This is a genomic window from Vibrio rhodolitus (genome assembly GCF_003350325.1).
Classification (GTDB): domain Bacteria; phylum Pseudomonadota; class Gammaproteobacteria; order Enterobacterales; family Vibrionaceae; genus Vibrio; species Vibrio rhodolitus.
On the sequence record NZ_QLYZ01000016.1, the window covers coordinates 1 to 57,671 of the forward strand.

Annotated in this window: 50 protein-coding genes (1 of these 50 running past the window's edge); 26 read left to right on the forward strand and 24 right to left on the reverse strand. The window is 45.8% G+C overall.

The window, feature by feature from the left end:
* Positions 1–201 (forward strand): integrase core domain-containing protein (locus DPF93_RS14620; RefSeq protein WP_164675373.1); only part of this gene is annotated, 201 nt, incomplete at its 5' end.
* A gap of 77 nt (positions 202–278) precedes the next feature.
* Here the strand turns inward: DPF93_RS14620 and DPF93_RS14625 are convergent.
* From DPF93_RS14625 to DPF93_RS14635, 3 genes are all read right to left on the reverse strand, one after another.
* The gene (locus tag DPF93_RS14625; protein ID WP_114766870.1) at positions 279–794 is read right to left on the reverse strand and encodes a protein disulfide oxidoreductase; all 516 of its coding nucleotides are present in this window, start codon (positions 792–794) and stop codon (positions 279–281) included.
* Positions 791–2,872 carry a protein-disulfide reductase DsbD family protein gene (locus tag DPF93_RS14630; RefSeq protein WP_425275310.1) on the reverse strand — a complete coding sequence of 694 codons (2,082 nt, stop codon included), beginning with the start codon at positions 2,870–2,872 and terminating at the stop codon, positions 791–793. Before DPF93_RS14630 ends, DPF93_RS14625 begins: the two co-directional genes overlap by 4 nt.
* 187 nt (positions 2,873–3,059) lie before the next feature.
* Positions 3,060–3,752 carry a pseudouridine synthase gene (locus DPF93_RS14635; RefSeq protein ID WP_114766871.1) on the reverse strand — a complete coding sequence of 231 codons (693 nt, stop codon included), beginning with the start codon at positions 3,750–3,752 and terminating at the stop codon, positions 3,060–3,062.
* 293 nt (positions 3,753–4,045) lie between these two features.
* On the opposite strand from DPF93_RS14635, the gene DPF93_RS14640 reads away from it, so the two are divergent.
* Positions 4,046–6,271 (forward strand): NADP-dependent isocitrate dehydrogenase, encoded by a 2,226-nt coding sequence (locus DPF93_RS14640; protein ID WP_114766872.1) that lies wholly within the window; start codon positions 4,046–4,048, stop codon positions 6,269–6,271.
* A gap of 104 nt (positions 6,272–6,375) precedes the next feature.
* On the opposite strand, the gene cspD is transcribed toward DPF93_RS14640, so the two are convergent.
* Positions 6,376–6,597: a cold shock domain-containing protein CspD gene (gene cspD / locus DPF93_RS14645; RefSeq protein WP_114766873.1), complete on the reverse strand. Its 222-nt coding sequence runs from the start codon at positions 6,595–6,597 to the stop codon at positions 6,376–6,378.
* Positions 6,598–7,122: 525 nt separating this feature from the next.
* Between cspD and clpS the strand changes: the two genes are divergently transcribed.
* Together clpS and clpA are read left to right on the forward strand one after the other, a co-directional pair.
* Positions 7,123–7,443, forward strand: a complete 321-nt coding sequence (gene clpS, locus DPF93_RS14650; protein ID WP_114766874.1) for an ATP-dependent Clp protease adapter ClpS — start codon at positions 7,123–7,125, stop codon at positions 7,441–7,443.
* Positions 7,444–7,490: 47 nt separating this feature from the next.
* Positions 7,491–9,758, forward strand: a complete 2,268-nt coding sequence (gene clpA / locus DPF93_RS14655) for an ATP-dependent Clp protease ATP-binding subunit ClpA (RefSeq protein ID WP_114766875.1) — start codon at positions 7,491–7,493, stop codon at positions 9,756–9,758.
* Between the two features lie 64 nt (positions 9,759–9,822).
* Here the strand turns inward: clpA and DPF93_RS14660 are convergent, their stop codons facing one another.
* Genes DPF93_RS14660 through DPF93_RS14670 form a run of 3 tightly spaced genes read right to left on the reverse strand, consistent with a single transcriptional unit; the run spans position 9,823 to position 12,194 of the window.
* Positions 9,823–10,407, reverse strand: a complete 585-nt coding sequence (locus DPF93_RS14660) for a YdcF family protein (protein ID WP_114766962.1) — start codon at positions 10,405–10,407, stop codon at positions 9,823–9,825.
* A 49-nt stretch (positions 10,408–10,456) separates the two neighbouring features.
* Positions 10,457–11,278: an NAD-dependent epimerase/dehydratase family protein gene (locus tag DPF93_RS14665; protein WP_114766876.1), complete on the reverse strand. Its 822-nt coding sequence runs from the start codon at positions 11,276–11,278 to the stop codon at positions 10,457–10,459.
* A 22-nt stretch (positions 11,279–11,300) separates the two neighbouring features.
* Positions 11,301–12,194 (reverse strand): LysR family transcriptional regulator, encoded by an 894-nt coding sequence (locus DPF93_RS14670; protein ID WP_114766877.1) that lies wholly within the window; start codon positions 12,192–12,194, stop codon positions 11,301–11,303.
* Between the two features lie 90 nt (positions 12,195–12,284).
* Here DPF93_RS14670 and DPF93_RS14675 point away from each other — a divergent pair, with 90 nt between their 5' ends.
* Positions 12,285–12,719 carry a PACE efflux transporter gene (locus DPF93_RS14675; RefSeq protein WP_114766878.1) on the forward strand — a complete coding sequence of 145 codons (435 nt, stop codon included), beginning with the start codon at positions 12,285–12,287 and terminating at the stop codon, positions 12,717–12,719.
* Between the two features lie 70 nt (positions 12,720–12,789).
* Here the strand turns inward: DPF93_RS14675 and DPF93_RS14680 are convergent, their stop codons facing one another.
* Complete coding sequence (locus DPF93_RS14680) at positions 12,790–13,383, reverse strand: TetR/AcrR family transcriptional regulator (protein WP_114766879.1); 594 nt, start codon at positions 13,381–13,383, stop codon at positions 12,790–12,792.
* A gap of 169 nt (positions 13,384–13,552) precedes the next feature.
* Here DPF93_RS14680 and DPF93_RS14685 point away from each other — a divergent pair, with 169 nt between their 5' ends.
* On the forward strand, positions 13,553–14,662 hold the full coding sequence (locus DPF93_RS14685) for an efflux RND transporter periplasmic adaptor subunit (RefSeq protein ID WP_425275308.1): 1,110 nt from the start codon (positions 13,553–13,555) through the stop codon (positions 14,660–14,662).
* The gene (locus tag DPF93_RS14690; protein WP_114766880.1) at positions 14,662–17,709 is read left to right on the forward strand and encodes an efflux RND transporter permease subunit; all 3,048 of its coding nucleotides are present in this window, start codon (positions 14,662–14,664) and stop codon (positions 17,707–17,709) included. The genes DPF93_RS14685 and DPF93_RS14690 overlap by 1 nt, the downstream gene beginning before the upstream one ends.
* A gap of 106 nt (positions 17,710–17,815) precedes the next feature.
* Here DPF93_RS14690 and napF read toward each other — a convergent pair whose 3' ends face one another.
* A complete protein-coding gene (gene napF, locus DPF93_RS14695) occupies positions 17,816–18,352 on the reverse strand; it encodes a ferredoxin-type protein NapF (RefSeq protein WP_114766881.1) in 537 nt (178 codons plus the stop codon).
* A complete protein-coding gene (locus tag DPF93_RS14700; protein ID WP_114766882.1) occupies positions 18,352–18,936 on the reverse strand; it encodes a molecular chaperone TorD family protein in 585 nt (194 codons plus the stop codon). The genes napF and DPF93_RS14700 overlap by 1 nt, the downstream gene beginning before the upstream one ends.
* A gap of 308 nt (positions 18,937–19,244) precedes the next feature.
* Here DPF93_RS14700 and DPF93_RS14705 point away from each other — a divergent pair, with 308 nt between their 5' ends.
* From DPF93_RS14705 to DPF93_RS14715, 3 genes are read left to right on the forward strand one after another with little or no spacing between them, the layout of a single operon-like run.
* Positions 19,245–21,692 (forward strand): DmsA/YnfE/YnfF family dimethyl sulfoxide reductase, encoded by a 2,448-nt coding sequence (locus DPF93_RS14705; RefSeq protein WP_114766883.1) that lies wholly within the window; start codon positions 19,245–19,247, stop codon positions 21,690–21,692.
* A 9-nt stretch (positions 21,693–21,701) separates the two neighbouring features.
* Positions 21,702–22,316 (forward strand): DMSO/selenate family reductase complex B subunit, encoded by a 615-nt coding sequence (locus tag DPF93_RS14710; RefSeq protein WP_075648668.1) that lies wholly within the window; start codon positions 21,702–21,704, stop codon positions 22,314–22,316.
* A 1-nt stretch (position 22,317) separates the two neighbouring features.
* Complete coding sequence (locus tag DPF93_RS14715; protein WP_114766884.1) at positions 22,318–23,163, forward strand: DmsC/YnfH family molybdoenzyme membrane anchor subunit; 846 nt, start codon at positions 22,318–22,320, stop codon at positions 23,161–23,163.
* 88 nt (positions 23,164–23,251) lie between these two features.
* On the opposite strand, the gene DPF93_RS14720 is transcribed toward DPF93_RS14715, so the two are convergent.
* Positions 23,252–23,503 (reverse strand): DUF3081 domain-containing protein, encoded by a 252-nt coding sequence (locus tag DPF93_RS14720; RefSeq protein ID WP_114766885.1) that lies wholly within the window; start codon positions 23,501–23,503, stop codon positions 23,252–23,254.
* 201 nt (positions 23,504–23,704) lie between these two features.
* Between DPF93_RS14720 and DPF93_RS14725 the strand changes: the two genes are divergently transcribed.
* Positions 23,705–24,979 carry an MgtC/SapB family protein gene (locus DPF93_RS14725; protein WP_114766886.1) on the forward strand — a complete coding sequence of 425 codons (1,275 nt, stop codon included), beginning with the start codon at positions 23,705–23,707 and terminating at the stop codon, positions 24,977–24,979.
* A 66-nt stretch (positions 24,980–25,045) separates the two neighbouring features.
* Here the strand turns inward: DPF93_RS14725 and pta are convergent, their stop codons facing one another.
* Together pta and DPF93_RS14735 are read right to left on the reverse strand one after the other, a co-directional pair.
* On the reverse strand, positions 25,046–27,211 hold the full coding sequence (gene pta / locus DPF93_RS14730) for a phosphate acetyltransferase (RefSeq protein WP_114766887.1): 2,166 nt from the start codon (positions 27,209–27,211) through the stop codon (positions 25,046–25,048).
* A gap of 138 nt (positions 27,212–27,349) precedes the next feature.
* Positions 27,350–28,546, reverse strand: a complete 1,197-nt coding sequence (locus DPF93_RS14735) for an acetate kinase (protein WP_114766888.1) — start codon at positions 28,544–28,546, stop codon at positions 27,350–27,352.
* Positions 28,547–29,009: 463 nt separating this feature from the next.
* On the opposite strand from DPF93_RS14735, the gene yfbV reads away from it, so the two are divergent.
* Positions 29,010–29,462, forward strand: a complete 453-nt coding sequence (gene yfbV / locus DPF93_RS14740) for a terminus macrodomain insulation protein YfbV (RefSeq protein ID WP_114766889.1) — start codon at positions 29,010–29,012, stop codon at positions 29,460–29,462.
* Between the two features lie 470 nt (positions 29,463–29,932).
* On the opposite strand, the gene ald is transcribed toward yfbV, so the two are convergent.
* Complete coding sequence (gene ald / locus DPF93_RS14745) at positions 29,933–31,057, reverse strand: alanine dehydrogenase (RefSeq protein ID WP_114766890.1); 1,125 nt, start codon at positions 31,055–31,057, stop codon at positions 29,933–29,935.
* Positions 31,058–31,213: 156 nt separating this feature from the next.
* Here ald and lrp point away from each other — a divergent pair, with 156 nt between their 5' ends.
* From lrp to DPF93_RS14765, 4 genes are all read left to right on the forward strand, one after another.
* Positions 31,214–31,708 (forward strand): leucine-responsive transcriptional regulator Lrp, encoded by a 495-nt coding sequence (gene lrp / locus DPF93_RS14750; RefSeq protein WP_114766891.1) that lies wholly within the window; start codon positions 31,214–31,216, stop codon positions 31,706–31,708.
* Between the two features lie 238 nt (positions 31,709–31,946).
* Positions 31,947–35,072 (forward strand): DNA translocase FtsK 4TM domain-containing protein, encoded by a 3,126-nt coding sequence (locus tag DPF93_RS14755; RefSeq protein ID WP_114766964.1) that lies wholly within the window; start codon positions 31,947–31,949, stop codon positions 35,070–35,072.
* Between the two features lie 395 nt (positions 35,073–35,467).
* Positions 35,468–35,791: a hypothetical protein gene (locus tag DPF93_RS14760; RefSeq protein ID WP_123777550.1), complete on the forward strand. Its 324-nt coding sequence runs from the start codon at positions 35,468–35,470 to the stop codon at positions 35,789–35,791.
* Positions 35,791–36,264 carry a hypothetical protein gene (locus DPF93_RS14765; RefSeq protein WP_123777552.1) on the forward strand — a complete coding sequence of 158 codons (474 nt, stop codon included), beginning with the start codon at positions 35,791–35,793 and terminating at the stop codon, positions 36,262–36,264. The genes DPF93_RS14760 and DPF93_RS14765 overlap by 1 nt, the downstream gene beginning before the upstream one ends.
* Before the next feature lie 70 nt (positions 36,265–36,334).
* On the opposite strand, the gene DPF93_RS14770 is transcribed toward DPF93_RS14765, so the two are convergent.
* Entirely contained in the window at positions 36,335–37,225 is an 891-nt protein-coding gene (locus tag DPF93_RS14770; protein ID WP_114766894.1) for a LysR family transcriptional regulator, read from the reverse strand.
* Positions 37,226–37,393: 168 nt separating this feature from the next.
* Here DPF93_RS14770 and DPF93_RS14775 point away from each other — a divergent pair, with 168 nt between their 5' ends.
* Positions 37,394–37,921 carry a phosphoribosyltransferase gene (locus tag DPF93_RS14775; RefSeq protein ID WP_114766895.1) on the forward strand — a complete coding sequence of 176 codons (528 nt, stop codon included), beginning with the start codon at positions 37,394–37,396 and terminating at the stop codon, positions 37,919–37,921.
* A gap of 30 nt (positions 37,922–37,951) precedes the next feature.
* A complete protein-coding gene (locus DPF93_RS14780; RefSeq protein ID WP_114766896.1) occupies positions 37,952–38,542 on the forward strand; it encodes a DUF1349 domain-containing protein in 591 nt (196 codons plus the stop codon).
* Between the two features lie 81 nt (positions 38,543–38,623).
* Here DPF93_RS14780 and dsbB read toward each other — a convergent pair whose 3' ends face one another.
* On the reverse strand, positions 38,624–39,142 hold the full coding sequence (gene dsbB / locus DPF93_RS14785; RefSeq protein WP_114766897.1) for a disulfide bond formation protein DsbB: 519 nt from the start codon (positions 39,140–39,142) through the stop codon (positions 38,624–38,626).
* Between the two features lie 85 nt (positions 39,143–39,227).
* Positions 39,228–40,814 carry a Na(+)/H(+) antiporter NhaB gene (gene nhaB / locus DPF93_RS14790; RefSeq protein ID WP_114766898.1) on the reverse strand — a complete coding sequence of 529 codons (1,587 nt, stop codon included), beginning with the start codon at positions 40,812–40,814 and terminating at the stop codon, positions 39,228–39,230.
* 641 nt (positions 40,815–41,455) lie between these two features.
* Between nhaB and fadR the strand changes: the two genes are divergently transcribed.
* Positions 41,456–42,295, forward strand: a complete 840-nt coding sequence (fadR, locus tag DPF93_RS14795) for a fatty acid metabolism transcriptional regulator FadR (protein WP_114766899.1) — start codon at positions 41,456–41,458, stop codon at positions 42,293–42,295.
* Positions 42,296–42,347: 52 nt separating this feature from the next.
* Here fadR and DPF93_RS14800 read toward each other — a convergent pair whose 3' ends face one another.
* The 5 genes from DPF93_RS14800 to DPF93_RS14820 all read right to left on the reverse strand — a co-directional run bounded on the left by DPF93_RS14800 (position 42,348) and on the right by DPF93_RS14820 (position 50,369).
* Positions 42,348–43,415 carry an FAD-binding oxidoreductase gene (locus tag DPF93_RS14800; RefSeq protein WP_114766900.1) on the reverse strand — a complete coding sequence of 356 codons (1,068 nt, stop codon included), beginning with the start codon at positions 43,413–43,415 and terminating at the stop codon, positions 42,348–42,350.
* An 85-nt stretch (positions 43,416–43,500) separates the two neighbouring features.
* Positions 43,501–45,159, reverse strand: a complete 1,659-nt coding sequence (gene hcp, locus DPF93_RS14805) for a hydroxylamine reductase (RefSeq protein WP_114766901.1) — start codon at positions 45,157–45,159, stop codon at positions 43,501–43,503.
* Between the two features lie 224 nt (positions 45,160–45,383).
* Entirely contained in the window at positions 45,384–46,910 is a 1,527-nt protein-coding gene (gene norR / locus DPF93_RS14810; RefSeq protein WP_114766902.1) for a nitric oxide reductase transcriptional regulator NorR, read from the reverse strand.
* 146 nt (positions 46,911–47,056) lie between these two features.
* The gene (locus DPF93_RS14815) at positions 47,057–48,226 is read right to left on the reverse strand and encodes a DUF1887 family protein (protein ID WP_114766903.1); all 1,170 of its coding nucleotides are present in this window, start codon (positions 48,224–48,226) and stop codon (positions 47,057–47,059) included.
* A gap of 151 nt (positions 48,227–48,377) precedes the next feature.
* Complete coding sequence (locus DPF93_RS14820; RefSeq protein ID WP_114766904.1) at positions 48,378–50,369, reverse strand: methyl-accepting chemotaxis protein; 1,992 nt, start codon at positions 50,367–50,369, stop codon at positions 48,378–48,380.
* 229 nt (positions 50,370–50,598) lie between these two features.
* Here DPF93_RS14820 and hinT point away from each other — a divergent pair, with 229 nt between their 5' ends.
* From hinT to DPF93_RS14855, 7 genes are all read left to right on the forward strand, one after another.
* Positions 50,599–50,949 (forward strand): purine nucleoside phosphoramidase, encoded by a 351-nt coding sequence (gene hinT, locus DPF93_RS14825; RefSeq protein ID WP_114766905.1) that lies wholly within the window; start codon positions 50,599–50,601, stop codon positions 50,947–50,949.
* Between the two features lie 90 nt (positions 50,950–51,039).
* Positions 51,040–52,431, forward strand: coding sequence for a COG3014 family protein (locus tag DPF93_RS14830; RefSeq protein ID WP_114766906.1), 1,392 nt, complete (start codon positions 51,040–51,042; stop codon positions 52,429–52,431).
* On the forward strand, positions 52,431–52,817 hold the full coding sequence (locus DPF93_RS14835) for a YcfL family putative periplasmic lipoprotein (protein WP_114766907.1): 387 nt from the start codon (positions 52,431–52,433) through the stop codon (positions 52,815–52,817). Before DPF93_RS14830 ends, DPF93_RS14835 begins: the two co-directional genes overlap by 1 nt.
* 60 nt (positions 52,818–52,877) lie before the next feature.
* Positions 52,878–53,468 (forward strand): penicillin-binding protein activator LpoB, encoded by a 591-nt coding sequence (lpoB, locus tag DPF93_RS14840; protein WP_114766908.1) that lies wholly within the window; start codon positions 52,878–52,880, stop codon positions 53,466–53,468.
* A gap of 27 nt (positions 53,469–53,495) precedes the next feature.
* Positions 53,496–54,350 carry a phosphotransferase gene (locus DPF93_RS14845; protein ID WP_114766909.1) on the forward strand — a complete coding sequence of 285 codons (855 nt, stop codon included), beginning with the start codon at positions 53,496–53,498 and terminating at the stop codon, positions 54,348–54,350.
* A 138-nt stretch (positions 54,351–54,488) separates the two neighbouring features.
* Positions 54,489–55,031: an alpha/beta hydrolase YcfP gene (gene ycfP / locus DPF93_RS14850; RefSeq protein ID WP_114766910.1), complete on the forward strand. Its 543-nt coding sequence runs from the start codon at positions 54,489–54,491 to the stop codon at positions 55,029–55,031.
* Positions 55,032–55,497: 466 nt separating this feature from the next.
* Positions 55,498–56,787 (forward strand): NAD(P)/FAD-dependent oxidoreductase, encoded by a 1,290-nt coding sequence (locus tag DPF93_RS14855; RefSeq protein ID WP_114766911.1) that lies wholly within the window; start codon positions 55,498–55,500, stop codon positions 56,785–56,787.
* 58 nt (positions 56,788–56,845) lie between these two features.
* Here the strand turns inward: DPF93_RS14855 and DPF93_RS14860 are convergent, their stop codons facing one another.
* Entirely contained in the window at positions 56,846–57,385 is a 540-nt protein-coding gene (locus tag DPF93_RS14860; protein WP_114766912.1) for a GNAT family N-acetyltransferase, read from the reverse strand.
* Between the two features lie 117 nt (positions 57,386–57,502).
* A protein-coding gene (locus DPF93_RS14865; RefSeq protein WP_114766913.1) for a peptidoglycan binding protein CsiV crosses the window boundary here: on the reverse strand, positions 57,503–57,671 show its 3' end. It continues 599 nt past the right edge of the window; 169 of the gene's 768 nt are visible here — the last part of the coding sequence; its start codon lies beyond the right edge, outside the window; the stop codon is at positions 57,503–57,505.

The window sequence follows — 57,671 nt, forward strand, 5'->3', positions numbered from 1 at the left end:
ACGGATGGGTATGACTGCTACCAGAATGCGTTGGCAGAGAGGGTGAACGGCATTTTGAAAATGGAATATCTCTTGCGAAAGCCTAAAGATGTAGCTCAAGCAAGAAAAATGGTCGCTGAGTCAGTAGAAATCTATAATCAGATGAGGCCTCATACAGCGCTAAAATACAAAACGCCCGATGAAGTACACCGAGCGTTTTAACTAAAAAGTGTCAACCCATATCAGGACGGGTCAGGTAAACTTTGCAATTGAAGAATATCGAGATTGAAACAGAGCAGTTAAGCGAACAACATTCTTAACCAAAGTCCCCACGGCGTAGTAATGCCCGCGGTGAGATACTTGATCTCGCCATCTTTAATCACCGCAATAGTCGGTGTCACGCTAATGCCCCAAGCTTTACTCACCGGCTGCTCTACATCATTGATTGTCGTAAACTGGTGCTGCTTTGCGTCTAGGTACGACTGGATGCGTTCATCGTCGCCGGATGAAAGCGCCACTGTTACCACTTGATGATCGTTGGCAAACCAATCCACAGTTGGGCTAACCCATTTACACGCGCCGCACCAAGTCGCCCAGAAATAGACGATTACTGGTTCGCCGTGTTTACTCAGCGCATTCACATCAATTTGGTTGCCATCAATATCGAACGCTTGGATCTCAGGCGCTTTACCTTTCGGGGCGGAACTGCTGTGATAAAAGTCCATCGCATAAGACGCGCCGGCGATGATAATTAGCGCAAAGCACAGCTCTCTTAGCCAATACTTCCAACCGGATTTTTTCTTAGTCTTGCTCATGGTTGACTCGCTCTGCTAATTGCATCCATTACCTGTTTTTCTGACAAGATCACGGGCAGCGGAATACCTTGCGCTGCTTTTGGACCATAAACAATATTGAACGGTACGCCGTAACGACCATGACTTTGCAAATATTCGGTCACGCTAGGGTTAGGCGTTGTCCAATCGCCCAGCATTAACACCATATTAGGCTGTTGCAGTGCGGTATAAACCGGGTCTTGCAGCACTACGCCAATCTTATTGGCTTTACAGGTAATACACCAATCTGCGGTTACTTCAACAAACACGGTTTTACCTTGGCGAGTGAGTGATTCAATTTTGTCTGCTTGCAGTTTTTGCCAAGGTAAATCATCGACTACAGGCGTTGCCCAGTTACCAGCCGTTAGACTGCCGACCACCAAGCCACCGCCAGCTAAAAGCGTCAATGAAGCGAGCAATGGGATCAGCAGTTTTCGACCATGTACGCGACCTAGCCATATCACAGTTAGGATCACGATTAGGCTACCAAGCATCAGTACCGCGAATTTGCCGATAAATGGCATAAGCAAACTGACGAGCCAAATCGAGGTTGCCAGCATCATAAAGCCGAATAGCAATTTAATGCGGTTCATCCAAAGCCCCGGCTTAGGCATCAATCTCATTAAGTTTGGAGCAATAGCAAACAGCAGCCAAGGCAAACTCATTCCCACGCCAAGAGCGATAAAGATAATCCACAATTCGAGATAACTTGCGCCGAGCGCGTAAGCGACCGCAGTGCCTAAGAAAGGCGCACTACAAGGCGTCGCGAGTAGAGTGGCGAACATGCCTTGAATAAAGTGCCCAATATGGCTGCTGTCACCTCGGCTTGCCATCCAAGTGTTTAAACCTGCCGGAAGTTTAAATTCAAACAACCCAAGCAAGTTAAGCGCAAACAATAGCGTGACAATCAGCATTAATAGCAGAAACTCAACACTCTGGAATTGAATGCCCCAGCCAATGCTTTCACCACCCAGTTTGAGCAAACTCAACGCGCCAGCTATCAGCGCAAAAGAGCTGATAATGCCAAGCGCTGAAGCAATAAAAGAAGTGCGAATATGACTTGTCGACGCTTGCTGTTGCAGCGCGATGCTATTGAGCTTCAGCCCCAGTACCGGCAAGACACAGGGCATAATGTTAAGCAATAAACCACCCAAGAGTGCGAAACCAAGCATGGTAACTAGGCTGGTTTGGCTATATTGGATTGGTAGGGTGCCAGCACTGGCTTGGATCTCTGTCGCGAAGGTGTGATCTGAGATAGTGATTGCCAGCGCTTTGCCAGTTAAATCGACATCTCCTTTCCAGTTGCTAACATCAAATATCGCGGTTAACTGGTGATTGTCGAGTGCCTTATCATTTTCGATGATTAATCTTGGCTTGGCGAAAAACTCCTTTTCCACTTGCTTGCCATCAACCAACACTTGCGGCGTTTGCCAAGGACGCTGGTTGTTGAGCTGCACGACAAACTGCTGCTGCTCGTCGTTCCAATAGGTCGCTGATACTGTGACGTTTGGATTGGCTTTCGGGCTCAGACTCATCCCTTGGTTAAATAAAAACATCGCATCAGGGTCGAGCTTAAGTGTCGCAGGGTCAACGCTAAGATCGATAGGATAATCGGTGATCACGCAGATATCGGTACAGGAAGGCAGACGCAAAGAGCCTTTAAGTCTTGCTACTTGGTTGGCATCTTCAAGTGTCAGAGTAAGGGGAAAGCTAACTTGATGCTTATAGCCCAAGGTCATAATCCCCAGCTGTTCAAAATAGTGGGGGATTGGCCAATGCCAGTCGACAGCTTCAATATTGGTTGAATCCGTCCAGTTTAGTTCAGGGGCAATACCGGCTTCACCGGGACTGCGCCAATAGGTTTTCCATTCACCTTCAAGGCGGACATCCAAGACTGCTTGCACTTGTTTATGTAGCGCTTGCTGCTCTCCTGTCAAAAGCAGACGTAACTTCACCGGAGGATGTTTGGCGTCTGTTATCCAGCCGGTGCTTTGTGCAAAGCTGGCATAGGAGAATAGTGAGCTAATAAGCAGACTAAAAAGAAGGGCAAATTGTTTAATTCGGCTAGTTTGAGACAACACACGTGATCCGTTTGGAAATGAATTAAAGATGACGATAAGACCGTAGTTTAGATACGATTCTTTCGTGCAAGCCTAGAGAAGTGTCTGCAGCGATTCAAGCGCTGATTTGTAACATCTGTTAGTAAACCAAGGATAGCGAAGCACCTCGCTATCCTATCGAGGGCGGTTACAGTGAGATCTCTTTCCACTCACCTGGTTGCAGGTCGCCCAGCACAATATCACCCATCGAATAACGAATTAAGCGCAGGGTTGGGAAACCAATGTTGGCGGTCATACGGCGCACTTGACGGTTGCGCCCTTCAATAATTGTAATTGCCAGCCAAGTGGTTGGAATGTTGGCGCGAAAACGCACGGGTGGGTTACGCTCCCACACTTGTGGTTCGTCCATAACCTCAACTTTCGCAGGGAGCGTCATGCCATCTTTGAGTTCAACGCCTTTACGTAGTTTGTCGAGATCGGCATCGGTTGGTGCACCGTCCACTTGTACCCAGTAAGTCTTTGGTGATTTAGACTGAGGTTGTGTCAGTTTTGCTTGCAAGATGCCATCGTTGGTGAGTACCAATAAGCCTTCGCTATCTCGATCAAGACGACCCGCAGCGTAGACATCTTTGACTGGAATAAAATCCGCCAATGTTTTACGACCATCACCATCGGTAAATTGTGTCAAGGTGTCAAAGGGTTTATTAAAGATCAGAACCTTACGATCTTCTGGTCGAATGCGAGGTTTATTCGAAGGTGTTTTTTTTCGCTGAGAAGACGAGTGGGTCTTCGATTTACCGAACTTATCTGATTGTTTGAAACGCTTTGTCGTACGTTGAGTGGAATTTTTTGAAGACGGACGACTTGAACGTGTCTGCATGTTAACTACCCTGCAATTTTGTAAATAAAATGTATTGTTCGGTTTAAGTAATTTGCTGTTTAAGCTATTATTTGCGCGCCAAATTCTGGATTGGCGCACATGATAATAGACTATTATCTAGCTTTTGTTTAATTATAACGATTAGCTCTCATGGATTCTGCTTTTACTCAGCAGAAGGATTAAAAGAGACAGACAAATCGCGACAAGTGAGGGGATGAAGCATTAACTTGTAAGCGACCACAAACCCAGAGCCATTCATCCGACAGGCTTTGGTTGAACAATAGGGAAATTTCATGCCTACCGAAAAACCGACAATTATCTATACCATTACTGACGAAGCACCAGCATTAGCGACATACTCTCTATTGCCAATTATTCAATCATTTACAGCTTCTTCAGGTATTGACGTTGATACTCGTGACATCTCTCTTGCTGGGCGAATTATTGCTAACTTCCCAGAGCATCTATCAGAAGAACAACGTATCGGTGACGCACTTGCTGAGCTTGGTGAGCTAGCAAAAACACCGGAAGCAAACATCATCAAACTTCCAAATATCTCGGCTTCAGTACCACAGCTTCATGCAGCCATCAAAGAGCTTCAAGCCAAAGGCTATAACCTACCTAATTACCCAGAAGAGCCTCGCACTTATGAAGAAGAAGCGATCAAGGCAACGTACGACAAGATCAAAGGTAGTGCCGTAAACCCAGTGCTACGTGAAGGTAACTCTGACCGTCGTGCACCGCTTTCAGTTAAAAACTATGCGAAGAAAAATCCGCACTCAATGGGCGCATGGTCAAAAGACTCGCTTTCACATGTGGCGAGCATGACAGAGAAAGACTTCTTCGGTAGCGAAAAATCGACCACTATCAACGGCGCAACCGAAGTAAAAATCGAATTCGTTGCTCAAGACGGCGCAGTAAAACAGCTTAAAGCACCATTTGCTCTACAAGATAAAGAGATCATCGACAGCTCAGTAATGAACAAGAAAGCACTGGTTGCGTTCTTTGAAGAGCAAATCGAAGCGGCTAAATCTCAAGATGTGTTGCTATCACTGCACATGAAAGCAACCATGATGAAAGTGTCTGACCCAGTGATCTTCGGTCATGCGGTTAAGGTCTACTACAAAGACGTATTTGCTAAATACGGTCAGCTTTTTGCAGAGCTTGGCGTTGATGTAAACAACGGTATTGGTGATGTATACGCGAAGATTGCTAACTTGCCAGAAGCGCAAAAAGCAGAAATCGAAGCGGCACTGCAAGCGGTTTACGCAACACAACCGCCATTAGCAATGGTTGATTCAGACCGTGGTATCACCAACCTACACGTACCAAGCGACATCATTGTTGATGCATCTATGCCAGCGATGCTGCGTGCATCTGGTCAAATGTGGGGCCCTGATGGCAAGCAAAAAGATACTAAAGCGCTGATCCCAGATCGTAGCTATGCAGGTATCTACCAAGCGGTTATCGATTTCTGTAAAGAGAACGGTGCTTTCGACCCAACCACAATGGGTAGCGTGCCAAACGTTGGCCTAATGGCGCAAAAAGCAGAAGAGTACGGCTCACACGACAAGACCTTTATTCTAGAAGCAGCAGGCACTGTACGTGTGGTTGATGCCAACGATAACGTACTACTTGAGCAAGCGGTTGAGGAAGGCGATATCTTCCGTATGTGTCAGGTGAAAGACGCACCGATCCAAGATTGGGTCAAGCTTGCGGTAACACGCTCTCGTGCAACAGGTGCTCCAGCGGTATTCTGGCTCGATGAAGCGCGTGCACATGATGCTGAGCTGATTAAGAAAGTGAACGCTTACCTGCCAGAGCATGATACTGATGGTTTAGAGATTAAGATCCTGGCTCCACTTGAAGCATGTCAGTACTCACTGGTGCGTATCAAAGAAGGTTTAGATACCATCTCAGTGACTGGTAACGTACTGCGTGACTACCTAACCGATCTATTCCCAATTCTTGAGCTAGGTACTTCTGCGAAAATGCTCTCAATCGTTCCACTGATGAATGGCGGTGGTCTGTTTGAAACGGGCGCGGGTGGCTCAGCGCCTAAGCACGTTCAACAAGTGGAAAAAGAGAACCATCTACGTTGGGACTCGCTAGGTGAGTTCTTGGCGCTAGCGGCATCTCTAGAGCACCTGAGTGTGGTGACGGGTAATGCCAAAGCACAAGTTCTTGCCGATGCGCTAGATAAAGCGACAGGTGAGTTTTTAGATAACAACAAGTCACCATCACGTAAAGTGGGTGAATTGGATAACCGTGGTAGCCACTACTACTTAGCGACATATTGGGCACAAGCACTGGCTGCACAAACAGCAGATGCGGACCTTGCGGCTCAATTTGCACCAATTGCTCAAGCTCTTAGCGAGAATGAAGAAAAGATCGTTGCTGAATTGAATGATGCACAGGGTGTGAAAGGTGATCTTGGCGGTTACTACGCGCCTGAGTTTGATAAAGCTGCGCCACTGATGCGTCCAAGCGCAACATTAAACGCGATCATCAACGGCTAAACAGAGTATTAGGCTTGGGTTCGCCCAAGCCTTTACCTTTGTTGATGTATTAATACAGAAAAACCCGCCTGTTGGCGGGTTTCTTTGTTCTACATCGGCAGCGTTTATTTTGCTGGCTGTGCTTCCAGCGGAGTTACTACACTTGCGTGGTATCCTTTAGGACCTTCTTCTACTTCGAACATTACTTGTTGGCCAGCTTTCAGAGTACGATAACCATCCATTTGGATTGTAGAGTAGTGAGCGAACACATCACTGTCTTCTCCTTCTGGACAGATAAAACCAAATCCTTTGGCGTTGTTAAACCATTTTACTGTACCTGTAGCCATGCTATACATCCCTCATGCATTTGTTGTTAGTTTACCAATTGGCTGCACTCCTGTACGCCAATATAAAGTATCCACCGCTGCTAAATTGAACACCTGGAGTGTTCGTTAACTTTGGAAGAACACGGGTGAAAATCCATTCAGACGCTGCCGAAATTTCAATCACTTAATTTCCAGAGTAGTCAATGAGAGAGCACAGTCAATAGTAAAAAGGTATTACATCACAAATATTTGAATACAAACTTGCTGCAACTTTTACAATCTAATAACTATTTTGCAGGGCTAATGCATAAAAACTTGAGCGAATTGAGCTGTTTTTGTTGTTATTTTAATCAATTTGCCGAGTTGATTCGTAAGATAGACAAAAGAAAAAAATGTTTTATTTGCAGCGATACCATTGCTAGTTTAGTCTCTAAGTATGGGCTTTTTTAACTGCTTGTGCTTTTTGCTCTTATTAAGAGATCTATCCATCTTTTCCGTACAGCAAAGTGTTAAAATAACAGCGAAACTATCTAAACAATACGTATCATGAGCAAGCATTTTGAATGGGTGACTCCGGACTCAGATCTTCTGGAGTTAGAAAAAACGAAAGTAAAACCGCCATCACTGTATCACGTTGTGCTTAACAACGACGATTACACACCGATGGACTTTGTTATTGAAATCCTTGAGCGCTTCTTCTCGATGGACATCGACAAAGCAACACAAGTTATGCTCAAGGTCCACTACGAAGGTAAAGCAGTGTGTGGCACGTTTACCGCCGAAGTGGCAGAAACCAAAGTAGCGCAAGTTACAATGTACTCAAGGGAAAATGAGCACCCACTGCTTTGCACAATGGAACAAGCTTAAAGCTTGGTCGAACAATTACAATTAGGTTGTTCTTTTAGGAGGTCCTTATGCTGAATAAAGAGTTAGAGTCGAGTCTCAATGGCGCGTTTGCCCGTGCACGAGATAAAAGACATGAGTTTATGACTGTCGAGCACCTCCTGCTAGCGTTACTCGAAAACGACGCAGCGCGAGATGCGCTTGCGGCTTGCCAAGCTGATATTGATGCACTCCGCAACGAGCTTGACGTATTTATCGATCAAACCACTCCACTGATTCCTGAAAATGACGAGACTCGCGAGACCCAACCAACGTTGAGTTTCCAGCGAGTACTTCAGCGTGCTGTATTCCACGTTCAGTCGTCAGGTCGCAGCGAAGTGACTGGCGCAAATGTGCTGGTAGCTATTTTTAGCGAGCAAGAGTCGCACGCAGCGTACCTATTGAAAAAGAATGACGTTAGCCGTTTAGATATTGTTAACTTCATTTCGCATGGTATTACCAAAGCATCTGGTTCAAACGACGAGCCGTCTTCAGATTCATTTAGTAACGAAGCTCCAGCAGAAGAAGTTAACGGCGAAGAGCGTTTAGAAAGCTTTGCAACTAACCTCAACCAAGTAGCGAAGAAAGGTCAGATAGACCCGCTGATTGGTCGCGATAAAGAGCTTGAGCGCACAATCCAAGTGTTATGCCGTCGTCGTAAAAATAACCCGCTGTTAGTGGGTGAAGCTGGCGTTGGTAAAACAGCGATTGCTGAAGGGCTAGCATGGCGCATCGTTGAAGGACAAGTGCCAGAAATTATCAAAGATAGCGTAATTTACTCGCTTGATATTGGTTCGCTATTGGCGGGAACTAAGTACCGTGGTGATTTCGAGAAACGCTTTAAAACCATTTTGAAGCAGCTCGAAAAAGAAGAAGACGCGATTCTGTTTATCGATGAGATCCACACCATTATTGGTGCGGGGGCGGCTTCTGGTGGTCAAGTGGACGCGGCGAACCTTATCAAACCACTGTTAAGTAGTGGCAAGTTACGCTGTATTGGTTCAACAACCTACCAAGAATACAGCAATATCTTCGAGAAAGAGCGTGCACTATCTCGTCGTTTCCAAAAAATCGATGTGGTTGAACCATCGATTGATGACACCACTAAGATCCTAATGGGTCTTAAACCAAAATACGAAGCGCACCACGAAGTTCGTTATACCAATAAAGCGCTGCGTGCTGCAGTAGAGCTTTCTGCCAAATACATCAATGAGCGTCATTTACCTGATAAGGCTATCGACGTGATTGATGAAGCGGGTGCACGTAGTCGTCTTGCGCCAGCCAGTCGTCGTAAGAAAACCGTTGGTGTGGCGGATATCGAAGCTATGGTAGCGAAGATGGCGCGTATTCCTGAAAAATCGGTTTCTTCTTCTGACAAAGAAGTACTGCAAACGCTTGATCAGAAAATGAAGATGCTGGTGTTTGGGCAAGATGGCGCTATTGATGTTCTGACTGAAGCGATTAAACTGACTCGCGCTGGATTAGGTGCTGAAAACAAACCGGTTGGTTCATTCCTATTTGCTGGCCCTACGGGTGTTGGTAAAACAGAGGTAACGGTACAGCTATCTAAACTGCTTGGCATTGAACTGCTGCGTTTTGATATGTCCGAGTACGGTGAGCGTCACTCGGTAAGCCGTTTGATCGGCGCACCTCCAGGTTACGTTGGTTACGATCAAGGCGGTCTACTCACTGATGCAGTGATCAAACATCCACATTCAGTGGTACTGCTTGATGAAATCGAGAAAGCGCACCCTGATATCTTCAACTTGCTACTACAAGTGATGGACAACGGTACGCTAACGGATAATAACGGTCGCAAAGCAGACTTCCGTAACGTGATTTTGGTTCTGACCACCAACGCTGGTGTTCAGGAAACGGAAAAACGCTCGATTGGTCTGGTTCAGCAAGATCACAGCCCAGATGCGATGGCGGAAATTAAGAAGGTATTTACTCCTGAATTCCGTAACCGTCTCGATAACATCATGTGGTTTAACAGCCTAGATGAGCAAGTTATCGCTCAAGTGGTTGATAAGTTCATTGTTGAACTGCAAGCTCAGCTGGATGCACGCGGCGTATCCATGGAAGTGTCTGATGAAGCGCGTCAATGGCTGGCAGTGAAAGGTTACGATAAAGCGATGGGCGCACGTCCAATGGGACGAGTGATCCAAGAGCAACTGAAGAAACCTCTCGCGAATGAATTGCTATTTGGTTCGCTAGTCGATGGTGGCACTGTTAAAGTGACGTTGAAAGGTGATGAACTCGACTTCCAATTCGATAAAGAAGCAGAACCGGTTCATTAATCGATACCCAATAAACCAAGCCAGAGCATTTGCTCTGGCTTTTGCTTTTGTGACAGTGAAATCTTTACATCTGAGCTTTTATTGCTTGATAGGCAAACTCAACGTCGCTTGGAATAGGCTGTTCGATTTGAAAGCCTTTTGCCGGATAGTGCTTGATTCGTTCAAAATCGCCAAGCATGGCTTCAACGACGGTAAAAAGGTCAATCTCCTCGCAAAAATAGTCGGTAAAAGATTGTTTCGCTGAGCTCACTGCAACGTACTCAACAGGGTGTGGCCATTGCTTCATAAACGTCGCATAGGCACGTCTTTCCATGTAAGGCTTTTGCACTAGAATGACGCGGTTAAGGGTTACGCCAAGCTTGTCACACAGTTGAGCGCTGAAAAGTACATTCTCGCCACTGTTGCTCGATTGGTTCTCAATCAAAATAGCCTGCGTAGGTACACCAAGATCGCGCGCGATAGCGGCGAAAGTCTCCGCTTCGCTATGTTCGAAAACCCCTTCAGTTAATCGCCCAAATCCGCCAGAAAATAGGATCTTATCGGCGAAACCTTGTTTATATAAGCTCACTGCATGTTCGGCGACGCGAGAATCATTACTGCCAAGCACCAAAATACAGTCGGCAGGTTCAAGCGGGTGATTAAGCTGCATGTAGTTCCAAAGGGTGTCGATGTGTTGGTAGAGTTTCACATTTACCTCATTAGATGATTTCGAGTGTATGTTGGAAGTGGAATTTGTAGCCAAGTGCCACTAGTTTATCTGCGCTGATGTGTTTATCTGCGTTGTGGACGATTTTGGGCAGCGTGAGTTCAGCACCACTTCGCTCAATTGCTGTTTGGTAGAACTCGGCTTTATTGGTGGTGTTTGGCGTTGTAGCGTTAACAACGTGCTTATCAAGGTGCAGCGCTGCATAGCTTACAGCGCCGATAGCATCAGATAAGTGAATCATATTCGCAGGGGCTTGATCACTGACTTGTTTTAAATGAGCGACAAAACGTGCCGGGTGGCGATTGGGACCAATTAGGCCGCTACAGCGTACGATGGCGTAGTCGACACCACTGTCAATTAGGCTTTGTTCCGCGCGTAACATGATCTGTGCGTTTGTGGAAAATTCTTCGTTTGCTAAGGCGAGAGACAAGCTTGCCATCTCTTCAGACATCGTCTCTGCACGGTTAGGATAAACGGTGGTCGAGCTAACCATAACGATTTTCTCGACATTAAGTTGCTTGGCTGCCGTTATCAAGGTTTGCCAGTACAGCGCGTATTCATCGCCATTGCCGCGGCGAAATCCAGGAGGAAAACAGCCAATAACAACTTGCGGCGCAAAAGCAGACAAGGCTGATACGGTGTGTGACTCGCCTTGAGCTAAATCGACCAATACCGCAGGCACTTCATCAGTCTGGGTTTGTTCCACCCCTGCTTGAGTTGTTTTACTTACCACAACGGCATGGCCAAGGTTGGCAAGTAGTTGGCTCAAAGGTAGCCCCAACCAACCTCCGCCGATGATTCCAATTCTTTTCATGCAGAACTCCTTTCAATTAAGGTCAGTACGACTCGCTAGAGTTGCGTAATTCTCTAAGTCTTTGGCGTAAATACTTATGTGCCGGGCAATTACTGACGCTTTGATGTTGGATGACATCAATGTTGGCATGCCAAGATAAGTTTTCAAACTGAGCGCGTAAGCGTACTAGTCGGTTTCTCGCGACTTCACTTTGCGCTAAATGTTTAGGCAGCATACCCCAACCAAAGCCACTGGCAACCAGTTCCAACAACATATAATAATTATCGGCAAACCAAACATCAGGGCTGTACGCTTGCTGGAAGCTACTCATCTCACTGGTTTTGGAACGTATCACGATTTGTCGATGCAGTCTGAGCATATCTAAATGTGGTAGCGTTTCTTCGGCTAAAGGATGATCGATGGCGACAAAAACATCAAATTCAATTCCGCCTAATCCTTCAAAATCAACATTATCATCCAAAGACGCTTCACTGAACATAATGCCCATGGTGGCTCGTTGGTCGATGATCAATTGACGGATATCGATACTCGAAGCAGCAAGACATTCAAAGCGCAGGCTAGGGAAGCGGAGTGAGACATCTTTTAATGCTTGTGACAGATGAATGGTTGGAATGCCTTCATCTATCGCTAACGTAATATCTTGAAAGGAGGTTTGCTCTAGCTGATTAGCACAATGGATCAAGCGACGATGCTGTACTAAGGAGGCTTTAGCGTAGGGTAATAATTTTTGCCCCTCTTGAGTCAGGGTTGGATAGCGCCCGGAGCGGTCAAATAGTTCAACACCAAAGTCAATCTCGAGATTGATGACGTGCTGGCTAACAGCTGATTGTACTTTACGTAAGTGTCGCGCAGCTGCTGAAAATGAACCTTGTTCGACGGTCGCTACAAAAGCTTCTAGCTGTTCAATACTAAACATATCTCTTTTACCGATAGTATCTAACTTTTATCCATCTTCATTGTAGATAAAAATAACCATATCGGAAACAGATTACTTGAGAGTTACATCATGCAAACCAAAGAACGCATCTTCCACGCTATTACATTTGAAGCCGTTGCATTGGCTATCATTATTCCGGCGACTGCGCTGATAACAGGAAAAGCGACCGGTGACTTAGCCATTGTTGGTGTGGGTTTGAGCTTATTTACGGTAGTTTGGAACTACATCTATAACGTCTTATTTGATCGTTGGTTCGGTAGCGATCGCAGCAAGCGTTCTTTAAAGATGCGTATCGGTCATACGTTTGGCTTTGAAGGCGGTTTGATTTTTTTGAGTGTGCCGACCATCGCCTGGTTTTTACAGATTTCAATCTGGGGTGCGCTGTTGTTAGAGGCTGGGTTCTTAGTGTTTTTCTTCTTCTACGCAACAGGGTTTAATATGGCGTATGACCGCCTGCAACCATACAAGTGGTTATTTGGTGCAAGAACTAACGCCACGGTCTAAATAATCGAAACTAGTCTGATAAAACAACACCAGTTGCTTGCGGGTAACTGGTGTTTTTCTATTTGTTAGGCTAGGGAGCAAATGCGCGCAGTACCGTGTTCACTATAGTATCGACTTTTTCTTCCAGTAACGCGCCTTCAGGCTGAGGAAGCAAATCAAGCACTTGCGGCCAGAACAGTAGCCCTTGGAATATGCTGACATAGACATTGGTGATGGTATTTACATCAGGTGCTTTGAGCTTATTAGCGGCTAAAGCTTGTTCAAACCAATGGCTCACTGCGCGCGTACGGTAGATTTTCTGCGTCATATTTTTTGCCAACTCAGGTTGGCGGAAAAACTCCATGACAATCGTTCTTGAGAGTGCGATGCCGTAAATTTTGTACATGACATCGATTTCTAGGTAAGTAACGCGTTTGAGTTGCTCTTCTAACGGCAAGTTTGCATCGAAAGGATAATCACGATTACGAATACTGTTTTGCTGAATTTCCGCCAACACCGCTTCGAATAACAGTTCTTTACTTTCAAAATGTCGATACAAAGTGCGCTTAGATACTTCAGCTGCCGTACAAATGTTGTTCATATTTGCTGCTAGAAAGCCATTTTCGATGAACTCTTGTTTAGCGGCTTCAATAATCGCTAGTCGCTTTTGTTCCGAGCGTGTCATGGTGATACTCCTAATTTCTTCTAGCATTATTGTAACAACTCTTTCGAGGTAGGTAAACTTATGAGTTTACTTTTTCGGTGAGCTGAAATAAAATCCAAATTATACTTATGAGTTTACTTTTTCTGCTCGCGAATACGGCGAGTCAATATTTTCCCAACTGGAGATTGCTGTGAAAAAGGCGCACAAATTATCTACAAAAGTTGCTTTGAATAAAATCGCTTTGGCGATTGGTTTATCTGTTATGAGCTTATCACTCGTTGGCTGTGGCGAAGAGGTGAAAGCACCTGCTGAGACAGCACCTGTGGTAAAACCTGCATTAACAGAAATCGTTTCAGCCAGCCGTAGTGATAGCCTCAGTTTTAATGGTGTCGTGCGTGCAGCGGAGCGAGCAGATTTGTCATTTCGTGTTGGCGGTTTGATCACTGAGTTACTGGTTAATGAAGGTGATCGTGTGATTAAAGGTCAAGTATTGGCGCGTTTAGACTCGCGTGATGCCCAAACGGCTTTGGCATCAGCAAAGCTTGAGCTATCTAACGTTGAAGTGGAATATCAGCGCGCCAAGGCGATTTACGAGAAGAGCAAAGCGATCTCGAAAAGCCAACTTGATGAAATTACCACTCGTTACAATCTAGCCAAAAACCGCCGTGATGAAGCTCAGCGTCAGCTAGATTACACCGAAATTAAAGCACCGTTTGATGGCATTATTGGTCGCCGCTTTGTTGATAATTTTGTCCAAGTTCAAGCTAATGCGCCGGTGTTTATTTTGCATGATCTTGATGATCTAGAAGTGGTGATTTACATCCCTGATAGCGTGATGTTGTCGTCTGTTGCGGGAACAGAAGCCAAAGCTGAAGTGAGCGCCATTCCTAACCATCTGTTTGATCTTAAGTTAAGAACCTATGCGACTCAGGCGGATCCTGTCAGCCAAACCTATGCGGTTGTACTTGGCTTTGAGAACCTTGACGGCTATCGAGTGTTGCCGGGTATGACGGCAAAAGTAATTCCTGCGGAAGTAGAAGATCAAGCGCTCGCGACGACCATTACGCTGCCAATTATTGCGGTTATCCCTGACAACCAAGGTAAACAATATGTATGGGTTGTCGGCGCAGGCAATAAAGTCGAGAAACGTTACGTCGATGTCGGGGCGTTAAGTCGCGATCGCGTAGTGATCAAAGACAACTTAAAAGCGGGCGAGCAGGTAGTGATTGCCGGTATGTCGAGTTTGCAAGATGGTATGGAAATCCGTCCTATGGCTAACGGTAACAACGGAGCTCAATAATGAACTTAGCTCGTTATACGATTGCCAAGCGCACCAGCGTTTGGGTATTGATTGCGCTAATTTTGCTCGGTGGCTACATCAGCTATCTAAAATTGGGTCGATTTGAGGACCCTGAATTTGTTATTCGTCAGGCGGTGATCAACACGCCTTATGCGGGTGCGACAGCGCAAGAAGTGTCTGATGAAGTGACCGATGTGATTGAGGGGGCAGTGCAATCGCTGCAAGAACTCAAGGAAGTGAAGTCGGTTTCTAAGCAGGGCATGTCCGAGGTAACGGTAGAGATCAAGCTTGAATTTGCCAAGAGTTCAGCGGATCTGCAGCAGGTATGGGATAAGCTACGCCGCAAAGTCTCCGATGCGCAGCGCCAATTGCCTCCAGGGGCTGGTCCATCAATTGTCAATGATGACTTCGCTGATGTATACGCGCTGTTTTATGCCGTGACCGGCGAAGGTTTTACCGATAAGCAGTTGCAAGATTACGTTGATACGTTGCGCCGCGAATTGGTGTTGGTGCCGGGGGTCGCAAAGACTGCCACTTTGGCCGAGCAACAAGAGACAATTTTTGTCGAGATTTCGAGTGAGCGTTTGGCAAGCTTTGGTGTCTCTGCACAACAAGTTTTCCAAGTACTACAAAAGCAAAACGTAGTCACAGTTGCGGGCTCAATCGATACGCGAGATATGCGTATACCGGTGATCCCAAGCTCGAACATTCGTTCATTTGATGACTTACGTAACCTGCAAATTGGTGTAGGGCAAGACAACCAAGTCATGCGTCTTGGCGATATTGCTAACGTAACACGTGGTTATCAAGAACCTGCGAGCATGTTGATGCGTTATAACGGTCAACGCGCAGTTGGTTTTGGTATCTCAAACGTGACCGGTGGTAACGTGGTTGAGATGGGCGATGCGGTTAAAGCGCGTTTAGCCGAATTAGATGCTCAGCGTCCACTGGGTATGGATCTGCATGAAATTTCAATTCAGTCGGATTCAGTACGCGCATCGGTGGCGAACTTTATCGATAACTTGATTGCCGCAGTGGCGATCGTATTTATCGTGCTATTGATGTTTATGGGCGTACGCTCTGGGGTGATCATCGGTTTTGTGTTGTTGCTAACCGTTGCTGGCACCTTGTGCATCATGTTCATTGAAGATATTGCTATGCAGCGTATCTCGCTGGGTGCTCTGATTATTGCGCTCGGCATGCTGGTGGACAACGCTATCGTAGTGACAGATGGTATTTTGGTCCGCTTGCAGCAAAACCCAGACGAAGATAAAGAAACGATAGTTTCTGAAGTGGTGGATGCAACTAAGTGGCCGCTACTAGGTGGTACGGTTGTAGGTATCTTTGCTTTCAGTGCGATTGGTCTGTCCCCTTCGGATATGGGTGAATACGCCGGCTCGCTATTTTGGGTAATCCTCTACTCAATGTTCTTAAGCTGGGTGTTTGCGGTGACCGTGACGCCAATGCTCTGCTTTGACTTCCTGAAAGTGAAAGCGACCAAAGGCGAGATTAAGCCGGGTCGTATGATGACCATGTACAAAGCGTTGCTTGCTTGGGTACTGCGTAATCGCATCATCAGCTTAATGGCGATCCTTGGTTTGATGGTTGCGGCCATTTATGGTCTGCGTTATGTGCCACCAGGCTTTATGCCAGATTCTCAGCGTCCGCAGTTTGTTGTCGATGTCTACTTGCCGCAAGGCTCTGATATCAGCCGTACTGAGCGTTATATCGCGGCGATTGAGAAAGACGTAAAAGCCAAAGATGGCATCACCAACATCACCAGTTTTATTGGTGGTGGCGGTTTACGCTTTATGCTGACTTACGCACCAGAAGCGCGCAACACCAGCTACGGTCAGTTGTTGATTGATATTGATGACTACAAGAAAATCGCGCCATTATTGGTCGAACTGCAAGACGAGTTGTCAGTGAAATACCCAGAAGCGTCGATCAAAGTATGGAAATTTATGCTAGGTCGCGGTGGCGGTAAGAAGATTGAAGCCGGCTTTAAAGGTCCTGATAGCCAAGTGTTACGTCAGTTATCTGAGCAAGCCAAAGCGATTATGCACGCTGACAGTAACCTGATCGCGATTCAAGATGATTGGCGTCAACAAGTGCCAGTATTACGTCCAGTTTACTCAGCTGAAAAAGCGCAGCGCTTTGGTTTAACCACACAAGAGATTAACCAAGCCATTGCACAAACGCTGTCTGGTCGTAATGTTGGTGTATACCGCGAGGGTGATGATTTGATCCCAATCGTTGTGCGAGCGCCAGAAAACGAGCGTGATCATCAGCGTGCGGTGGAAAACACCGAAGTGTACAGCGGAACTGCAGGTGGTTTCATTCCTGTGAGTCAATTAGTCGATTCCGTTGATGTGGTATGGCAAGACGCGATTTTACGTCGTATCGACCGCATGCCAACGATTTTGGTACAAGCTGACCCGGCACCTGGCGTGCTGACAGCGGATGCCTTTAATGGCGTGCGTGACAAGATTGAGGCGATTGAGTTGCCACCAGGTTATGAGCTGACTTGGTACGGTGAATACAAGGCATCTAAGGATGCCAATGAAGGTCTAGTGATCTCTGCGCCATACGGTTTTGCGGCGATGATTTTGTCGGTGATCTTTATGTTTAACGCGATTCGCCAGCCGTTAGTGATTTGGTTAACAGCACCACTAGCAGTGATTGGCGTGACCGTTGGCTTGATTGTATTCCAAACGCCATTTGAGTTTATGGCAATTTTAGGCTTCCTCAGCTTGATAGGTATGATGGTGAAAAACGCCATCGTGCTAGTGGATCAAGCCGATGTTGAGATAGCGCAAGGTAAACTGCCGTACTTTGCGATTATCGATGCGGCGACTAGCCGTGCGCGCCCAGTTTTACTGGGGGCATTGACTACCATCTTAGGTGTGGCTCCGCTACTTATTGACCCGTTCTTTAAGAGCATGGCGGTAACTATTATGTTTGGTTTGCTATTCGCAACCATCCTCACTCTGGTGGTCATTCCGTTATTTTATGCTCTCTTTTTTAGAGTCAAAGTAGAGCAATAAACCTTATCGGGACAGACGGAAAAAGAGAAGCCACCGCATTTGCGGTGGCTTTTTCTTATCTAATTGTTGCTAGTTAGCCGAATCCAAGCCAAGTAAAAATGCTGACCTAGCGTTTTTCGATTAGGGTGATCGCGCCAATATAGCAACTGGCAAGACACTCGCCACAACCATTACAATTATCGTTAAGTGTTGGTGTGTCGTTATCTAGCAGTGTCAGCGCTTGTTTAGGGCAATCATCGACACACTCTTGGCAATTACCAAACAGACGAGCATTGCAGCTTTGGCTGAATGTTGGTCGCCAACCGGTATCTGTCGTGTTTAGCATATTCAATGCTTGAGTAGGACAAACTGCAATACATTCAGTACAAAAGTCGCAGTGATTGAGGCTGAGATCCATGATTGGACCATTTGCCTGCATGCTTAGCACGCCTTGCGGGCATGCGGTGACACAATCACCACATTGATTACATAGGCGGTTAAATAACTCTTCTTCAACCGCTCCGAGAGGGCGAGAAGCGTTAATCACCGCCTGCGGTTCTTCAATCGATTGTGTCACGCCTCGTGAGACAGCACGAAAGAAACCACGGCGACTGCTGTTCATTTCATTAAGCTCAATAGCTAGTTCGATACTGTCTGGTTTCATTACTCTGCCTCTTGCCAATAATTGCGGCGTTCTGCGCTTTGCAATTGCTGTTCTTCGCAGTAGAAATTGAGCCAAGCAAAAGTGAATGCAGCCAGTTGGCGATAAAATTCCGTGTCGGCGTGTTTCTGCACGCCAGTGAGCATGATTGGCGCGAATGGCATTAGGTGCTGGCTAATCAGTTGGTTCGCTTCTGCACGCTTATCTTGCTCAAGTAGCAATGAGACTAGCATGAGCATTAAGCCGATATGATCTTCTGGTTCACGCAAACCCGTATCGCATTCCATACCGAGTTGGCGGGTAAATTCACGATACTCAATGGTTGAAGAACCAAATAGCGCATTCTCTTTATCTAAGTATACCGACCCCCATGGTGGGCAAGGCATATCACCGCTACCTTGCAACAAATTGAAGTAGTCGGCTTCTAGTGTGTCACTGGCAACGTCCTTCGCGAGTTTAGCAAGATTTGTTAATAACTCGTCATCTTGTGTCGCAAATGCATTTAAGATGTTTTGACCATCTTCAGAGTGAGGAGAGTAGTAAAATAGACCGCCTAATAGGCGAAAAAGCGTAATTTCGTATGGCATAAATAAAACTGCGTTAGGTTTTTGCCGAGCATACCCGCTTCAAAATCTGAAATAAATGCGTTTAGTCAAAAATCAAATGCAATAGTGCTCATTTAATAATGCGAACTATTTCGATTAAATATTTCAAATTATGTTAACTAGTTCAAAAATATGACCAAGATCTCATTTATGAAACTGGATGGGTGAGATTTTGAGTAGCACGGAAAAAATGTTGATTGAGCGCAATATTAACCTTACTACTTAAGGGGTAAAAGAGGGGCTGCAAAAGACCACAGAGTCTTTTCTCACAACCAATGAGAAGTTGTCCTATGAAAAATACACTGAAAGCATTAATGACCGGTGGCTTTACGAGACGTGATTTTATCAAGTCTTCGACAGCCGTCGGTGGACTGGCTGCGACGGCCAGCGCAATTTCACTCCCTTTTAAGTCAAGCCCTGTTGCTGCTGCCACTAATGAAGCGATCGAAGAAAAAGTAGTTTGGAGTGCGTGTACCGTAAACTGCGGTAGCCGTTGTCCACTGCGTATGCATGTTGTTGATGGCGAAATTAAGTGGGTGGAAACCGATAACACCGGTGACGATGTGTACGGTAACCACCAAGTGCGCGCATGTCTACGTGGCCGCTCAATGCGCCGTCGCGTTTATAACCCAGACCGTTTGAAGTACCCAATGAAGCGCGTAGGTAAGCGTGGTGAAGGTAAATTCAAACGCATCAGTTGGGAAGAAGCGTACGATGAAATCGCTAATAATATGAAGCGCATCATCAAAGAGCACGGAAACGAAGCAATCTACCTCAACTACGGTACAGGTACGCTTGGTGGCACAGTAACGAAGTCTTGGCCTCCAGGTAGCTCACTAATCGCGCGTATGATGAACCTAAGCGGTGGTTACTTAAACCACTACGGTGATTATTCTACGGCGCAAATTACAGTAGGTCTTGATTACACTTATGGTGGCGGTTGGGCTTACGGCAACTCATTCTCAGATCTTGAGAACACTAAGCTTATCGTTCAGTTCGGTAACAACCCTGCAGAAACGCGTATGTCAGGTGGCGGTCTTATTCACCATTTGATGGAATCTAAAGAGCGCTCAAAAGCTCGCATGATCATGATTGACCCTCGTTACACGGACACGGCAGGTGGTCGTGAAGATGAGTGGATTCCAATTCGTCCTGGTACCGATGCGGCATTTATCGCGGCGATGGCTTACGTGATGATCACGGAAGACCTAGTCGACCAGCCTTTCTTAGATAAATACTGTGTTGGTTACGATGAGAAAACGCTACCAGCGTCAGCGCCAGCGAAAAGCGATTACAAGTCGTACATTCTAGGTCAAGGTCCTGATGGTATTGCGAAGACGCCTGAGTGGGCTGCGCAAATCACCGGTATTCCAGTAGATACCATCATCAAAACAGCGCGTGAGATTGGCTCAACCAAACCTTGTGCAGTATTGCAAGGCTGGGGTCTACAGCGTACTGCGAACGGTGAAATTGCGGCACGTGCCATCGCTATGCTTGCACTACTCACAGGTAACGTAGGTATCAATGGTGGTGGTACTGGTGCTCGTGAATCGGATTACAACATCCCATTTGTGCGTTTCCCAACCTTAAAGAACCCAGTGAAAGCGTCGATTCCGATGTTCTTATGGACAGATGCTATCGTGCGCGGTCCTGAAATGACGGCAACACGCGATGGTATCCGTGGCGTTGAGCAGTTGAGCGTGCCAATCAAGATGATTTGGAACTACGCGGGTAACTGCATCATCAACCAGCACTCTGATATCAACAAGACGCATGAAATCCTGCAAGATGACAAAGCGTGTGAGTTAATTGTGGTGATTGATAACCACATGACTTCATCGGCGAAATACGCTGATATCGTACTGCCTGACTTAACTACATCAGAGCAAGCTGACTTCTGTATGGATACAAAAGCAGCGAACATGCCTTACTTTATCTTCGCTGATAAAGCGATTGAGCCGCAGTTTGAAGCGAAAGGTATCTACGAGATCTGTTCTGAGATTTCGAAACGCATGGGTGTGGGTGAGCAGTTTACCGAAGGTCGCGATCAAGAAGGTTGGCTACGTCACCTTTACGCATTGACTCGCGAGCAAGATCCTACGTTGCCTGATTTTGAAACCATGCGCAAGCTTGGTATCTACAAGCGTCGCGATCCAAACGGTCACTACGTGGCTTACAAAGCCTTCCGTGAAGATCCAGAAAACAACCCATTGGGTACGCCTTCTGGCAAGATTGAGATCTACTCAGAACGTCTAGCGAACATCGCGGCGACTTGGGAACTGCAAGAAGATGAAGTGATTCACCCGCTACCAATCTATGTGTCGACCTTTGACGGTTGGGACTCGAAGAAGCGTGATCAATTCCCACTGCAATTGACCGGTTTCCACTATAAGGCACGTTGTCACTCAACCTACGGTAACGTAGACATCATCAAAGAAGCCGCGCGCCAAGAAATGTGGATTAACCCATTGGATGCTCAGCAGCGTGGAATCGAAAATGGTGATTTGATCCGTATCTTTAATGAGCGCGGTGAAGTGCATATCCCAGCGAAAGTGACGCCACGTATGATGCCAGGTGTCGTCGCGCTAGGCGAGGGTGCATGGTACGCACCAGATAAGAACAAGGTGGATAAAGGCGGCTGTATTAACGTGTTGACGACTCATCGTCCAAGTCCGCTGGCTAAGGGTAACCCTCAGCATACCAACTTAGTAGAAGTTCAACTGGTGAAGAAGGCATAAGGTTAAACCATGAAACAATACGGCTTTTATATTGATTCAAGCAAGTGTACCGGTTGTAAAACGTGTCAGCTTTCTTGTAAAGACAACAAAGACCTAGATGTAGGTCGTAACTACCGTCGTGTGTACGAATACGCCGGTGGTAACTGGGTGGAAGACAACGGCACTTGGCGCCAAGATGTGTTCTCTTACTATGTGTCGGTTGCGTGTAACCATTGTAGTAACCCGGCGTGTACTAAAGTGTGCCCAAGTGGTGCAATGCACAAGCGTGAAGACGGCTTTGTGGTGGTTGACACCGATAAGTGTATCGGTTGTCAGTACTGCTCAATGGCGTGTCCTTACGGCGCTCCTCAGTACAACAAAGAAAAAGGTCATATGACCAAGTGTGATGGCTGTTACGAGCGTGTCGCTGAAGGTTTGAACCCAGTATGCGTGGATTCTTGTCCACTGCGTGCATTGGAGTTTGGTCCTATCGATGAGCTACGCGCGAAATACGGCACCAATGCAGAAGTGGCGCCGCTACCGCCAGCGTCACTGACTCAACCAAATATCGTCATTAAACCAAACCGCCATGCACGTCCTTGTGGAGACACCACAGGCTTCTTGGCTAACCCGAAGGAGGTGTAATATGGCATGGCATGAATGGCCGCTTATCGTTTTCACGGTATTGGCACAAACCTCTGTAGGTGCGTTTTTAGTATTAGCGACGATGCTTTTAACTAAGCAGCTTTCAACCGGTGCTGAAGAGCGTCTGCACAAAGCGATGTTTGGTCTTTGGGCTGTGATGGGCTTAGGTTTCCTTGCTTCTATCATGCACTTGGGTAGCCCACTGCGCGCAATGAATGCGTTAAACATGGTGGGCAGCTCTTGGCTATCGAATGAAATCGCATCAGGCAGCGTATTCTTCGCACTAGGTGGCCTGTTCTGGCTACTGTCTGTACTAGACAAAGGCAGCGAAGCGATTCGTAAAGCGCTGATGATTGGTGCAATGGTGGTTGGCATTGTGTTTATGTACGCAATGGCAATGGTGTACATGATTGATACCGTACCAACTTGGTACACATCACTCACACCAGCAGCGTTTGTTGTTACCATGCTAGTCAGCGGTACGGCTCTAGCGCAGTTGCTACTGTCTGTTGCAAATCATGACAACTCAGCGGCGGATAAAGTACTGCCGGTGATGGGCTTGATTGGTCTGTTTGCCGTGGCGATTTTGGTAATGCAATTGACCGCGCACCTAGGTGCGATTGAAACTAGCGTTGCTGCAGCGCTATCCGTTGTGCCAGATTACAGCTCGCTACAAACCACTCGCTTAGCGCTGCTATCAGCGGGTATCGCGCTATGGTTATTGCCAGTCGTGCGCCGCACACCGATTACCGCTGCGCCAATGGCGATTGCATTTGCATTGATCGTGGTGTCTGAACTGATTGGTCGTGGCGTGTTTTACGGCATGCACATGTCTGCAGGTATGTAGTTACTGGTTGTTTAGCTATTAAAGCGAACACCAAACAAAGCCCCGCCATCAAGTACGGGGCTTTTTGTTTGGAATACCCAGTTAGAGCCTATTTGGCGAGCAGCGAAAGTTTCTTCAGAAAGCTCTCTTTAAGGTGCTCCTGATCGTAGTCTAGATGGTAGGTATTGTGGAACCCAACCTTTAGTTCAACGCCATTACCACGCAAATAAACGTTATAGCCGTCATAGTCTGAGAAGGCTTCGACCCCCTCATATATCTTGCCAAATTCAGTCGGTGTGCCGTTATTCATCACACACTCATAGGCTTGCAATACTTTGGTCGGATCTAGCTCGTTTTTCATTTCGATCTCCTCGCTAAAACACACACTATTAGTGTGGTCAATAATTGAGTGACACGCCAATCAAATCGAGTAACTGGTGTATCTGCGATTGGCAATCTATTGATTAATTCACAGTTAAATACGTATACCAGAGTAAAATGAATCTTGTGAGTGGTTAGATTTGTCATCAACATCAATCATTTTGCTGACGCGAGGTGAATTATGGAACTAACGAATTTCGTTGCTCAAGAGCATACCATCTGGAATCTGTTTATCGCCTTATTGCTCGGCGCTATCGTTGGTACTCAGCGTGGCTGGGTGATGCGTAATAGTGTTGAGGGCAGTCGAGTCGCTGGCATCCGCACATTCTCATTGGTCGGGTTACTCGGCGGTCTAGTGGGTATTCTCGCGGCTCATTACTCTCCGTTATTGATTGGTTTTGCTCTGATCGCTTTGGTGATACTGGCTTGTATTGCTTTTGTTATCCAACAGAAGAAAAGTGAAGATATTAGTATTACTGGTGTGGTGAGTTTAATTGTCACATTCGTCCTTGGCACATTAGCGGTGTCAGGCGAAGCGGTTGTAGCCGCCGCGGCAGCGGTGATCACGGCTGTCGTCCTCGATAATAAGAAAGAATTGCACCAAGCACTGCAAAAGCTGCAAGAGTATGAACTCGATGCCGCGCTACGTTTATTACTTATCTCAATCGTATTACTGCCGCTGCTGCCGAATCAAACCTATGGTCCATGGAATGCCCTTAATCCTTATGAGATATGGTGGATGGTGGTATTGATTGCCAGTATCTCTTTCGTTGGTTATTTCGCGATTAAGATTGGTGGCACTAAACGAGGCATTTTGTTTACCTCGGTGTTTGCCGGGCTAAGCTCCTCGACGGCACTGACTCTGCAGTTTTCTCACTTGTCGCGAGAACAAGCCAATATTAGTCCGCTACTCGCCAGCGGTATCTTGCTTAGTTGCGGCACCATGTTTCCGCGTTTATTGATTGTTTTGTCGGTGCTGAATCCACAATTGGTCAAAATACTTTGGCCGATTGTGTTAGTGATGATGGTGGCGCTCTATTTGCCGGCGTGGTGGATCTGGCGCAGCAGTAAGATTGAGACCGTTGAACAGCCAAATCAGAAAACCAACCCGTTGGCACTTCAATCAGCGCTATTCTTTGGCGTGGTGCTGGCGGTGATCATGTTGTTAAGCCACGCATTGTCGGATTGGTTTGGTAACGCGGGTACTTTGATTTTGGCTGCGCTTTCAGGCATTACCGATGTGGATGCTATCTCACTTGCGCTAGGACGACAAAGTACACAAACATTAAGCGTGCAGACTGCTGCATTGGGGATTTTTATTGCCGCTTCAGTCAATACCATTGTCAAAATGGGGATGGTGGTCAGTATCGGCAACAAAGCGCTATGGTCAAAAGTTGCGCCGGTTATGATTGGTTGCGTCCTGTCGGGTGGGGCAGTGCTGGTTGTGATGGCTTGAATGAGAATAACAGGCAATAAAAAACCCTCGCAGAGGCGAGGGTTTACATATCGAAAAGCGCGTTAATTAGTTAACTGCTTTTTCGCGAGCTTGTTCAGCTTGATCTGCTTGGATCGCAGTTAGTGCTACTGTGTACACGATATCGTCTACTAGAGCTCCACGAGACAGGTCGTTAACTGGCTTGCGCATACCTTGCAGCATTGGACCGATAGAAACTAGGTCTGCTGAGCGTTGTACCGCTTTGTAAGTCGTGTTACCAGTGTTTAGGTCTGGGAATACGAATACAGTTGCTTTACCAGCTACTGGAGAGTTAGGCGCTTTAGAAGCTGCCACGTTTTCCATGATTGCTGCGTCGTACTGTAGAGGACCGTCGATGATTAGATCAGGACGTTTCTCTTGAGCTAGTTTAGTTGCTTCACGTACTTTATCAACGTCTGCACCCTTACCAGATTCACCAGTAGAGTAAGAGATCATTGCTACGCGTGGTTCGATACCAAATGCTGCTGCAGAGTCAGCAGATTGGATAGCGATTTCAGCAAGCTGTTCAGCTGTTGGATCTGGGTTGATCGCACAGTCACCGTAAACCAGTACTTGGTCAGGTAGTAGCATGAAGAACACAGAAGATACGATTGACGCATCAGGTGCAGTCTTGATGATTTGGAACGGAGGAACGATAGTGTTCGCCGTAGTGTGAACAGCACCAGAAACTAGGCCGTCAACTTCGTCGTTCTCAAGCATCATTGTGCCTAGGAATACTGAATCTTGTAGTTTCTCACGAGCCACTACTTCAGTCATACCTTTAGAGCCACGTAGCTCAACTAGACGCGCTACGTAGTTTTCACGTACTTCATCAGAGTTGATGATAGTTACGCCAGCACCTAGCTCAACGCCTTGTTGTGCAGCAACGCGACGGATTTCGTCTGGGTTACCTAACAGCACACATTCCGCGATACCGCGCTCAGCACAGATAGCCGCAGCTTTAACTGTACGTGGCTCGTCACCTTCAGGAAGAACGATACGTTTAGCCGCTTTACGAGCGAATTCAGTTAGCTGGTAACGGAATGCTGGTGGGCTTAGACGACGAGACTTCTGAGTGCCTTCAGTCATAGACTCGATCCAGTTACCGTCGATGTGACCTGCAACGTGATCGTTGATGAACTCGATACGCTCTTTATCGTCAGCTGGCACTTCTAGGCTGAAGCTTTGTAGGTTCAGCGAAGTTTGCCATGTGTTGCCTTGAGCTTTGAAGATTGGAAGACCAGTGTCAAATGCAGGCTTACATAGGTTAGCGATTTCAGCTGGGATATCGTAACCACCAGTTAGTAGGATCGCACCGATCTCAACGCCGTTCATTGCAGCTAGAGAAGCAGCAACGATTACGTCTGGACGGTCAGCAGAAGTTACTAGTAGTGAACCTGGTTTGAAGTGCTCAATCATGTGCGGTAGAGAACGTGCACAGAAAGTGATGCTCTTGATGCGACGAGTCTTAATGTCACCTTCGTTGATGATATCAGCGCTTAGGTGAGAAGCCATGTCGATAGCACGAGTAGCAATCAGATCAATGCTCCATGGCACGCAACCTAGTACGCGAATAGGAGAAGTATTGAAGATCTGCATTACTTCAAGTTGGTTTTGGCTTGCTACGTCAGCATCATCGAAGATTTCTGATAGGTCAGGACGAGTACGACCTGCTTCATCAACTGGCGCGTTTAGCTTGTTGATGATAACACCAGAGATGTTCTTGTTCTTAGTTCCGCCGAAGTTAGAACATGCTACTTCGATGCGCTCTTTAAGCTGAGATGGGTTATCTGTGCCAGGAGTTGCAACTAGAACGATTTCCGCACCAAGAGTTGCCGCGATTTCCGCGTTCACTTGGTTAGCGAATGGGTGCTTACGAGTTGGTACTAGACCTTCGATTAGCGTAACGTCTGCATCTTTGTTGATTTGGTTGTAACGTTCTACAACTGTTTCTAGCAGTTCGTCCATGTTGTCAGCGCCGATCATATGCTCAGCTACAGACATCATCATTGGTTCGCCAATCTTCATATCGCTGTTAATGCCAACGATAGTTGAAGTTAGATCTGGTTGGTCGCCGCCGCTACGAGGTTGAGCGATTGGCTTGTAGAAAGAAACTTTAACGCCTTTGCGCTCCATCGCGCGAAGTACGCCCATGCTTACGCTAGTTAGACCAACACCAGCGCTAGTAGGGATAAGCATAATAGTACGAGACATTCGTATAGGTACCTTTTGCTATTGTGATCAAAGCTTGACTGTGCATTCCATGCGTGGGGCAAGAAAAAGGATACTTGCGCCCCCGAAACCTTCCATCATAAGAAAACTGGCTAGCCGATGGCTAGCCAGTTAAATCGATTAAAGACCTGCTAGACGAGCAGTGTCTTCTGCGATAACCAACTCTTCGTTAGTAGAGATAACCATCGCTGGGATACGGCTGTTTTCAGTAGTGATAACGCCTTCGCCGCCGAAACGAGCTTTAAGGTTAGCTTCGCTGTCAACTTCGATACCGAAGATGCCTAGACGGTTAAGAACCATCTCACGGATTGGACCAGAGTTCTCGCCGATACCGCCAGTGAAAGTGATAGCGTCTAGACGACCGTCTAGAGAAGCAGTGTAACCAGCTACGTATTTAGCTAGACGGTGACAGAATACGTCCATCGCGCGAGTAGCTTCTTCTTTTTGACCGTAGTTGTCTTCAACGAAACGACAGTCTGAAGTTACTTCAGTTAGACCTTGTAGGCCAGACTCTTTAGTTAGCATAGTGTTGATTTTCTCAACAGAGTAGCCAAGAGTGTCGTGTAGGTGGAAGATGATAGCTGGGTCGATGTCACCACAACGAGTACCCATTACTAGACCTTCTAGTGGAGTTAGACCCATAGAAGTGTCAACAGATTGGCCGTTCTTAACTGCACAAACAGAAGCACCGTTACCTAGGTGACAGTTGATGATGTTTACTTCTTCAACTGGCTTGCCAAGGATGTTAGCTACTTCACGAGTGATGAATAGGTGTGAAGTACCGTGCATGCCGTAACGACGGATGCCGTGCTCTTTGTATAGGTTGTATGGAAGAGCGTATAGGTAAGACTCTTCAGGCATAGTTTGGTGGAAAGCAGTGTCAAACACAGCAACGTTTTTCAGTGCTGGGAATGATTTTTGAGCTGCTTTGATACCAATGATGTGCGCAGGGTTGTGAAGAGGTGCTAGAGTTGCACAGTCTTCGATACCTTTAAGAACTTCGTCAGTGATTAGAGCTGATTGAGTGAACTGCTCACCACCGTGAACTACACGGTGACCGATAGCTGCTAGGTTCTCAGAAAGCTCTGGCTTAGAAGCAAGAATAGTTTCTACCATGAACGATAGTGCTTCTTCGTGAGCTGCACCAGCACCTAGTTGAGCTTCGTGCTTACCATCAAGTTTCCACTTGATACGTGCTTCAGGAAGGTGCAGACATTCTGCAAGACCTGATAGGTGCTCGTTGCCGTTTTCTGCATCAACAACAGCGAATTTAAGAGAAGAACTACCGCAGTTTAAAACTAAAACTAGCTTAGACATGAGTGACTACCTGTTAATCGTCTGAAATATCCTTGGTAACAATGGGCAAAGCGAACTCATTGGAAAAAGGCTCACAACTAATGCTGTGAACCTCCTCTTGGAGCCGTGCTCTCATCACCGTAGATATCAAAATCAGTTAGGATGAAAATTTATCACAAGAATAGACGAGCCTTTTATCAGCTGCGTACTACTTGTGACTAAAAAACTTTTAAATCCGTATATAAAAAGAGGTTGCTTTACCAAGCAATCAACTTGTGCAATCCTTGCAGATGTCTCTCAGAGTTGCCTAAATTGTAAATAAGAGCAACAATGAGATTGAGGGTCTGCAAAGGATAGCGATAATAAAGCAATATAACAAAAAAATTTTGAAAGAATATTAACTTTAGTCAAATTTTTACGCGATTAGTTGAATCTTTCAACTCTTTTTTAGTAGGGCGCCCTTTACTGGAAGTGAGAGAGTCATATGAATAATAAAGTCGGTATCGTTCACAGCTTGCGTGATGGACAGAAGTACATGGATACTTGGCCGATGCGCAAAGAGCTAGCTCCACTGTTCCCTGAGCAGCGTATTATTAAAGCCACGCGCTTTGGCATGAAAGTCATGCCAGCAGTTGCCGCTATTAGTGTTTTGACACAAATGGCGTTTACTAACTATCAAGGTTTGCCACAAGCGGTAATCGTTGCATTATTTGCTATCAGCATGCCGATTCAAGGTATGTGGTGGCTGGGTAATCGCTCAAATACTCGATTGCCACCGGCTCTTGCGGGTTGGTATCGCGAGTTACACCAAAAAATTGTTGAAAGTGGTTTTGCTTTAGAGCCAATGAAATCACGCCCACGCTATAAAGAGTTAGCGCAACTTCTAAATCGCGCATTTCGCCAGTTGGATAAGACCTCTTTAGAGAGATGGTTCTAACCGGGGAGAGCGTTCGGCTTCGCCTCACTGTGAGAATTGAGAGTCGAGAACGCAACGCTTAAGCGTTGCTTCGGGAATCGGGATGCGGGAACGCTCAGCAGCAAGCGCTGAGCTCCAGAACAGTTCGCTGCGAGAAACACATGAATAAACGAAAGGGTTGGCATTTGCCGGCCTTTTTTGTATCTGCAGTAGTGGGATGTGGGAACGCTCAGCAACCAGTGCTGAGCTACAGAACGGTACGCTGTGAGAAAACACAAGAACAAATTAAACGGTTGGAGTTACGATTTTTTATCCGTAGCAGCGAGATCACTCGCTGCGTTCTCGTCTCCGAAGTCCGTAATCCCAAATCTGTAGCAAAACATCCATGTTTTGCGTTCTCGAAGCAAAGCGATCCCAATCATGTTTTGCGTTCTCGAAGCAGAGCGCTCTCTATTTTCGATTCTATAATCTGTAAAAAGCGCTCGCGTTCTTTAACTAAACATCGCAATGGCTTCAGCAGGCGCGACATAATCCAATTGGAAAGCCTCTGCCACTTCTTTACAGGTGACTTTACCGTGAATAACGTTTAGTCCTTCTAAGAAGCCTTTGTCGTCGAGCAATGCTTGACGGTAACCTTTGTTTGCCAGTTTAACTATGTAAGGTAATGTTGCGTTGTTTAGCGCAAATGTAGAAGTTCGTGCTACAGCGCCTGGCATGTTGGCGACGCAGTAATGCACCACATCATCTACAATATAGGTCGGATCGGCGTGGGTGGTGGCATGGGATGTTTCAAAACAGCCGCCTTGGTCAATCGCGACATCCACTACCGCAGCGCCAGGCTTCATTTTTGCAATGTGCGCTTTGGTCACAAGTTTAGGAGCCGCAGCGCCAGGGATAAGCACCGCACCAATCACAAGGTCCGCTTCAAGTACATGTTTTTCAATCGCATCTTCGGTTGAATAAACCACTTTTGCACGACCTTGGAACTCTTCGTCTAATTTGCGAAGCGTGTCAATATTTCTATCAAGAATCGTTACATCGGCACGCAAACCTACTGCCATGCGTGCAGCATTTGCACCGACAACACCGCCGCCGATCACAACGATTTTGGCCGGTTCAACGCCCGGAACCCCACCAAGTAAAAGCCCTCGACCTCCATGAGACTTTTCTAATGTTTGAGCGCCAGCTTGGATCGACATACGACCAGCCACTTCTGACATCGGCGCTAATAGTGGCAAGCGACCCATATTATCTGTTACAGTCTCATAGGCTATACAGACGGCTTTGCTCTTGATTAGCTCTTCAGTTTGTGGAAAATCTGGAGCTAGGTGCAGATATGTAAATAATATTTGTCCCTCTCGAAGCATTGAACGCTCGATAGCTTGAGGTTCTTTAACCTTAACAATCATTTCTGCTTGCGTGAAAACGTCGGCAGCAGTAGGAAGAATGGATGCGCCTACAGCGATGTAATCATCGTCAGAAAAGCCAATGCCCGCCCCGGCTTGGGTTTCAACAACAACTTGGTGGCCTTGAGATACTAGCTCTCGAACACTTGCTGGGATCATGCCCACGCGGTATTCGTGGTTTTTGATTTCCTTAGGTACGCCAATGATCATCCTGACTCCTCATTATATTTTGGTTGTAATAACTATGTGTGGGGTAGTATTGTCGAGTTAATATCTAGTATAAAAGCAAATGTTTAACATTTGTTGCTAAATATTTAAAAGATGTAGTATATATATTTGCAAGGAAGTAATAAGGTGGAATAAAAAATGGCAGACAACAATAAGAAGCCGTCCAAGGATCTAGACCGTATTGACCGTAATATTCTGAACGAATTGCAGAAAGATGGTCGTATTTCAAACGTTGAACTCTCTAAGCGTGTAGGGCTTTCACCAACACCGTGTTTGGAGCGTGTACGTCGATTAGAACGTCAAGGTTACATCACGGGTTATACAGCTCTTCTTAACCCTCAGTACCTCGACGCGTCACTGTTAGTATTTGTTGAAATTACGTTAAATCGTGGTGCGCCAGACGTATTTGAACAATTCAATGCAGCGGTACAGAAATTGGATGATATCCAAGAGTGTCACTTAGTTTCTGGTGACTTCGACTACCTATTAAAAACTCGTGTAGCAGATATGGGCGCATATCGTAAGCTGCTAGGCGATACACTACTGCGTTTACCTGGTGTGAATGACACTCGTACTTACGTAGTAATGGAAGAAGTGAAGCAAACGAACCAATTGGTCATCAAAACACGATAACATCTGATTTAAGTGAACTGCCGATTAATTTTGGGTCTGCAGATAGCGCTCGCACGCTTGTGGGCTTATCCCTTTCTGGCACAAGTTCACTTTAATCACAGTATTTCGTGCGTCAGGATAAAATCCTTCCCATATTCTGACGTTAGACAATTGGGTTTTTGACTTTGATATGGTTAAATCTATAGTCCGAGTGGCAGTGCTGCTCGGACTATTTTTTTCTATTAAAGACAAGTTGGTTATGTTCAAGAAGAACAGCAATAAAATCGAAACAATAATCAAGACTGGAGAAGAGGCTCAACCTTCTCGTTTGACTGGTCCCGAGCGCTTAAAAGAGTGCAGTTTGATTGTCGCCATTTTAGGCTCAATTTTCCTCTCTATCGCCTTGCTTTCATTTAACCCCGCCGATCCTTCCTGGTCACAAACCGCATGGGCGGGCGACATCGACAATTCAGGTGGTGCGGTAGGTGCATGGCTTGCGGACACGCTGTTTTTTGGCTTTGGTTCGCTGGCCTACACGTTGCCAGTGATTATTACGGTGGTGTCTTGGGTTTTATTTCGTAAACGTGGCGAGGATGAACCGCTAGACCTTATGCTCTGGGGTACACGTTTACTGGGCTTAACCATTCTTGTTTTAACCAGCTGTGCTTTAGCCGATATTAACTTTGATGACATTTGGTACTTTTCATCTGGTGGTGTGATTGGTGATGTTCTCACCAGCCTTGCACTGCCTACGCTGAATGTTCTTGGCACAACTCTGGTACTGCTTTTCCTTTGGGGCGCTGGTTTTACTTTGCTAACAGGTATTTCATGGCTGGAGATTGTTGATTCTCTAGGTGAGAAGACTATTCAATTCTTTACTAGCCTGACCAACCGAGTTCGCGGTGAACGTGATGAAACGATTGAGCCAGACCTAAAAGACGCTGATGACTTTGTAGTGCCTCAGCGCCGCGCGTTAGCGCAAGAGGAAGCAGAACCATTAACGGCGCCGGTTGAGCCGCGCCGCTATAACATTCATATGCCAGAAAGCGCCACAGCCGCTTTGGCAGCCAATGCAGCGTCAGCGGGCACGGTACAAGAAACACCACTAAATGTGACTGCTGAGCCGGAACACAGCGCGCCAGCTGCAATTGAGCCTGTTGTTGAGGTGCCAACAGCGCAACCTGTCTATGTTCAACCTACTGTGGTAGAACCAACAGTCTCAGCTGAGCCTCAGATTGAACGTACGCGCCAATTAAACGCGACCATCGAGCAGTTAGAGGAAGATGCGTTTAATTCTAACGACATGGCTGAGCAAAATATGGCAGCGTGGCAACAAGATGTTGTCGAGCCATCGATTGTTCAAGCAACAGTGCCTCAATCTGTAATAGTTGAGCCTGCCGTTGCACAAGCACAGATGCCACAGTCGCAAGTTGAAGCACAACCAATTGAACAGCCACAAGAGATGCCTAGCGTTGCTGCTGGGCAAGAGGAAACCGCGACTCAACTTGACGATCTGCCATGGAACAGTGTGGAAGAGGTGCCGCAGCCGCTGATTGATCCCGCGACCCTAGAACAAATTAGCCAACAGGTTGAACCCGACACTAATCATGTTGAGCCTGTGATCAGCTCGTTTGAGGTTGCAGAGCCTGTTTCGGAGCAAGAAATGGCTGAGACGCCACTTGCATCTGAGCACTCTTCTCAACCAATCCATGAACAGCCTCAAGCAGAGCCAACAGTCGAGCAAGAGCCGTTTGTTGAAGAAATTGAACCGAACCAAGACAACGATGTGGCTGCCTTCCAATCTTTGGTAGCAGATGCTCAGGCGAAAGTGGTTGCTCAGCAAAACCCATTCTTGGTGCAACAAGAGGTGAATCTGCCAAAACCAGCCGAGCCACTACCAACACTTGATTTGCTATACCATCCTGAAAAGCGTGAAAACTTTATTGACCGCGAAGCACTTGAATCAATTGCGCGCTTGGTTGAATCAAAGCTGGCAGACTATAAGATCCAAGCGACAGTGGTGGATATCTTCCCTGGTCCCGTTATCACACGATTTGAACTGGATTTAGCGCCAGGGGTGAAGGTAAGCCGGATTTCTGGGCTATCGATGGACTTAGCGCGTTCACTATCAGCCATGGCTGTGCGTGTGGTTGAGGTGATCCCTGGCAAACCTTATGTCGGTCTTGAATTGCCGAATATGAGCCGCCAAACCGTCTACTTCTCAGATGTGGTTGGTAGCCAGACCTTTATTGATGCAACTTCGCCAACCACAGTGGTATTGGGGCAAGACATCGCTGGTGAAGCGGTGATTGCAGATATCGCTAAGATGCCTCACGTACTAGTGGCTGGTACTACAGGCTCGGGTAAGTCGGTGGGTGTGAACGTTATGATCCTAAGTATGCTGTACAAAGCATCACCAGAAGATCTGCGCTTTATTATGATCGACCCGAAAATGTTGGAGCTATCTGTCTATGAGGGTATTCCTCACTTGTTGGCAGAAGTGGTTACTGACATGAAGGATGCATCCAATGCCCTACGTTGGTGTGTGGGCGAGATGGAGCGCCGCTATAAACTCATGTCAGCTTTAGGCGTTCGTAACATTAAAGGCTTCAATGACAAGCTTAAGATGGCTGCCGAAGCCGGGCATCCAATTCATGACCCACTGTGGCAACCGGGCGACAGTATGGACCCTGAAGCGCCATTGCTGGAAAAACTGCCTTATATCGTGGTGGTGGTAGATGAATTTGCTGACTTGATGATGGTTGTCGGCAAGAAAGTCGAAGAGCTTATTGCCCGTTTGGCGCAAAAAGCGCGTGCTGCTGGTATCCACCTGATTCTTGCGACTCAGCGTCCATCGGTAGATGTTATTACTGGTTTGATTAAAGCAAACATCCCAACTCGCGTGGCGTTTACTGTTTCGACTAAGACCGACTCGCGTACCATTCTTGACCAAGGTGGTGCAGAATCACTATTGGGTATGGGTGATATGTTGTACTTGCCACCAGGTTCGAGCCACACGGTGCGTGTTCACGGTGCCTTTGCCTCGGATGATGATGTACATGCAGTGGTGAATAACTGGAAAGCGCGAGGCAAGCCTAACTACATTGAAGAGATCATTAGTGGTGACCAAGGTCCTGAAAGCCTACTACCAGGTGAAACCATGGAAGCGGATGAAGACATCGATCCATTGTTCGATCAAGTTGTGGAGCATGTGGTGCAATCACGCCGTGGCTCAGTATCTGGCGTGCAGCGTCGCTTTAAGATTGGCTACAACCGCGCAGCGCGAATTGTAGAGCAACTTGAAGCGCAAGGGATTGTCAGTGCGCCAGGTCATAACGGTAACCGTGAAGTACTGGCACCAGCGCCCGGGCGAGATATGAACTAACCGGTTCTATCGACCACCGAGATTGAAAACAAAAACGCAGGATATTCCTGCGTTTTTGTTTTAGGTAGAGCAAAAAATAATACCATAAATAGCAATAAATGATTTTGTAAAAGAGGTTTGGTATTTGAGGATTGTCACCCTATAGATCATCGGGTCTCATCAACAAATTTATCGTGATGAATATCAATGTTTATGGAGGGAAATGTAGAGCAGAGTAACCCCCCTCTGCCGACAGGAACTCAGAATTAAATGTGACTAGTATCACTTTTTCTTGTGTTTATTTAGCTATTTATCGTAGGAAAAATCGGACATTTTTAAGCATCTGATTTAGTATATTTATTCTCATTTTTATAGGATTATAGTCAATAAATTCAGTGGCTTAAGAGATTCTTAAAGTGAAAAAAATAATAATTATGTTAGGGCTTTTATCGTTATCAGGTTGTAGTGTAATTGATAACAACACAAGAGATGATTATTCAATCCAAAGAAAAGCAGCTTTCGCTCTAGGCACTAGTGCAGAACAAGTCAAAATCGAGCACAGAACTGCTGATCTTATGAAAGTAGAATTTGACGCTATTTACAAAAATAGGCGATTCCAGTGCTACTACACTGGTGGTGTAGTAGTGACTAGTGATGCGGTTTGTTCTGCGACTGATGGTAAAGGGATGCCATCGGGTGCGAATTGTAATGGCTTGATGAAAGCTGCAGGTCAATGTTAATGGCAGAGTTCAAAGTATTCAAAGGTAAGATTGATGGCTTAGGCCAGAGTGAATTCAGCAAATTTGGTCACAAGTATAGCTACATCAAACTTCTTGATGGCGATAACAACTTCCATATGGTTAAACATATCGCTACTTTCAATACCACCGATTCATTTCTTAAGTTGGGTAGTGAGGTTGAACTTTACACGTATTGTGATGCAGGAGATAAGGTAATACTTGGCTTAGTCGCAGATGGTAAAAGAGTGGTTGATATGGAAGATATCAATCAAGCCTTAAGTGGTATGGAAAGTAGCTTCAGAAAAATGCTGATATGGGGTGTTATCCCTAGTCTTTTCCTGTCTTTTATTTTCATCGGCATTCCATTATTAATGGTGATGTCATATATGTGTTGGAAAATACATAAAATAATGAAAGTATTAAACAAAGACAGCGTTACAGCATTTCTTAACGAGAATGGATTTAACGTTTAATAGCAATATTTTTTAGCTGACTAATTTAGGAAGGATTGGTTTAAACCAATCCTTTTTTTCATTCTCCAACTCATTTATCACAAACTCCCATACGTTCTTTAATAGAATCTAAGATACAGTCCTTGATGCGGCTTGCCCATTTCTTGGCGACATAAGAGGGTTGGAAAGCCAAATAAAACTCGGTTTGGTTAAGTGGTTCGTCAAAGACATACAAATTCTGGTAGTTACTCTCGTCAACAAAGTATTCCGGTAAGATCGCAATGCCTGCGTTAGCAAGGATGGCTTGATAGATCCCAAAACTATTGTTAATCACTTGCATGTTTTTATGCTGGTGAAAACTCTCGCCATATTGCTGAAATAGCTGTTCCCATGTGTTACTTCTCGAAGCATTTCTGACGATCAAGCGATGATTGGCATTGATTTGTTCAAAGCTAAACACTTGTTGAGTGTTGGCGTATTGCTGGCTGCAAATCAGTACATTTCTTAGTGATACCAGCGGAATGTATTCGAGTCCGCTCTCATCGGTTTTGTTGCGAATCGAAAAGTCGAAACGGCTCTGTTTGAGGTCGATGACCGTATCAGTTAAATCCAGATTGACGATCAACTTATCAGCTTCGAGTTGGGATAATGCTGGCGTGAGCAACTTAATCCCCAAATCGAGTGGTGCAGTTATTTCTAAGTGAGTGCGACTGTTACTAAGTTGCGTGTCAGCAAGAACCTGGTTGAAGTTGCGCTCCAGAGCAGCGTACTCTTGGTACAAGTTTGCCCCTTTGGTCGTCAGTTCTACTTTGCTTCCTTGCCCTCTAACAAAGAGCTTGAAACCAAGCTTATCTTCCAAGTTTTTGATTTGATAGCTTATTGATGATTGTGAAATCGACAATTCTTCGGCTGCCTTAGAAAAGCTCAAATGCTTTGCAACGGCAGAGAAGTAGGGCAGGTGGCTCGCTAGATGTAATAGCATCGAAAAATTAGATATTTAAATACAATAAATCTATTTTATTTATCTATGCCCGTTGAGGCAATATGCCTGAAACAAACCTGTAAGTGCTTTTTTGCCGCTTTTGAGATCATTAACTGCTTGGTGACCACGAGTAGGTACTAACAAACATAATCGCGTTGAGGTGTATAGATGAGTAAACAATATATTGGTGATTTAGTGTTAAGCCAGGAGCAAATCAAGTTAGGGGCTAGCCAAGTAGCGCAACAATTGAATCAGCGCTTTGTTGATCAAGATGCGGTGATTATTACTGTCGTGCCGGGTGGAATACTGTTTACTGCCGATCTCGTTCGTGAACTGACATTTGATCTCAGTATGGATTATATCTCTTGCCCTCATACCCCTGGAGATAGAAACAATACTTCGGAGATTGTCTTCCATCAAAACATCCCGCTGGCAGGGCGTAATGTGATTCTAGTTGACGATGCCATTGAATCTGGCGGCACCATGAAACGTATCGCTCACTTTTTGCAGCAAGAGTTCGATTTAAAATCGTTGTCCATCGCGACTCTGTTTGTTAAACCCGGTCGCGTCGACATTCCGGTAACTCAGTATCATGCATACGTGATGGAGAATGATGATCTTTTGGTTGGCTATGGACTGCCTTGGAAGGATCAATTAAGGAATATCCCTTATGTATCCAAGTTAGTTGTTGAGTAACCCCAACTAGGCTAGCTGACAGTTAACATTATGATTTTAGAAAACAGTATTGCCGATAATTTTAAGTGGTTAAACCCACCTAAGCATTACCAGTTGAATGGCTCAGGAATCGAAATTACGCCTTTTGCTAATACCGATTTTATCCGTTCGTACAACTCGACTATCGCTGATAATGCCAGCTTTTACTTTCGTGAAATTGAAGGAGACTTTTGCCTGCAAGCTAAGCTAGAGGGGCAACTGATAGGGAAGTATGATGCAGGCGCACTAATGATTCGCATCGACGAGAAACATTGGGCAAAACTCTGTATTGAGCGATGTGCAGACGATGGGATCTCAATTGTTTCCGTTGTTACTAACACTTGGTCTGACGATACCAATAATGAACGTTTAGATTGTGCGAATTGTTATTTAAGAGTGATTAGACAAGGCGATCTTATTGTATTTCACTACAGTCTTGATGGGCATATCTGGCGCTTTGTAAGGAAGTTTCCTATCGACTGGTCAAATTCAATACAAGTTGGCCTTGCCGTACAAGCGCCGTTTGAGCAAGGCGCAGTGGTTGAATTTAGTGATGTTCGTTTAGGTCCTAATCGCGTGGTTAATTTTAGAGACGGCAGTTAAGGTCAGTCTCGATAACAAAAAGGGTTGGCTTCAAGCCAACCCTTTGTACAAGAATATAAACTGGTCGTTTAAAATCAGTGGTTATTTACTTTTGACTAGTTGAGCCACTACGATAACCGCCAAAGCGATAAGGTTGGCGGCAAAGATTACAACTAACCATTGCGGCATAGACAGCGTTAGGAATTGCCAGACGATTTTTGAGCAGTCGCCGTAAGCTTCAAACATCCAAGGCGCCCATTTGTTCAGTGGCGCCCATTCTGGGAAGCGAACAAACAGATCACAGGTTGCAAATGGTGATGGGTTGAACTGGTAGTCTACGTGCTCTAGAGCAAGTGATAAGCCGCGATATGCGCTGTAACCCCATGCAGCTAAGCCAAGCCAACGTACAACGCCATTTTGTGGCGCAATAAGACCAATGATTGCTGCACCACCAATACCCATCATGGCAACACGCTCATAAATACACATTACACAAGGTGGCAACTCCATCACGTGTTGGAAGAATAGGGCACAAGCTTCAAAGAAGACGATGAAGCCAAGTAAGATAGCCCATGAAAGACGGCTTTGCGAAAAGCTCTTTAACGTTGCTAGAAAGTTCAAAATTCTGTCCTTGTTCAGAAATAAAAAAAGCTCTGATAGTTCAGAGCTTTTTAGCTTGGATTAGTTTCCTAATCAAGTAGAAATATTAGTGACCGCTTGAAACCGCTTCAACCACGCCACCAACATGCGCTTCAATCCAGCCCATATCATAGAACCATGCAGTTGCAGGCTCTAGGAAGAACATGATGCCAGCAAGACCCACTAGAGCCAGTACGATAGTGTACGGCAGAGCCATGATCACCATGCGACCGTATGATAGACGAATCAATGGAGCCAGTGCTGAAGTCAGTAGGAATAGGAATGCTGCTTGACCGTTTGGCGTTGCGACTGAAGGTAGGTTAGTACCTGTGTTGATCGCAACTGCTAGCAAATCAAACTGTTCACGAGAGATCACACCTTCAATCAGTGCCGCTTTTACTTCGTTGATGTATACCGTACCAACGAATACGTTGTCCGATACCATAGAAAGCAGACCGTTAGCCACGTAGAACATCGCTAGCTGCGTGCCTTTATCTTCAACGGCTAGTACCGCGTCGATAACTGGTTTAAATAGCTGTTGGTCAATGATTACCGCTACAACGGCAAAGAACACGGCAAGAAGGGCAGTAAACGGAAGCGCTTCTTCAAACGCTTTACCCATTGAGTGCTCTTCGATAACACCAGTAAACGAGGTTGCTAAAATGATAACCGCAAGACCAATCAGACCTACAGCTGCAAGGTGCATTGCTAGTGCGATGATCAAAAATACCGCGATTGCGCCTTGAACCCATAGCTTAGCCACGTCTTGGTTAGTACGAGTTTTACGCTCTTCAGTATCGAAATCAACTAGGATTTGACGCACAGCATCAGGAAGCTCTGCACCGTAACCAAATACTTTAAACTTCTCAACTAGAGCACAAGTGATGATACCGCAGAAAAATACTGGCAGTGTTACTGGTGCCATACGGATCAAGAACTCACCAAATAGCCAGCCTGCTTGGTCTGCAATGATCAGGTTTTGTGGTTCGCCCACCATAGTGGTTACGCCACCTAGCGCGGTACCCACACCTGCGTGCATAAGCAGTGAGCGCAAGAATGCACGGTAGTTTTCTAAGTCATCACGAGTTAGTTCAGGGATGGTTTCATCATTGTTGTGGTCATGGTCGCCAATCGGGTTGCCTGAAGCCACTTTGTGATAAATCGCGTAGAAGCCAACCGCAACGCTGATAACCACAGCGATTACTGTTAGTGCGTCTAGGAATGCTGATAGGAACGCTGCTGCAAAGCAGAATGCCATTGATAGCAGTACTTTAGATCGAATGCCAAGCAGTATCTTAGTGAAGATAAACAGCAGCAGGTTCTTCATAAAGTAGATACCAGCTACCATGAAGACTAAGAGTAGTAGTACTTCAATATTGGCAACGAGTTCGTGTTTCACTTGTCCCGGGGTGGTCATGCCGATAGCAACAGCTTCAATGGCAAGCAAACCACCTGGTTGTAGTGGGTAACACTTAAGTGCCATTGCAAGGGTGAAAATAAACTCTGCAACTAACAACCAACCTGCGACGAACGGATCGACAAAGAAAAATACGATTGGGTTGATGATGAGAAAAGCGATGATTAAGACTTTGTACCAGTCTGGCGCTTTACCAAGGAAATTCTTGATAAACGCATTTCCGAGAGACATTGGCATAATACAACTACTCTATTGATGGTTACGACGAAACATTGCTTGCGTGTAAATCCTTATTTCGGAAAAGTGAATAATTATCCGAAGCAACAGTAACCTGGGAAAACAACAATCGGTAATTGTGATGTAGTCTTGCCAAGTCACTCCCTGAGAATGACAAGCACTCATTATATACTTTGTGCGCTACAATACTCTTCAGCACCATGGAGTCAATGAATAACTCGTTATTGACAGAATACTCGGTGCTTTTCTCCTCAAAACGCGATCAAAGTTACGTAACGATAACATAAGAGTTGTAAAAAATTCCATTTTGTTTCTCATACAAAGCGAAAGCAAAGAATAAAACAATTAACTTTTACAAAAGTGGTACAATAGGCACACAAAGTTTGAGTATTTTGAAAACTTATATTACCTGTATGACTGCGCAATGGCGGGAACTTTGATTGCAAAAAGCGCGATAAACATGGGTTTTATTGTGTTTGATTGACCATATTGATGCCATCGCCATCAACTCAAAAATAGTGTTATTACTCTATTTTTATTTTGCAAGAAGTTTACTATCAGCTTGTTTCCGATAGGTAATAACTAGTGGTATGATGAGTGATTCTGAACCCCCGAATAAATAGAATATTGGATGCAACTTAATGGTCATTAAGGCAAAGAGCCCTGCAGGATTTGCAGAAAAATACATTATTGAGAGTATTTGGAAAGGGCGCTTCCCTCCAGGTTCCATTCTTCCGGCTGAACGTGAACTTTCTGAGCTTATTGGCGTGACGCGTACAACGTTGCGTGAGGTTTTACAACGTTTAGCGCGAGATGGCTGGCTGACTATTCAGCACGGAAAGCCAACAAAAGTTAACCAGTTTATGGAAACCTCTGGTTTGCATATCCTCGATACACTAATGACGCTGGATGCGGATAACGCCACCTCCATCGTTGAAGATTTGCTTGCAGCACGCACAAATATCAGCCCGATTTTTATGCGTTACGCATTTAAAGCAAATAAAGAGAATTCAGAGCGCACAATTAATAACGTGATTGAATCATGTGAAGCTTTAATTAGTGCTGACTCTTGGGATCAATTTATGCAGTCATCACCTTATGCTGAAAAAATTAAGCAGCACATCAAAGATGACGGTGAAAAAGACCCAATTAAGCGCGAAGAGATTCTGCTGGCGAAAACATTTAACTTCTACGATTACATGTTATTCCAACGCCTGGCATTCCACTCTGGTAACCAGATCTACGGTTTGATTTTTAACGGTCTACGTAAACTGTACGATCGTGTTGGTAGCTACTACTTCTCTAATCCTGAAGCGCGTGAACTTGCATTGCAGTTCTACCGCAACCTGTTAGAAGTGTGTGAATCTGGTAACCGTGAGAGCATTCCTGTGTTAGTTCGCCACTACGGTATTGAAAGTGGTCAAATTTGGCAAAAAATGAAAACAACCTTGCCGACTAACTTTACCGAAGACGACAGCTAATTGTTATGCTGAGTTATGAAAACGCCCATCCTTGAGATGGGCGTTTTGCTAATTAGATTTCGATGGTGACATCATCACAGAGGGTAGAAGAACAGGCTAACACATACCCTTGGGCGATTTCCTCTTCGGTCAACGGTGAGTGGCTACTGCTCTCCACCTGACCCACTTTCACCTTACATTTGCATGAACCACAAATACCGCTTCGACAAGCGATGATGATTGGTACCCCGCCTTGTTCCAGAGCATCAGCCAATAGCGCACCTCGGCTTGCCTCTAAGCTTTGCCCAAGCGATGGCAGCTCAATACGTACTTGCTCTCCTTCTTCTTGGGCTGAGATCGTTTGTTCAGTCTGTACTGGTGTGAAGCTCTCCTGATGGAACTGGCTCATATCAAAACCTAATTGCTCAAGGTAACTCGCGGTATCAAGCATAAACTGGTTTGGTCCACACAAATAAACTGTGCGCTGTTTAAAGTCTGCAACCAAAGTTTCTAGCCATTCAGCCGACAGGCGCCCTTGTGGGTAATCACTCTCTCTAGCTTCTTTTAACAGCAGCTGTAAATTAAAATTGGAGTGGCTTGCTGCGAGGGTTTCAAGCTTATCGAAATAAATGGTTTGTTCGATATTGCGTGCGATATGTAGAAAAGTAATATCGGTCTCATTACCACCATTCTCTTCAGCTAACCACGCTTGTGCCATCGCGAATACGGGCGTGATTCCGCACCCTGCGCTAATCAGCAGTACCTTATTCTGACCATCGAGTTTCCGTGGTAGGCAGTCGATATTGTTAAACTCTCCAGCAGGCGCTAAACACTCGACTTCATTGCCAACAGCCAGTTGGTCAACGATATAATTGGATACCTTGCCTCCTTCGACTCGCTTTACCGTGAGTTGCAGACATGATTGTCCCGGTAAGGAGCTGATGGAATAAGCTCGGTACTCGGTCGAATCGCCAATATTGACGCCCAAAGTAACAAACTGACCAGGTTTAAAATCAAACTGGTGACTCTCTTCGCTGGCAAGCATTAGCGAAACACAATCATCAGTTTCGAACCATTTTTCAATGCAGCGTAAGGTGGCAGGATAGCTTGGTGGGTTAGCAACATGGGTATTGACTGACATGGGAAATCTCAAATAGCGAATAAAATAGTCTGCCATCTGCGATAATGAATGACTCGCAAGATGGCAGACGTGGCAGTGATTACAATTAACCTAGGATGGTCTGTAGGTCATTCTCGACGGTGCTGATTGCGCGCATATCGAATTTTTCTTGAATGATTGCCAATAGGTTGTCGGTCAAGAACGCAGGTGCGGTAGGACCGGTGTAAATGCCTTTAACACCAAGAGCAAATAGCGTTAGTAAGATAACAATCGCTTTTTGCTCAAACCAAGATAGAACCAGTGTCAGTGGCAGTTCATTGATGTCACAGTCAAATTCTTTAGCCAGAGCAAGCGCAAGTTGGATTGCTGAATAGGCATCATTACATTGACCAACATCGAGTAGACGAGGGATGCCGTTGATGTCACCGAATTGGTTTTTGTTAAAGCGGAACTTACCACATGCAAGAGTTAGAATTAGCGTATCTTCTGGTGCATTGGCAGTGAAATCTGTGTAGTAACTGCGCTCTGATTTATCACCATCACAGCCGCCAACGAGGAAGAAGTGACGAATGTTACCTTGTTTCACTTGATCGATAACAGCTGGCGCTGCGTTCATCAGCGCATTGCGACCAAAGCCCACGGTGATCATTTGCTCGATTTCATTGTGCTGGAAGCCCGGCGCAGCCAGTGCCGCATCAATCGCTGCAGAGAAATCATCACCTTCAATATGACTAACACCTGGCCAGCCAACAATGCTTCGGGTAAATAGACGATCTGCATATTGACCTACATTAGGGTTAAGCAAGCAGTTTGAGGTCATCACGATTGCGCCTGGGAAGTTAGCAAATTCTTTCTGCTGATTTTGCCATGCGCTGCCATAGTTACCGACAAGGTGAGGGTACTTGTTGAGTTCTGGGTAGCCGTGCGCTGGCAGCATTTCACCATTGGTGTACACGTTAATGCCTTTACCTTCGGTTTGTTGAAGGATTTTTTCTAGATCATGCAGATCATGACCTGAGACTAGAATACATTTACCTTTAACTGGCTTGACATTGACTGAGGTCGGAACTGGATGACCAAAGGTTGCGGTCTCGCCAAGATCCAGCATCTCCATCACTTTGTAGTTCATCAAGCCGATCTCCATTGAACACTCTAACAGTGCATTGAGATCACTTGGCTCAGTGCCTAGCCATGCCATGATTTTGTGGAACTGGGCATGAATGGCTTCATCGGTCTGTCCAAGTACACGTGCATGCTCCATGTAAGCCGCCGCACCTTTTAAGCCATAAAGGCACAATAAACGCAGACCGATGACATCTTCACTTACTTGCTCTTTGCCACGGTTAACTGCCGCTTGTGGAGCAAATGCTAAGATCTCGGCGGCGTCTGTTGGCAGTTCAAATTCTGCTACTTGTGGCGCTGCTTCAAGCTCAATATTGTTTAGCGCTGCGGCGGCGAGAGTTTGCTGTTTTAGCTCGCTCTTGTATTGCGCGGCTTGATTGGTAAATTCAAGAATACGTTCAGGATCGAAGTTAACGTTGGTTAGTGTGGCGAAAAAGGCGCGTGGTGCCCAAGTGTCGATATCAGCATTGATGATATTGAATGCGCGAGCTTGCTCAGCCCAGTATGAGACACCTTGTAGCGTGTAAACCAGCACGTCTTGCAGATCTGAAACTTCCGATGTTTTTCCACACATACCTTGTGTGAATGAACAGCCTTTAATCGTTGGGGTTTGAATTGTCTGCTCACATTGAATACAGAACATAGTGATACTCCAGTTTACTCGTAATAGTTATTCATTTGCCTAACGCTTAACCGAAAGTAGGGAAAAGTCGCTTAGGCGTAGTGTTGAACTCTATAGAGCATGGAGTGTGCCACTTTTTATCTATCTGATTTTAAAGGAAAAGAGCAACGAAAGGTCTTGCTGTTGTTGTAATAAAGACAACGTGGTTGATGTCTTTATTACAACGAAATGCTGAAGTGAGTTAGCTATTTGATGCCGAGCTTTTTACCCATGCGATACAGGTTCCCTCGATCCATTTGAAGAAAATCAGCTGCTTGTGACCAAGTGTTGTTCGATTGGTCTAAAGCATGAGTAATCAAGTCTTTTTGATAAAGTTCGACTAGTGCGCGCATCGGTTGGCTGGTGGCAGGGAAGTACTGCGATGTATTTTTTACATCGACATCGTTTTTCACATCGTCAAAGTGGTGTAATTGAATCGTAGTTTGCTCGTTTTGGATCGCGTGTAACGCTGCGCGAGTTAAGCTATGTTCGAGCTCACGCACGTTGCCTTGCCATGGCTGATTTTCTAACACTTGTAATGCCTTTGGATGAACATGCAAGTTTGGTGCGTTGAACTGGCTACGCATTTTTTCCAGCAAATACCCCGAAAGTACTGCGATATCTCCATCGCGTTCACGCAGCGGCGGGACGTAAATTGGAAAGACATTGAGTCGGTGATATAGATCGGCGCGAAAGCGTCCTTGTTCCACTTCTTCTTCGAGTTTGCGGTTGGTGGCTGCAATGATACGTACATTGACGGTTAAGTGCTGATCGCTGCCCACGCGTTGCAGCTCTCCTTGCTGGATGACACGCAGCAATTTGGCTTGCAGGATAAGCGGCAGTTCCCCAATTTCATCTAAGAAAATGGTGCCGCCATCGGCCAGTTCAAATTTGCCAGAACGATGACTGTTGGCACCAGTAAAGGCACCTTTAACATGACCAAACAGTTCACTTTCCGCCAAGCCCTCTGGCAAAGCCGCGCAGTTAACGTAAATCATAGGTTTGTCCGCACGATGAGATTGAGCATGTAGGTTGTGGGCGACCAACTCTTTACCCGTGCCAGTTTCGCCCCATACCAACACGGCAAAATCGGATTTAGCCACCGTAGCAATGTTGCTCTTTAGCTTTTCAAATTGTGGGCTGAGACCGACCATTTCACCTTGCTGCGTTCTGGCTTGTTGGATAAGTGTTTGCGTGATTGAGCGGTGTTTACGATTCTGCGTTTTGAGCGCTTTAAATTGGGCGATATTACGTAGGGTCGCCGCGGTCAGCGCCGCGAAGGTATCGACCATCACAGGATCGAGCTGGTCGAAGGCACCGACGTTGAGAGCATCCATGGTTAGTACACCGACTAGCTGTCCTTCGACATAAAGGCTACAGCCTAAACAGTCATGGACATCGATGGTTTGTTCAGCGGTTAGCATTACGCCGTCAAATGGATCGGGTAGTGAGCAGTTCGCGTCAAAACGCACGGGTGATTTGTTTTGCATGATTTGTTCTAGGCGAGGGTGGGCGCTTGGGAAAAAGCGGCGACCCAGTACCGAATTCGATACCCCTTTGACAGCGACTGGGGTAAGAAACCCTTGCTGATCTAGAATAAACAGGGCGGCAGCATCACAGGGAAAGACTTGGCTGATCCCTTCGACCAAATGTTGATATTGTTCTTCGCTGGTGCGGTTCGCACTTAAGTTTAAGGCGATATTAAGGAGAGTTTGTTCAACATTGGAAGGCATGATGACGCTCTTATTGATAAAAGAGTCGCTATGCTAGCAAGGTGATGTAAAAAGTACATCATGAGCCAGTTGGGAATGGTGTACGTTTGACTAGGATCAAAAACAAAATAGCCCCGCGAATGCGAGGCTATGCAAATTACGCTTGATTAGCAATCAGAGCAATCTTCAGAGCCGCCCGCCTCCGCGAACCACTGAGCAAGATGATGTTTAAGATCTTTAAGTTCATCAGGACCAATTAACGCCAAGCCGAGGTCTTCTGCGCGAGTTATGTCGTTATAACGTAACGGACGAAAGCTGACTAACATTGCGCGAGCTTGCAGACCGCCAAGTAGATCACGCAGCGATTCCAGCTTGTAGAGCGTATCGTCACCATCATCACGCATGCCTTTGGTTTTACATTCGATGATATGCAGCTTGTTATTCACCACAGAAGCCACATCCAGCTCGTTACGTACTTCACGTTCACCCAGTTGACGATAGACTTGCACATTCAGAGAGTGGTCTTGAATGGTTGGCATGTCCTGTTGTATCTGACGTACGGTGCTGTGAACTAGGGTTTCCAGCCACTCACCGTTGGAGAAACGACGCGCTTCTTCGCTCGCAAAGGTCAAAGTACCGTTTTCATAAGTCGCAATCTGCGCTTCAACAAGATCTGACAGCAGCATATTCAGTTCACGATAGCCCTGCTGCTTATCAGACAGTTCGACATCAAGACGCTGTTCCTTACGGCAAGTGGTTGCAAGGTAGTTCAGTGTCGCCAGACCAGGCCCTAACTCTAATGCATTGCTAGCCCAGCGCTCGCCAAGTTCATACAGTTTTTTATCGAGTTGAGGAGGGAGGTTTTGCTCGGCAAACTCGCCACGAGCGCCAAAAATGGTGAGATAGTCGTCGATGGTGATCAAATCTTCTACTTGTGTGTCTTCACGACCTTCAGGATAGAGCCAGCAGAGGCGATCACTATTGGGTTCAACGACAAAGATTGGCCAATGGTAGCTGCGAAACACTTCGTATACAGAGAGTAAACGGTGACGCAAGCCACAACTGGCATTGAGTTTGATAGCGCCGCCACGAGATTTTAGTTCATCAGCCAATTGAATAACGGCTTGCTTGATACGAGAGGTATTAGCGACGTTTGGTATTTCAAAGAATTCTGAGGTGATTTGGCGTTTTGCCAGCACGCTGTTTAAGCGTTCATAGATCTCTTTTTGCGATTCTATCCCAATAAACACAATGTGCTGACTAAGGGTTCGATTATCTAATAATGGTGTGATCAAGCGAATCGGGTCTTGATCGATTATGCCAACATGAATTGCCATAGCTTTTCCTCATGGTTGGCTTGCAAAATGGGGTACTAAGGTAAAACACAGCAAGCCTTAGTAACCATATAATGTTAAGGTCTATAAAAAACAAGGGCGATTAATTAATTTAATCGCCCTTGTTCAATTATTTAGCCTGAAATTGACATTTCTAAACTCTAAATCGATGCACCAATTCACCTTGCTGATTCGCCAAGTGAGTCAGGTTGCTACTCGCTTCCGCGATTTCTGCCATAGCTCGGTAACTAGAGTCTGCGATTTCGTTGATCTCTTCTACGCTATGAGCAATCGAGCTCGCAGTGCTGTTTTGTTCAGTACAGGCACTAGAAATATGACCAGCCATTTCACTGATTTGTAAAATGAGCGACTGAATTTCTTCCATAGCACTGTTGGCATTAGAGGCTTGATCGACCGTTTGCGTCATATCGTCCACACAGCCTTGAATAACCGTGTTAGCTGACGATGAGCTGCTTTGTAACGCGCTGATCATATTTTCAATTTCAGAAGTTGATTCTGTGGTGCGCTGGGCAAGAACACGAACTTCATCGGCTACCACCGCAAATCCACGACCTTGCTCGCCTGCGCGCGCGGCTTCAATTGCAGCGTTCAGTGCAAGCAGGTTGGTTTGCTCAGCAATATTGCGGATCACATCGAGAATCGTACCAATTTGTCCGCTCATGTTTTGCAGCTCTTTCACCGCTTCAACCGACTCGTTAAGGCGCGTTTCTAACTGATTAATGGTGGTGATATTGCTGCTCATGATCTGGCGACCTTGCTCAGAGGCCTCCTCAACTTGTTCAACCATTTGCAGCGAGTTTTGTGCACTTTGCGCCACTTCTTCAACCGATTGGCTCATTTCATTCATTGCCGTCGCCACACTCGCGGTTTGATGGCGCTGTTGGTTCAGTTGGCTTTGCGCTTCCGTTAACGTCTGTTGGTTATTGTTGGCGGTATTGGTCAAGTCGTCTGAGGCTTGGTTCAGGCGCACAAGAATATTGTGAAGGTTATCGGCTAGGGTATTGATGTGACCACTGACGCGGCTAAATTCATTGTTATAACGAATGTCGATGCGTTGCGTCATATCGCCATCACTGAGCGCCTCTAACGTTTTCAGAATTCTTTGTAGTGGACTGCGTACGCTATGGGCGATGTGATAGCCAATGCCTGCCGCAAGAGCCACCACGACAACACACAAGAAAATCGCGCGTACTAAACCTGAATCGTACACTTCGCCAGCATCAACCAGAGATTGATTCAAGCTTTGCTGAGCACTATCACTGAAGGAGTTCAGTAGTGAACGAGAGGTATCCACTTCTTTGGTTAGATTAGCGATGTTTTCATACAGCGCTTTTTTGGCAATTAGGTAGTTGTTGTGCTGATCAAGTACACCGCCTTTTTGCCCGATATCGGTGGTAAACTGTGCAACCGCGCCATCAAACTCTTCTTTTAGCGAAGGCATTTGTGTCACTAGACCACGATAGGCGTAGTTAAGGTGAGTGACGGCTTTTTTGTTCTTGGCGACTGCTTTCGCCACAGCTTCTGTATCACTGCTTGCTAGCGCGTCAGAGGTGATTACTTCGGCGTCTTTCAGTTTGACGAAGTAGCTTCGCGACATAACTTTTACCGCGATGTTGTCTTGTTTGTCCACGTACTCTTTCATTCCGGCACTAAGCTCAGAATGAAGGCGCTGAAATTGGCGCGTTGATAATTGTACTTGTGCCTGAGATTCGAACATGCTGCGATAGTTGTCCATCGCATCTGCGGCTTCGGCAAAATAGCGCTGCTCAAGCGCTTTGATTTCTTCAATCAGAGGCAATAATTCGGCATCGTTAGCACTAGCGGCTTCAAGGTTTTGGAGAGTTTGGTCATAGTGAGCTTTAGCTTGATCAAATTGCGAGCGTATCGTATCCATGCGCTCGAAGCTTTGCGTGGTGAGAAAGTCTTTAAACAGCTTATCAGCGGAAAGCAAAGCAACGTTGGTCTGGTTGGAAAGCGACACAAGAGGCAGTGAAGTGTTAGTCACACTGGCGAAATTCGCGTGGATTTGTTCCATACTTCGCAACGCCATAAATGTGGACACTGCGAACATCAATATGATCAATGCAAAGCCAGCGTACATTCGTCTGATCACTGAGCCTTTCATAGACCTCTCCTCAATTTTAGAATAATTCGCTCTAAAAATTATCAGAAATTGGAACGATGGTTTTATAGCGAAACACGCTTTTTATGACGCACAAGACAAAAAAAATTATGAATCAGTAATAAATCCAATTCGTCAATCTTATCTGTCGCTGTTTTTAATTGTGATTTAGTGAGGCATGACGCATACTCGGAATATCATTCAGTTAGGTAAATTAATCACGGAGTCCAGCATGGCTGAAGAGACCATTTTTAGTAAAATCATTCGCAAAGAAATTCCAGCTGATGTCGTTTATCAAGACGATCTCGTTACTGCCTTTCGTGATATTAACCCTCGTGCGCCAAGCCATATCCTAATCATTCCAAACAAGCTTATTCCAACAGTGAATGACGTAGAAGCCGATGATGAGCTAATGATGGGTCGCATGTTTACTGTAGCGAAGAAGTTGGCAAAAGAGGAAGGCGTTGATCAAGATGGTTACCGTTTAATCGTCAATTGCAATGCGCACGGTGGACAAGAGGTTTACCATATTCATATGCATTTAGTGGGTGGACGCCCGCTAGGCCCGATGTTAATGAACTAAACTAAACAAGCATTGGTCAAAGTATAAAAAGAGAAAGCACAATCAGATGGTTGTGCTTTTTACTAAGAACTAACAAAAACGGAGCGTGAATTGAATAAAGCGATTCGACTCATTGTGCTAGTGGTTAGCTCCTTACAACTTGCTGCTTGTGCTAACTTGTCGGCGGGAAACCTCTTTAGCCATTATAGCGCGCAAAACCAAGACGTTTATCAAGCGGTTAAGCAGGGCAATTATGCCGGTGCTGAACAAGAGCTGCCTGATGAGATCGCTGGTGATATTCTCGATAATTTTGAAAAGGGCAGAGTTTACCTGCTCAATGACGATGACAAGCAGAGTTTAGCTGCGCTGACATTAGGTGATCAGGCGGTGCGCCGCGAGCAAGATCGAGCAACGGTTTCGATCTCAGAAACTGCAACCAACATCGGCTCATTAGCGGTAAATGACAACCTTAAACTCTATTACCCGGCGGATTATGAACTGGGTTTTCTCCATCTATACTTAGGCTTAAATTACGTTAAAGATAATAAGTTAGACGATGCGCTAGTGGAAATGCGCCGCGCAAATCAAGTTCAAGAACGTGCCAAGGCAGAACGTGAGAAATCGCTGGAAGCGGCGCAGTCTGAAATGCAAGCTCAAGGGCTAAATGCGAACCTCGGCGCTGTTTTGTCTCGCTACCCAGATGCGGGTAAAAAGCTCCAAGCAGTACAAAATGCGTATTTAATGTATCTATCAGCACTCTTGTATGAGGCAGACGGAGATTTGAACGGGGCGTATGTCGATTATCGCCGTGCCTTAGCAGTGATGCCGGATAACCAAGCGGTGATTGATGGTACGTTGCGCGTGGCTCGCCGCTTGGGAATGGCAGAAGATTTACGCTTGTTGCAGAGTCGCTATGGCAAAGAGCAGGCGATGCAAGCAGGCAAAGCGCGCGTGATTGTGATTCAAGAGCAAGATATCGTCGAAGCTAAGCAGGGGTGGAAGCTTTCTTTACCGCTTTATGACAGTCGAGGCAACGGAGCCGTGTACTCTGTTGCATTGCCTTACTACCCAACGACCAGTTATGTGTCGTTTTCGCCTTTAAAGTTGAATCAGCAAGTATTGCCAAATGAGCTTTTGACAGACGTGAATCTTATGGCGCAGCAAGACTTAACTGAGCGAATGCCTAACTTGGTTATTCGACAAGCATTACGCGTAGTCGCAAAAGACCGCATTCGTAAAGAAACAGCGAGTAAAGATGATGTGGGTAATCTACTGTTTAATGTGTGGAATACGCTCACAGAGCAACCGGACACTCGTAGTTGGCAGACTTTGCCAGCGCGAGTATACAGCAACAGCGTACTGGTTGAGGCTGGACAACAGAATTTGATGATTGGCGGTCAGCCATACCAATTCAATGTTTCTCAAGGGAATACGGTATTGATTTGGCTATCTCGTCAAGGGAACAATGCCACTGTGTGGCATAAACAACTAGGAAGATTGTGATGAAGAAGTTCGTACTAGTGATGTTATCTATGTTTGCGATTGCAGGATGTGCAACCAATACATCAGGGTTAAGAATCGATGGCAGCACGCAAAAAGTGTTGTTTGCTAATGATTCCATGTCACGCAGTCTTGAAGTCAACGATATAACCACAACGGTTGTAGATGGTCATGTTCAAGGCATTGTTAGCCTAACCAGCAACATCAGCTCTGATCATGATTTGCTCTACCGCTTTTATTGGTATGACGGACAAGGCTTGGAAGTCAGTAAACCTGCTAACTGGCGACGTCTGATCATTCGTGGCGAGGAAACGGTGTCAATCTCTGAAGTTGCCGTCAACCCAAGTGCCACTGAATTTAGAGTTCAAATTCGCAAAAATAATGACTAATACCCGTGGGGAACCAATGCTAACTAGGCATGGTCAAACACAAAAACAAAGGAACATAGAATGAATAAAAGTGTTATTGCGCTGCTCGGTCTTGCGGTTGTATTGGGCGGCTGTTCAAATCAAGTCAGCTACGGTGATGCACAAGCAGTAGAAACGACAACCATTGATTTTGGTTCAACTGACCTACAAACCATTGCTGGGGAAATGGTTGATAGTATGCTCAAATCAGGCTCTGTTGCAGCAATTACACGTGACTCGCGCCCGATTGTGTTTGTTGAGCGTGTGAAGAACAAAACCAGCGAGCACATTGATACTGAATCAATCACTGATACGATCAGCACTAAAATGCTGAACTCTGGTAAGTTCCGTTTTGTTGATATGGGTCGTGTGGAAGCGGTTCGTGATCAACTGAACTTCCAAAACAACGATGAGCTTGTTAATCAAAGCAACGCAATTCAGTTCGGTAAGATGGTCGGTGCGCAATACATGCTGTATGGCAACTTGTCGAGCATCGCTAAATCTGCTGGCAGCGACAAAGATGTTTACTACAAAATGACAATGCGTTTGATGGACTTAGAGACAGGTCTTATCGAATGGGCTGATGAAACTGAGATTCGTAAACAAGAATCAAAGAGCTTCCTTGGCTTGTAAAACTTAACTCAGTAGAAGGAACGTTGTATGGCAAGAATGTCATGGCGTGAAGCTTGTCTGTTAGATACTACATTGGCTAGCCTAGAGCGTTTCTTCACTATTCCCCCGGATTACGCACAAACGTTGACCGGGGGGTTAACCAACCGTTGTTGGAAAATCGTCGAATCTTGTGGCACTGCATATGTTTGGCGTCCAATAACACCTATCACCCAAGCTTTTTCTATTTCACGCTTTCAAGAGTTTCAGATCCTTTCCGCGATTCAAACTTCGGGGCTGAGCCCTAAACCAATCTTCATTAGCGACAAAGGGTTACTCGTCGAATGGCTTGAAGGGCAGGGGATGAACGATTCCCTTAGCTTTGAGCAGCTAATCGCCTCTCTTGTTTCAGTGCATAGTTTGCCAACCACGCGTATTCCTGTTGCGCCGTTTAATTTTACCGCTCGCGTTGATCACTACTGGATGCAAATCAAACCAGATCTCAAAAGCGAAGCTTTTCAAATGGTCTACCGTGATTGGCGTAATCCGCCGAGCCTTGCGGAGGTAGGACAAACCTTATGTCACTTTGATTTAGCAGGCTATAACATGGTTCAAGCAGAGCATGGCATGCAAATCATCGACTGGGAGTACGCAACCATTGGTGACCCAAGACTTGATTTGACCTTAAGTATCGATGTTGAAGGCTTAGATGAAATGCAAGCTATCCAAAGCTACTGCCAACTTAGACAGCTGGATGGCATTGATGATTGGGTAGAAGGCGTGCGCGCTTGGCGTCCACGTGCCAACATGATGGCGATGTTATGGTATTTGCTGGCTTACCAGTTGTGGGGAGATGACTACTATCTCGAGCAAGCTGAGCAGTTGAAGATGCAGTTTTGCACGTGAGATCACTGTTTTATGGTCTGGTGCCAAGATTGTTTCTTCTAGCCCTTTAAAACCCTAACTTTCGTGTTAGATTTAATTGAGCTTGTTGCGAATTGGAAACTCCATTCAACAAGTCAGCAGTTAAATCGGGGATTAAATATGATTATCTACTTACACGGATTTGATAGTACCAGCCCGGGTAACCACGAAAAGGTTCTTCAACTTCAGTTTATTGATGATGACGTTCGTTTCATCAACTACAGCACTCTGCATCCAAAACACGATATGCAGCATCTTCTCAAAGAAGTTCACAAAGTCATCGAACAGTCCGATGATTCAGATCCAATTATTTGCGGCGTAGGCTTGGGTGGCTATTGGTCAGAGCGTATTGGTTTCTTGTGTGGCATTAAGCAGGTGATCTTCAATCCAAATCTGCACCCAGAGATCAACATGCAAGGCAGGATCGATCGCCCTGAAGAATACGAAGATATCGCGACAAAATGTGTTGAAGAATTTCGCACTAAAAACAGTCAGCGCTGCTTAGTGATTTTGTCTAAAGAAGACGAAATTCATAACAACCAAGCTTCTGCTGATGAGCTGAAGGCATACTACGATATCATTTGGGATGAAACGCAAACTCATAAGTTTAAGAAGATCTCACAACACCTACAGGCAATGAAGGCGTTTAAGCAAGCGAGTTAATGCCCCATATTCATTAGCGAAATTGATTTAACGGTACCCAAGTGGTGCCGTTTTTTATGGGGTAAAGAGGATTAATTAAACCTTTGATTACATAATCCCATACATTTTCTAATGAATTTACTGCATTCTCTAGTTGCGTCGGTCGATTTGCTCTATATAATGACTCACATAAAAATTATTTGATAAATATCAAAAAAAATTGAGAGTGAGTGAAAAAACTTACCCAAATATGCAATCTGACACGTTTTGAATCTGATTGCACTCGCGCAATGTGTGCGCTTTTATCCAATTTCGTTGTTCACTGAGAGAGCCTCTAATGCCGCTGATGGGCAGAACCTAAAAAAATTTAATCGGTTTGCAGCACGCAGACCATCACCCAGTCACAGAGAGCTGAGCTTAATCGCCATTTCTTGTGTTTGGGAACAAACAAATTTTTTCGTTTTTTTATTTTTAGAGGACAGTTGCTATGACAAATATCATCGTAGTAGGTGGCGGTGCAGGCGGTTTAGAGCTTGCGACTAAACTAGGTCGAACTCTGGGTCGTAAAGGACGCGCAAAGGTAACCTTGGTGGATCGTAAAGCGAGCCATCTGTGGAAACCTTTGTTACACGAAGTGGCGACTGGTTCACTAGATGAAGGGGTAGATGCACTGAGCTACCGTGCTCATGCGAAAAACCATCATTTTGACTTCCAACTAGGCAGCCTGGAAGATATCGATCGTGAGCGTAAAGTGGTGAAGTTGGCTGAGCTTAAAGATGAGCAAGGCGCTTTGCTAATGCCAGCACGCGAGCTTGAGTATGATGTTTTGGTTCTGGCGATTGGCTCGACCTCTAACGACTTTAACACCCCGGGCGTACGTGAAAACTGTATCTTCCTTGATAGCCCAGAACAAGCGCACCGCTTCCGTACTAACATGAACAATGAGTTCTTGAAACTGCACGCGAAAAACGGTCAAGGCACTGTTGATATCGCTATCGTGGGCGCGGGTGCGACCGGTGTTGAGCTATCAGCAGAGCTGCATAACGCAGTAAAAGAGTTGCGTACTTACGGTTTTGGCGATTTAGACTCAAGCAAGTTGAATGTAAACCTAGTTGAAGCTGGCGAGCGAATTCTCCCTGCGCTACCACCACGCATCTCTGGCGCCGCTCACCAAGAGCTAACCAAGCTAGGTGTAAATGTGCGCACGGCAACGATGGTAACGCAAGCGGACAAAGACGGCTTAACCACTAAAGATGGCGAAAAAATCCCGGCACAAATCATGGTTTGGGCGGCGGGTATCAAAGCGCCTGACTTTATGAAAGATATCGCTGGTCTAGAAACCAACCGCATTAACCAATTGGTGGTTAAAGAGACGCTACAAACCACCCGTGACGACAGTATTTTCGTTATTGGTGATTTAGCGCAGTGCACCCAAGCAGATGGTTCATTTGTACCACCACGCGCACAAGCTGCACACCAAATGGCAAGTCGTGCGTTTGGTAATATCGTCGCTATGCTGACTAATCGTGAGCTAAAACCTTATGTTTACCAAGACAAAGGTTCACTAGTCTCGCTGAGCCGTTTTTCTACCGTTGGTAGCCTGATGGGCAACCTAACCAAAGGCTCGATGATGATTGAAGGTCGCATTGCACGAGTGGTGTACATTTCACTTTACCGCATGCACCAAATGGCGCTGCACGGCGTATTTAAAACGGCGCTGATCATGCTAATGGGACGAATTAACCGCGTATTGCGTCCAAATCTAAAGCTGCACTAATTAATATCTAGCGCAAATGAGAAGAGCTCCCTTAGGAGCTCTTTTGCTATCCGTCAGCTTATTCTGGAATGATGGAGTAAACTGCGCCTTGCTTGGGTTTGCCATTAAACAAAAAGCGATTGGCAGCGAGGGTTTCAAACTTGCCACCACATGCCACCACGAGGTGCTGACTTGCTTGGTTATCAGGATCGCAAACGACTTCTAAGCGGGTTAGCTTGAGGATGTCAAAACAGAACTCACACAGAGCCGAGAGCGCTTTTCGTCCGTAGCCTTGATGCTGATACTCATCGGCGAGCCAGTAACCAAGACTTGCCATATTAAAGGTTTGATAGAGCTCGTTAATCGCCACCATACCAATTAGCTTCTCATCGTGACGGCGGTAAATGCCAAAGCCATAAGCTTCAGATTTCACCCAATTTAGTCGCGTAGCAAGAATAAATCTGTCTGCCTCATGCTCTGAAAAGTTAGGGTAACACCAGTCAATCCATTGATGAAGGCTAGGGGAGCGGATTACCAATTGCTGTAGGTCGAGACTTTCCTCTGCATCAATCAAACGCAAGGTAAACTCTGGTGTGATGATTTTATAATCTGGGCTCATAGTCGTTTAACAATCATTTGCTGAGGTTGAGTATATATCCAACGTTGATTATTGGCTGTGAATTGGATAAAAAAACGCCCGGCGTAAACCGAGCGTTGTATTTGATAGTGTCACAGATTAGTTGACGCGACGCACTTGGATGATCATGCCCATCAGCGGGTGATCAAGGAAGTGAGTTTCACTACTGCGCATACGACGTTTTTGATCCATACGGTAGCTCTTAAGAAACTCTTCTTTGTGTACCGTCGGGGTCACTTCGGTCATAAGACCTGCTTGTACTGTGCCG

What these genes read in the sequence shown, in the direction of transcription:
- DPF93_RS14625 (WP_114766870.1), bottom strand. Translation starts at nt 794, where the DNA reads ATGAGCAAGACTAAGAAAAAATCCGGTTGGAAGTATTGGCTAAGAGAG.
- DPF93_RS14635 (WP_114766871.1), bottom strand. Translation starts at nt 3,752, where the DNA reads ATGCAGACACGTTCAAGTCGTCCGTCTTCAAAAAATTCCACTCAACGT.
- DPF93_RS14640 (WP_114766872.1), top strand. Translation starts at nt 4,046, where the DNA reads ATGCCTACCGAAAAACCGACAATTATCTATACCATTACTGACGAAGCA.
- cspD (WP_114766873.1), bottom strand. Translation starts at nt 6,597, where the DNA reads ATGGCTACAGGTACAGTAAAATGGTTTAACAACGCCAAAGGATTTGGT.
- clpS (WP_114766874.1), top strand. Translation starts at nt 7,123, where the DNA reads ATGAGCAAGCATTTTGAATGGGTGACTCCGGACTCAGATCTTCTGGAG.
- clpA (WP_114766875.1), top strand. Translation starts at nt 7,491, where the DNA reads ATGCTGAATAAAGAGTTAGAGTCGAGTCTCAATGGCGCGTTTGCCCGT.
- DPF93_RS14660 (WP_114766962.1), bottom strand. Translation starts at nt 10,407, where the DNA reads ATGCAGCTTAATCACCCGCTTGAACCTGCCGACTGTATTTTGGTGCTT.
- DPF93_RS14665 (WP_114766876.1), bottom strand. Translation starts at nt 11,278, where the DNA reads ATGAAAAGAATTGGAATCATCGGCGGAGGTTGGTTGGGGCTACCTTTG.
- DPF93_RS14670 (WP_114766877.1), bottom strand. Translation starts at nt 12,194, where the DNA reads ATGTTTAGTATTGAACAGCTAGAAGCTTTTGTAGCGACCGTCGAACAA.
- DPF93_RS14675 (WP_114766878.1), top strand. Translation starts at nt 12,285, where the DNA reads ATGCAAACCAAAGAACGCATCTTCCACGCTATTACATTTGAAGCCGTT.
- DPF93_RS14680 (WP_114766879.1), bottom strand. Translation starts at nt 13,383, where the DNA reads ATGACACGCTCGGAACAAAAGCGACTAGCGATTATTGAAGCCGCTAAA.
- DPF93_RS14690 (WP_114766880.1), top strand. Translation starts at nt 14,662, where the DNA reads ATGAACTTAGCTCGTTATACGATTGCCAAGCGCACCAGCGTTTGGGTA.
- napF (WP_114766881.1), bottom strand. Translation starts at nt 18,352, where the DNA reads ATGAAACCAGACAGTATCGAACTAGCTATTGAGCTTAATGAAATGAAC.
- DPF93_RS14700 (WP_114766882.1), bottom strand. Translation starts at nt 18,936, where the DNA reads ATGCCATACGAAATTACGCTTTTTCGCCTATTAGGCGGTCTATTTTAC.
- DPF93_RS14705 (WP_114766883.1), top strand. Translation starts at nt 19,245, where the DNA reads ATGAAAAATACACTGAAAGCATTAATGACCGGTGGCTTTACGAGACGT.
- DPF93_RS14710 (WP_075648668.1), top strand. Translation starts at nt 21,702, where the DNA reads ATGAAACAATACGGCTTTTATATTGATTCAAGCAAGTGTACCGGTTGT.
- DPF93_RS14715 (WP_114766884.1), top strand. Translation starts at nt 22,318, where the DNA reads ATGGCATGGCATGAATGGCCGCTTATCGTTTTCACGGTATTGGCACAA.
- DPF93_RS14720 (WP_114766885.1), bottom strand. Translation starts at nt 23,503, where the DNA reads ATGAAAAACGAGCTAGATCCGACCAAAGTATTGCAAGCCTATGAGTGT.
- DPF93_RS14725 (WP_114766886.1), top strand. Translation starts at nt 23,705, where the DNA reads ATGGAACTAACGAATTTCGTTGCTCAAGAGCATACCATCTGGAATCTG.
- pta (WP_114766887.1), bottom strand. Translation starts at nt 27,211, where the DNA reads ATGTCTCGTACTATTATGCTTATCCCTACTAGCGCTGGTGTTGGTCTA.
- DPF93_RS14735 (WP_114766888.1), bottom strand. Translation starts at nt 28,546, where the DNA reads ATGTCTAAGCTAGTTTTAGTTTTAAACTGCGGTAGTTCTTCTCTTAAA.
- yfbV (WP_114766889.1), top strand. Translation starts at nt 29,010, where the DNA reads ATGAATAATAAAGTCGGTATCGTTCACAGCTTGCGTGATGGACAGAAG.
- ald (WP_114766890.1), bottom strand. Translation starts at nt 31,057, where the DNA reads ATGATCATTGGCGTACCTAAGGAAATCAAAAACCACGAATACCGCGTG.
- lrp (WP_114766891.1), top strand. Translation starts at nt 31,214, where the DNA reads ATGGCAGACAACAATAAGAAGCCGTCCAAGGATCTAGACCGTATTGAC.
- DPF93_RS14755 (WP_114766964.1), top strand. Translation starts at nt 31,947, where the DNA reads ATGTTCAAGAAGAACAGCAATAAAATCGAAACAATAATCAAGACTGGA.
- DPF93_RS14765 (WP_123777552.1), top strand. Translation starts at nt 35,791, where the DNA reads ATGGCAGAGTTCAAAGTATTCAAAGGTAAGATTGATGGCTTAGGCCAG.
- DPF93_RS14770 (WP_114766894.1), bottom strand. Translation starts at nt 37,225, where the DNA reads ATGCTATTACATCTAGCGAGCCACCTGCCCTACTTCTCTGCCGTTGCA.
- DPF93_RS14775 (WP_114766895.1), top strand. Translation starts at nt 37,394, where the DNA reads ATGAGTAAACAATATATTGGTGATTTAGTGTTAAGCCAGGAGCAAATC.
- DPF93_RS14780 (WP_114766896.1), top strand. Translation starts at nt 37,952, where the DNA reads ATGATTTTAGAAAACAGTATTGCCGATAATTTTAAGTGGTTAAACCCA.
- nhaB (WP_114766898.1), bottom strand. Translation starts at nt 40,814, where the DNA reads ATGCCAATGTCTCTCGGAAATGCGTTTATCAAGAATTTCCTTGGTAAA.
- fadR (WP_114766899.1), top strand. Translation starts at nt 41,456, where the DNA reads ATGGTCATTAAGGCAAAGAGCCCTGCAGGATTTGCAGAAAAATACATT.
- DPF93_RS14800 (WP_114766900.1), bottom strand. Translation starts at nt 43,415, where the DNA reads ATGTCAGTCAATACCCATGTTGCTAACCCACCAAGCTATCCTGCCACC.
- hcp (WP_114766901.1), bottom strand. Translation starts at nt 45,159, where the DNA reads ATGTTCTGTATTCAATGTGAGCAGACAATTCAAACCCCAACGATTAAA.
- norR (WP_114766902.1), bottom strand. Translation starts at nt 46,910, where the DNA reads ATGCCTTCCAATGTTGAACAAACTCTCCTTAATATCGCCTTAAACTTA.
- DPF93_RS14815 (WP_114766903.1), bottom strand. Translation starts at nt 48,226, where the DNA reads ATGGCAATTCATGTTGGCATAATCGATCAAGACCCGATTCGCTTGATC.
- DPF93_RS14820 (WP_114766904.1), bottom strand. Translation starts at nt 50,369, where the DNA reads ATGAAAGGCTCAGTGATCAGACGAATGTACGCTGGCTTTGCATTGATC.
- hinT (WP_114766905.1), top strand. Translation starts at nt 50,599, where the DNA reads ATGGCTGAAGAGACCATTTTTAGTAAAATCATTCGCAAAGAAATTCCA.
- DPF93_RS14835 (WP_114766907.1), top strand. Translation starts at nt 52,431, where the DNA reads ATGAAGAAGTTCGTACTAGTGATGTTATCTATGTTTGCGATTGCAGGA.
- lpoB (WP_114766908.1), top strand. Translation starts at nt 52,878, where the DNA reads ATGAATAAAAGTGTTATTGCGCTGCTCGGTCTTGCGGTTGTATTGGGC.
- DPF93_RS14845 (WP_114766909.1), top strand. Translation starts at nt 53,496, where the DNA reads ATGGCAAGAATGTCATGGCGTGAAGCTTGTCTGTTAGATACTACATTG.
- ycfP (WP_114766910.1), top strand. Translation starts at nt 54,489, where the DNA reads ATGATTATCTACTTACACGGATTTGATAGTACCAGCCCGGGTAACCAC.
- DPF93_RS14855 (WP_114766911.1), top strand. Translation starts at nt 55,498, where the DNA reads ATGACAAATATCATCGTAGTAGGTGGCGGTGCAGGCGGTTTAGAGCTT.
- DPF93_RS14860 (WP_114766912.1), bottom strand. Translation starts at nt 57,385, where the DNA reads ATGAGCCCAGATTATAAAATCATCACACCAGAGTTTACCTTGCGTTTG.